Consider the following 47,437-nt stretch of genomic DNA (forward strand, 5'->3'; position numbering starts at 1 on the left):
AGGAGTTCCACCCGCGGGCGCTGGTGGAGCTGGACTTCGGCGGTCTGGTGCACGTGGTCAGCGCGGAGTGGTTGGCCGGGGACCGGTCGGCGGCGCAGCTGGCGGAGGGGCTCGCCGCGCTGCGCTCCGGTGACGGCGAGGCGGCGAGCGAGGCGTACGGCCGGCTGGCGGAGCGCTGGCGGGCGGTCAAGGACCTGCGGTTCGCGAACTGACATCAGTCGGGCATCTTCGTCAGGTCGGTATCGACAAGACATGTCCGACCGGTGTAAATGATCTTCAACACTTCCGGACTCAGGGGCTCCGGTGCCTTTTTCCGGTGCCCAGGTCCTTCGGCTCTCGTGGGGTGGGGACGTTGGTCCCGATCCGGGCCTTTGGCTCAAGCGTGACGGACGGCACTTACCGCACCCTTGCGCCCATCACCCACCCTCGTGCCAAAATAGGACAAGGAGTCCGGGGAGGGTTCCTTCCGCCCAAGTTTGGGCGGAACGCTCGGCATTGCACTCTATGGGGGGTCTGAGGACTCCTGATCACCCTGTGACTGATCGTCACAGTGGTGTGACTGTCCGTTATGGCATGGTCCATCGACTTCCGCCGCTGATGAACACCTGCGAGGGCAATTCCATCGGTTTGGCCGACGTGGCTGGACGGATGGTGTAGTTGTAGTGCCGAGGACAAGCCGTTCGTCCTATAACCGACTCGGCCCGCTTCTGCCATTTCGGGCAACGCGGGTCAAGGTGCAGAATTTAGAGGAAAGAACCGAGATGGTTCGGTTCTCCCGAGGAGGCCGCTCATGACCGCTCGCACCCCTGATGCCGAGCCGCTGCTGACCCCTGCCGAGGTTGCCACGATGTTCCGTGTCGACCCGAAGACGGTTACCCGTTGGGCGAAGGCGGGCAAGCTCACGTCCATCCGAACCCTGGGTGGGCACCGCCGATACCGCGAGGCCGAGGTTCGCGCACTGCTCGCGGGTATTCCGCAGCAGCGCAGCGAAGCCTGAGGCTCGCTCAACACCCCGCAGCACCCCGTAACACCGGGCACTGCCGGATCCCCCTATCCGGTCGCCCACCCCTAGTACTGCCGACGGGCTCCTGCCCCAACAGGTCTCCGTCAACGATCGCGCTGGACTCCGCCGGGTCTGGCGCGATCTTTTTTGTGCCCTGCGCCACTCCTTGGCAGGCGGTGCAATTGCACATATTAAATCGGGCCGGTGTAGGAAGGGTGTAAGTGAAGCGGTTTCTGAAACTCTTTCAGTGACACCCGTCACACTGGCGAAGTCTTGCCAAGGAACAGCCTGCCACCTTCGGGATCGCCGCCAACCCGCCGTTGGTCATGGGTCGGTGGGACTTTCGTCCTCCGTCACCCCCGGGCCCGGACCGCCGGCCCCGAGGGCCCCGGAGAGGCCGTGGGGCGAGTCCGGGGAGCCGGGAGCACCTCCGGGCCCGGCGAGGCCGCCAGGCGGGCGCACAGTCGGCCGCTCCGGACGTGCGGGCGGGCACGCGGGCAGGCGGGGCCCGCGGGCATGCGGGCACGCGGGCAGGTCGTGCGAGGGCCGTCGGGGAGTGCCGGGGCCGTCGAAAGGCCGCAGACGGGTGAAGGGCAGCCGGGAAGGCGGCCGGAAGGCAGCTGGAAGGCAGCTGGAAGGCAGCTGGAAGGCAGTTGGGGTCACCGGGGTCACCGGGGGAACGACGAAGGCCCGCATCTTCCGATGCGGGCCTTCGTGAAAGCGATCCTGACGGGACTTGAACCCGCGACCTCCACCTTGACAGGGTGGCGAGCTAACCAACTGCTCCACAGGACCTTGGTCGCAGCCCCTGTTAAGCGGCTGCGAGGAAGACTGTACAGCAGGTCAGCGGTCCGGTCGAACTCACCGTCGGCGGCGCGGCCGACGGCCCCCGGGGGCGGCCCCGGTCAGGGTGCCGCCGCGTCGATCGCCTTCACGATCCGCTTGTCCGAGACCGGGTGCGCGGTCCCCAGCGCGTGGGCGAAGTAACTCACCCGCAGCTCCTCGATCATCCAGCGGATGTCGGTGACCTCCGCCGGAACCGGGCGGCCCTTCGGGAGCTGTTCGAGCAGCCAGGCGTACTCGTCCTGCATCTCCCGGACCTTCTCCATCCGGGTGGTGTCCCGCTGGACGCCGGTCGGCATCTGCTGGAGCCGCCGGTCCACCGCGACCAGATAGCGCATCAGGTCCGGGAGCCGCTTGAGCCCCGTGCGGGTGACGAAGCCGGCCGGCATCAGCCAGGCCAGCTGCGCGCGCACGTCGGTCAGGTTGTCGATCAGGGCCAGGCTGTTCGTCGACTTCAGCCGCCGCTCGCACGCCTGCCACGCCGCCAGGATCTGCTGGACCTGGCCCACCGTCCGCACGGTCGTGTCGACGAGGTCCGCGCGGACCTTGTCGTACAGCTTCCGGAAGGACTCCTCGTCCCAGGCCGGGCCGCCGTGGTCCGCGATCAGCCGGTCGGCGGCGGCGGTGGCGCAGTCGTCGAAGAGGGCCTGGATCGAGCCGTGCGGGTTCGCGGACAGGGCCAGCTTCTGCTGGTTGGTGAGCTTGTCCGAGGCGAACTTCGCCGGGTTCACCGGGATGTTCAGCATGATCAGCTTCCGGGTGCCCCGCCACATCGCCTGCGCCTGCTCGGCCTCCGTGTCGAAGAGCCGGACGGCGACGGTCGCGCCCTCGTCGACGAGCGCCGGGTACGCCTTGACCGGCTGGCCGGCCCGCTTGGCCTCGAAGACCTTGGTGAGGGTGCCGATCGTCCAGTCCGTGAGCCCCGTGCGCTCCAGGGAGGGACCGGAGCCGTCCGGGCCGCCCGTGACCGCCGCGGCGGCCTGGGAGAGGGCCTTGCGGGCCTTGGGGCGCAGCTGCAGCCGCAGCGTCTCCAGGTCCTTGTCCTCGGCGAGCTTCCGGCGCCGCTCGTCGACGATCCGGAAGGTCACCTTGAGGTGCTCGGGGACCTTGGCCCAGTCGAAGTCCTCGGCCGTGACCGGGACGCCGACCATCCGCTGGAGCTCGCGGGCGAGCGCCCCCGCCAGCGGTTCCTGCACGGGCACGACCGCGTCCAGGAAGCGGCCCGCGAAGTTCGGCGCGGGCACGTAGTGGCGGCGGATCGGCTTCGGCAGGGAGCGGATCAGCTCGGTGACGACCTCCGCGCGCAGGCCGGGGATCTGCCACTCGAAGCCGTCGTCCGTCACCTGGTTGAGCACCTGGAGCGGCACGTGGACGGTCACGCCGTCCGCGTCCGCGCCCGGCTCGAACTGGTAGGTCACGCGGAACTTCAGCGCGCCCTGCCGCCACGAGTCGGGGTAGTCGTCCTTGGTGACCCCGGCGGCCTTCTCGTTGATGAGCATCTCGCGCTCGAAGTCGAGGAACTCCGGCTCCTCGTGGCGCTTGTGCTTCCACCAGGAGTCGAAGTGGGCGCCGGACACGACGTGTTCGGGGACGCGCTTGTCGTAGAAGTCGAAGAGCGTCTCGTCGTCGACGAGGATGTCCCGGCGCCGGGCGCGGTGTTCGAGCTCCTCGACCTCGGTGAGGAGCTTGCGATTGTCCGCGAAGAACTTGTGGTGGGTGCGCCAGTCGCCCTCGACCAGCGCGTTCCGGATGAACAGGTCCCGGGAGACCTCCGGGTCGATCCGGCCGTAGTTCACCTTGCGGTCGGCGACGATCGGGACGCCGTACAGCGTCACCTTCTCGAAGGCCATCACGGCCGCCTGGTCCTTCTCCCAGTGCGGCTCGCTGTACGTCTTCTTCACCAGGTGCTGGGCGAGCGGCTCGATCCACTCGGGCTCGATCCGGGCGTTGACCCGGGCCCACAGGCGCGAGGTCTCCACCAGCTCGGCGGACATGACGAAGCGCGGGGGCTTCTTGAAGAGCGCGGAGCCGGGGAAGATCGCGAACTTGGCGTTCCGCGCGCCCAGGTACTCGTTCCGCGTGCCCTCCCGGCGGGCGCCGTCCTTCGCCCCGTCCTTGGACTCCTTCACGTCCTTCAGGCCGATGTGGCTGAGCAGGCCGGCCAGGAGCGAGACGTGCACGGACTGCTCCGGCGCGTCCTCCTCGTTGAGGTGGATCCCCATCTGCTTCGCGACCGTCCGCAGCTGGGCGTAGATGTCCTGCCACTCGCGGATCCGCAAGAAGTTCAGGTACTCCTGCTTGCACATCCGGCGGAACGACGAGGAGCCGCGCTCCTTCTGCTGCTCGCGGACGTACCGCCACAGGTTGAGGTAGGCGAGGAAGTCGCTCGTCTCGTCCTTGAACCGGGCGTGCTGCTGGTCGGCCTGGGCCTGCTTCTCCGACGGCCGCTCGCGCGGGTCCTGGATGGAGAGCGCCGCCGCGATCACCATGACCTCGCGGACGCAGCCGTTCTTGTCCGCTTCCAGGACCATCCGGGCGAGCCGGGGGTCCACGGGCAGCTGGGAGAGCTTGCGGCCCTGCTGGGTCAGCCGCTTCTTCGGGTCCTTCTCCGCCGGGTCGATCGCGCCCAGCTCCTGGAGGAGCTGCACGCCGTCCCGGATGTTCCGGTGGTCCGGCGGGTCGATGAAGGGGAACTTCTCGATCTCGCCGAGGCCGGCCGTGGTCATCTGGAGGATGACGGAGGCCAGGTTCGTCCGGAGGATCTCGGCGTCCGTGAACTCCGGGCGGGTCAGGAAGTCGTCCTCGGAGTACAGCCGGATGCAGATGCCGTCGGACGTACGGCCGCAGCGGCCCTTGCGCTGGTTGGCGCTGGCCTGGCTGACCGGCTCGATCGGGAGGCGCTGGACCTTGGTGCGGTGCGAGTAGCGGGAGATGCGGGCGGTGCCCGGGTCGATCACGTACTTGATGCCGGGAACGGTCAGCGACGTCTCGGCGACGTTCGTCGAGAGGACGATGCGGCGGCCGGAGTGGGCCTGGAAGACGCGGTGCTGCTCGGCGTGCGACAGGCGGGCGTAGAGCGGGAGGATCTCGGTGTTGCGGAGCTGCCGCTTCAGGAGGGCGTCGGCGGTGTCCCGGATCTCGCGCTCGCCGGAGAGGAAGACCAGGACGTCGCCGGGTCCCTCGGACTGGAGCTCGTCGACGGCGTCGCAGATCGCGGTGATCTGGTCGCGGTCCGACTCCTCGGAGTCCTCTTCGAGGAGCGGCCGGTAGCGGACCTCGACCGGGTACGTACGGCCGCTGACCTCGACGATCGGGGCGTCGCCGAAGTGGCGGGAGAAACGCTCCGGGTCGATGGTCGCGGAGGTGATCACGACCTTGAGGTCGGGGCGCTTCGGCAGCAGCTGGGCCAGATAGCCGAGCAGGAAGTCGATGTTGAGGGACCGCTCGTGGGCCTCGTCGATGATGATCGTGTCGTAGGCGCGCAGCTCGCGGTCCGTCTGGATCTCGGCGAGCAGGATGCCGTCCGTCATCAGCTTCACGAAGGTCGCGTCGGGGTTCACCTGGTCGGTGAAGCGGACCTTCCAGCCGACGGCCTCGCCCAGCGGGGTCCGCAGCTCCTCGGCGACCCGCTCGGCGACCGTGCGGGCGGCGATCCGGCGGGGCTGGGTGTGGCCGATCATGCCCCGGACGCCCCGGCCGAGCTCCAGACAGATCTTGGGGATCTGGGTGGTCTTTCCGGAGCCCGTCTCACCGGCGACGATCACGACCTGGTGGTCGCGTATCGCCTCCAGGATCTCGTCCTTCTTCTGCGAGACGGGCAGCTGTTCGGGGTACGTGACCGCGGGCACGCGGGAGGCGCGCCCGTCGACGCGCTCCTTGGCCTTGGCCGCCTCGGCGGCGATCTCGTCCAGGACGGCCTCACGGGCCTCGGGCTTGCGGATGCGGCGGGCGCCTTCGAGACGGCGGCCGAGCCGGTGGGAGTCCCGCAGCGAGACCTCGGCCAGGACGGACTGGAGGGCGGCGAAGGAAGTAGACATACGGGATCCAGGATCGCACCTACGGCCGAGAAGCGGCGAACCGATTTACGACCGTCCGCCGTGCTGCGGCCGTTCCGTGACCGTCCGCCCCGGCCCGTGTCGGGTTCACCTGCTTCCCTCCCGATGTGGGGCCGTATCTATCGTTCTCGCATGTCCAACCCCACGTCCAAGCCCACGTCCCCGTCCTCGTCCAGGCCGATCCTGATCGTCTCCGGGGTGGCGGCCGCCGCCGTGCTGCTCGGCGTCGTCTCGTACACCGCGACCAAGCCGTCGTCCCCCGGCGCCGCCGGCTCGTCGGTCGCCGAGGTCTCCGCCGACCCGTCCGCCGGCGTCTACTCCGCCCTGGAGGCGTACGCCCGCCGCGACGCCGCCGACAAGCTCGCCCTGGGCCGGGCCGACGCCCCCGTCGTGCTCGTCGAGTACGCCGACTTCAAATGCGGCTACTGCGGGCAGTTCGCCCGGGAGACCGAGCCCGCCCTGGTGAGGAAGTACGTCGCGAACGGCACCCTGCGCATCGAGTGGCGCAACTTCCCGATCTTCGGCGAGGAGTCGGAGGCCGTCGCCCGCGCCTCGTGGGCGGCCGGGCAGCAGGGCCGGTTCTGGGAGTTCCACAAGGCCGCGTACGCCGAGGGCGCCAAGGAGAAGGGCTTCGGCAAGGACCGGCTCGCCGCCCTCGCGAAGGAGGCGGGCGTCCCCGACGCGGCCCGGTTCGCCAAGGACACCGACGGGGCGGCGGCCCGCGAGGCGGTCCGCGAGGACCAGGAGCAGGGGTACGAGCTCGGCGCGACCTCCACCCCGTCGTTCCTGGTCAACGGCCGGCCGATCGCCGGAGCCCAGCCCCTGGAGACCTTCACGGAGGCCATCGAGGCGGCGGCGAAGAGCGCCGCGGCGAAGGGCTCCGGGGCGAAGGGCCGGCCGTGACCTCCGGCATCGGCTACTTCGCCGCGTTCCTCGGCGGCCTGCTCGCCCTCCTCAGCCCGTGCAGCGCCCTGCTGCTGCCCGCCTTCTTCGCGTACTCGATCGACACCCGCGCGAAGCTGGTGGCCAGGACCGGCATCCTCTACGCGGGTCTGGCGACGACCCTCGTCCCGCTCGGCGCCGCCGGCTCCCTCGCGGGCCGCTTCTTCTACGGCCACCGGGACCTCCTCGTCACCGCCGGCGGCTGGCTGATCATCGGGCTCGGCGTCCTGCAGATCCTCGGCCTGGGCTTCACCTCCCGCCGGGTCGCCGAGGCGAGCGGCCGGATCCGGCCCACGTCGGCGCTCGGCGTGTACGCGCTCGGCCTGGTCTACGGCCTCGCGGGCTTCTGCGCCGGCCCGATCCTCGGCAGCGTCCTGACCGTGGCGGCGCTGAGCGGCAGCCCGGCGTACGGGGGGCTGCTCCTCGCGGTGTACGCGCTGGGCATGGCGGTCCCGCTGTTCGTCCTGGCGCTGCTCTGGGAGCGGTACGACCTGGGCCGGCGGCGCTGGCTGCGCGGCCGGCCCCTCCGGCTCGGGCGTTTCGAGGCCCACTCCACGTCGGTGCTCTCGGGCCTCTTCTTCATGGCCCTCGGCACGCTCTTCCTGGTCTTCGACGGGACGACCGCGCTGCCGGGCCTGCTGTCGGCGGACGCGTCGTTCGCGGTGGAGGAGCGGGTGGCGGCGCTGGGCCGTTCGGTGCCGGACTGGGCGCTGCTCGTCGCGGTCGTGGCGGCGGTGGCGGTCGTCCTCGCGCTGCGGGGCCGCAGGGGCGGCCGGACGCGGGAGCGCGTGGAGAGGTGACGGTGGCGGGGGAGGGGCGCGGTCCCCTTCCCCGTACGGCCGGCATTTCCGGGTGCGGGAACGCGAAAGGCCCCGTTCTTTCGAACGGGGCCTTCTCTTTGTGGCTGGGGCCGGGGTCGAACCGGCGACCTATCGCTTTTCAGGCGATCGCTCGTACCAACTGAGCTACCCAGCCACGAGGCCGTTGCCGACCTCAGCGATCCTGACGGGACTTGAACCCGCGACCTCCACCTTGACAGGGTGGCGAGCTAACCAACTGCTCCACAGGACCTGGCTATGTGCGAGCACTAGTCTCGCACACGGTAATGCGTACCCCCAACGGGATTCGAACCCGTGCTACCGCCTTGAAAGGGCGGCGTCCTGGGCCACTAGACGATGAGGGCTAAGGGCCCACCTGCGCGCTTCTCAGCGCGTCGGGGACGTCTGAAGCATATGGGATGGCGGCCGCTATCGCCAAAACGGTTTCCCGGAGGGGGAGAATGGGCGCGTGCTGGAGATGACGCGCGAGGAGTTCGAGGAGCTTGTCGCCGAGGCCCTGGACCGGATTCCGCCGGAGCTGACGCGGCTGATGGACAACGTCGCCGTGTTCGTGGAGGACGAGCCCGCCCCGGACGACCCGGAGCTGCTCGGCCTGTACGAGGGGACGCCGCTGACGGAGCGCGGTGAGTGGTACGCCGGGGTGCTGCCGGACCGCATCACGATCTACCGGGGCCCGACGCTGCGGATGTGCGAGTCGCGCGAGGACGTCGTCGCGGAGACCGAGATCACCGTGGTGCACGAGATCGCCCACCACTTCGGCATCGACGACGAGCGGCTGCACGCGCTGGGCTACGGCTGAGCCGGCCGGGTGGGTGACCGCGCGCCGGGCCGCGGCTGAGCCGGTCGGGTGGCCGCGCGCGCCGGGCCGGGCTGCGCGCGCCGGACCGAGCCGGTCGGGCCGGACCGAGCCGGTCCGGCGGCCGCGACCACCTGGTCGGGCCGCGCCGGTCGGGCGGTCTCCGGGCGTGTCCCTTGTGGAGCAAAGGGAGTTGGGCAGGGTGACGCGTTCCTTCCCTGCCCGTTGTGTCCTGGAGGTGCCCCCGTGCGCCAATTGCCCACCCCGGTGAGATGGGCCGCCACCGCGCTGGCCGTCGCGGCCTGTGCCGGTCTGAGCGGCTGTATGAGTGTCAGCGACGAGGGGGCGAAGCCGGCGCCCGGCGCGTCCGGGGGGAAGCAGGGCGCGGCCGCCGAGTCCGACGGGGGCGGAGGCGGGTCGGCCGGGGGCGGCGGCTCCTGGAACGGCCGGTCGGGCAGGAGCGGGCCGGAGGCGGCCGGAGCGGGTACGGAATCCCCGGTGCCGAGCGGCTCGCCCTCGGGCACGGCGAAGCCCTCCCTCGGCGAGGTGCTGCCGATCGAGGGCCCGGGCGGCCCCGGCGGCACGCAGAAGCCGCAGCCGACGGGCGGCCAGCAGGGCCCGGGCGACGCGTCCGGGGGGAACGGGGGCAGCGGCGGCGGGAACGGCGACACCGGCGGCGGGAGCGGGGGCCCGGGCGGCGGCGGGACACCGACACCGGAGCCGACCGTGCCGAGCCCGGAACCGACACCCGAGCCGACCGTCCCGACGCCCGAACCGACGCCCGAGCCGACCTCGAACCCGACCGATCCGCCGACCTCCGGCAGCGACACCCAGCTGGGCGCGATGCGGGCCGCGGACGGGCCGGGCGCGTCCTCGGAGCCGATGGCGTCACCGCAGGTCGGACCGGTGTGACGGAGTCCGATTTGCCATAGGTGGGGGAGGGTGCGTATGGTGGTAGATCGTTTGATCCCATTGCCCGGCGCCGACACAGAAGAGCGCCGCGTGGCGCGTACTCTCCCTAGCCGTGGCTGACCGCATTGAGGCGGTCGTTTGCGAAATCACGGAGTTGACGGGCGCGTGCCGAGACTCCGGAAGGTTTCGCATTTCGCATGTCCATTTTCAGTTCTGACCACGCCGTCATGCCCGAGAACGACGAGATCGTCGAGGCCGTAGTCGCCTCCGAGACCGCCGAGATCGTCGAGATCCTCGACGTCGACGCCGACACCGACGTCATCGAGGCCGACATCACCGAGGCCGACGACTTCGACGCCGACTCCGCCGAGGAGCCCGCCGAGCCCACGATCACCTTCGGCGACCTCGGTCTGCCGGAGGGCGTCGTCCGCAAGCTCGCGCAGAACGGCGTCACCACCCCCTTCCCGATCCAGGCCGCGACCATCCCGGACGCCCTGGCCGGCAAGGACATCCTCGGCCGCGGCCGCACCGGCTCCGGCAAGACCCTCTCCTTCGGTCTGCCGCTCCTGGCCGGTCTGGCCGGCGGCCACACCGACAAGAAGAAGCCCCGCGGCATCATCCTCACGCCGACCCGTGAGCTCGCGATGCAGGTCGCGGACGCCCTCCAGCCCTACGGCGACGTGCTCGGCCTCAAGATGAAGGTCGTCTGCGGCGGTACGTCCATGGGCAACCAGATCTACGCCCTGGAGCGCGGTGTCGACGTCCTCGTCGCCACCCCGGGCCGTCTCCGCGACATCATCAACCGCGGCGCCTGCTCCCTGGAGAACGTGAAGATCGCGGTCCTCGACGAGGCCGACCAGATGGCCGACCTGGGCTTCCTGCCCGAGGTCACCGAGCTGCTCGACCAGATCCCCGGCGGCGGCCAGCGCATGCTCTTCTCCGCCACGATGGAGAACGAGATCGGCACCCTGGTCAAGCGCTACCTGACCGACCCCGTCACGCACGAGGTCGACAGCGCCCAGGGCAACGTCACGACCATGACCCACCACGTCCTCGTCGTGAAGCCGAAGGACAAGGCGCCGGTCACCGCCGCCATCGCCGCCCGCAAGGGCCGCACCATCATCTTCGTCCGCACCCAGCTGGGCGCGGACCGCATCGCGGAGCAGCTGTGCGACGCCGGTGTGAAGGCCGACGCGCTGCACGGCGGCATGACGCAGGGCGCCCGTACCCGCGTCCTGGAGGACTTCAAGAAGGGCTACGTCAACGCGCTCGTCGCGACCGACGTCGCAGCCCGAGGCATCCACGTCGACGGCATCGACCTGGTCCTGAACGTGGACCCGGCCGGCGACCACAAGGACTACCTGCACCGCTCGGGCCGTACCGCCCGTGCCGGCCGCTCCGGTGTCGTGGTCTCCCTGGCCCTGCCGCACCAGCGCCGCCAGATCTTCCGTCTGATGGAGGACGCGGGCGTCGACGCCACGCGCCACATCGTCGGCGGCGCCGGCGCGTTCGACCCGGAGGTCGCCGAGATCACCGGCGCCCGTTCGCTGACCGAGGTCCAGGCCGACTCCGCGAACAACTCGGCCAAGCAGGCCGAGCGCGAGGTCGTCGACCTGACCAAGCAGCTGGAGCGCCTCCAGCGCCGTGCCGTCGAGCTCCGCGAGGAGGCCGACCGCCTGGTGGCCCGTGCCGCCCGTGAGCGTGGCGAGGACCCCGAGGCCGCCGTGGCCGAGGTGACCGAGGCCGCCGAGGCCGAGGTCGCCGCCGCCGCCGTCGAGGCCGAGCGTGCCGCCCGCGCCGAGGAGCAGCGCCGCGAGGAGCGTCCGGCCCGCGACGAGCGGGGCAACTACGAGCGCCGTGACCGCGGTGGCGACCGCGGTGGCGACCGTGGCGGCTTCCGTGGCGGCGACCGTCCGTCCGGTGGCTTCAACCGTGACGACCGTGGTGGCGACCGTGGCGGCTTCCGCCGTGACGACCGTCCGTCCGGTGGCTTCCGTCGCGACGACCGTCCCTCGGGCGGCTTCAACCGTGACGACCGTCCCTCGGGTGGCTTCAACCGTGACGACCGTGGTGGCGACCGTGGCGGCTTCCGCCGTGACGACCGTCCGTCCGGTGGCTTCAACCGCGACGACCGCGGCGGCCGCTCCTTCGAGCGCCGCGACAACGACCGTCCGGCCGGCGGCCACCGTGGCAGCGACCGTCCGTTCAACCGCGACCGTCGTGACGACCGCCCCTCCGGCGGCTTCCGCCCGGGTGGCGGCGACCGTCCCTACGGCCGTCGTGACGACCACCGCGGCACCGGCTCGACCGGCTCGACCGGTGGCTCCTTCGGCCGCCGCGACGACAAGCCGCGCTGGAAGCGCAACGGCTGAGGTCGGCTGACCTGAACGAGCCGGGCCCGTACGACACTTCGGTGGCGTACGGGCCCGGCTCTTTGTCGTGCGCGGGCGGCCGGTCCCAAATGCCCGGACCGACCGCCCGCGCCGACCGCCCGTACCGTCGTTCGACCGGATACGCTCAGCCGGTCGACGTGGGTGAGAAGAGCCGGCCAGGGGGCCCGGCGCAGGCTTCTCCCCGACTTCCGAACGTCAGGTTGCCCTGGGGAGGGACCTCTCTTTGTCTCGTTTCGCACGCGCGCGGCACCCCCGCGCGCGTATCGCCGTTCTCGCCACCGCTCTGCTCGCCTCCGGAATCGGCCTCTCGCCGTCCGCGACGGCCTCGCCGGTCGTGGGGATCGACCAGCTGGACATCACGCCGAACTGGCGGGGCGTGCCCCGGCAGGAGACCGTCCTCGCGGTGGGGCCCACGGGGTACGCGCACCGCACGGAGGACTCCGACGAGCACTCCGGGGAAGAGCCGCAGTGGACCGACTTCGCCAGTGGGACGACCGTGCCGCTGGGGTACGGCAGCGGTAACGACGCCTTCGCCGAGCGGGGAACCGGCGGCCGGTACGTCTACCTCCAGCACGGCATCGGCACCCACTACCTCCGCGACGTGCGGACCGGTGAGGAACAGCCGCTGAACATCCCGGCGGACACGAGCTTCCGGGGGATCCTCGGCGAGACGCTGCTCTTCCAGCAGTACGAACCGGGCTCGTCGTACGCCACCACCACCGGGTACTTCCTGCGGCGCGTCGGCGACGGGACGACGATCCCCGTCACCGGCTGGCCCGAGGGCGCAGCCGACCTCCACACGGCGAGGCTCGTGGCGGGCGACGGCGACACGGCCGTGATCCGCTTCTCGGCCTCCGCCGGATACACCTACACCCACCTCGGCGTCGTCGACCTGCGGACCGGGCGGATGACGGTGATCGACTCGGCCACGCCGGCGATCGACGTGCTCGTCGGACCGGTGGCGGTGACGAAGGAGCGGATCGCCTGGGTCGACACCGCCCGCACGGTCCACATCCAGCGGCTGGACGCCCTGAACGGGCCCGAGACGACCTACCCGCTGCCCGAGGAGCTCTCGGTCCGCCGGATCGGACTCGTCGGCGAATGGGTCCTCGCCACCGACGACGTGACGGGCACGGACGCGGCGCTCCACCGCCGCCTCCTCGCGCTCTCCCCGACGGGCGCGGCACAGCCGCTCCTCGACCGGGCCGAGGGCGAGATCAACCAGATCGGCGACGGTTCCGGCGCCGCCGTCGTCGGCGGCTCCTCCGCCACCGACTGGTCCCTGTTCAAGATCGTCCCCGGTAAGGGCGGCGTGCCCGCCGTCGAGAAGCTGCGCCGCCTGGAGCCGCTCCCGGCCAAGGTCGACGCGCTCGCGCTCGGCGCCGGCCGGCTCACCACCCTGGAGTACGACGGCCCGAACGGTCCCGGCTTCTACGGCCGGTCACTTCCGGTCGGCCCGGTCCACACCGGGCAGTCCGCGCCGGCGTGGCAGGGCATCGAGGCGAACGCCGAGTGGAGGGCCTCGCCGCTCCTCGACACCGGCGACGGCCGCACGGTCTCCTACCCTCGGATCCCGTACACCGCGCGGGCGGTCGTCACCCGTGACGCCGCCGGCCGGACGACCAAGGTCACCCTCGACAAGGACGGCCGGATCGAGGACGCCTTCGGCCGGTGGGCGGTCTTCCAGAGCGGCACGCCCACCTTCCCCGGCGAACTCGTCGCGGGCGGCGAGACGGTCGTCGTGAACACGGACGCGGCGACGGTCGTGGCGCGGCAGACGCAGACCGCGGCCGCCCTGTGGGGCGACACGCTGTTCACCGGTACGGCGACGGCCGGCGAGGTCGCCCGCAAGGACCTGGCGACCGGCAAGGACCTCGGCAAGGTGGCGACCGGCTCCGGCTGCCCCCTGACGGAGCTCCAGACGGCCGGCGGCCGCTGGCTCTACTGGGCCTGCGGGCAGTACGCCAAGCAGGGCGTCGTCGACCTGAGGAGCGGCGCCGGGATCGCGCTGCCCCGCTCGTACGGCGGCGGCGGACTCCTCGGCGACGGCTACTACGTGGACCAGTCCGGCTCCTACCTCCGGATCACCGACTTCTCCGGCGGTACGGCGAAGGCGCCGCGCGTCCTCGTCGACGCCACGCCGGTGCACGGCGCCCGCCGGCAGGCGTGGACCGTCGACCGGTTCGGCGGGGCCGTCGCGTACAAGGACGCCGAGAACCGCGTCCACGTGGTGTGGACGGGCGTGCCCACCTCCGACCTCAAGGCCGCCTCGGCGACCGTCCCCGCGACCGCGCTGTCCAAGTCCGGCTGGAAGGCGTCCTGGACGCTCTCCAAGCCCGCGTCGATATGGCAGCTGACGATCCGCGACCTGTACTCCGGGGCAGCGGTCCGCACCTACGGCGGCGGCGAGACCCGCGGCCGGATCGACGTCTCGTGGGACGGCAGGACGGCGGCGGGCAAGGCACTGCCCAACGGGCCCTACACCTGGGACCTGACGGCGAACACCGCCGACGGGCAGGGCCGGGACCTGGTGGCCTCCGGCCGCGTCACGCTCTCCGGCGGCACGCCCGCGTGGCGCGACCTCTCCGGCAACGACGGCCAGGGCGACCTGCTCGCGATGGACCCGGCCGGCCTCGTCTCGATGTACCGCGGCGACGGATTCGGCGGCATGTCGGGGCGGATCGCCGGAACCGGCGCGAAGTTCCCCGCCACCTCCGTCCTGGTGCCGTTCGGCGACACGAACGGCGACGGCTGCGCCGACGTCCTCGCCCGGGTCGGCGACCAGCTGCGGGCCTACCGCCCGGGCTGCGGCAAGGTCGTCTCGGCGTCCTCGCCGTACACCCTGATCGGCGCGGGCTGGGGACAGTACGACGTCCTGACGTCCCCCGGCGACGTGAACGGCGACGGCTTCACCGATCTGATCGCCCGCCAGACGACGACCGGCGACATGTACTTCTACGCCGGCACCGCCGACCACCACGTGAAGAACCGCGTGCGGTTCGGTACCAACTGGAAGCTGTACAAGAAGCTCATCGGAGCCGGCGACCTCAACCGCGACGGGCGCGGCGACCTGCTCGGCGTGGACGCCGCCGGTGTCATGTGGCGGTACTACGGCACCCCCACCGGTGGCGTGACCGCCCGGGCCAAGCTCGGCTCCGGCTGGAGCGGCTTCACCTCCCTGGTCGGCATCGGCGACCTCTCCGGCGACGGCCGCCCCGACCTCGCCGCCCGCGACACGGCCGGCAAGCTCTACGTCTACTACGGCAACGGCTCGGGCTCCTACGGCTCCCGCGCCCCCGCCGGCGCGGGCTGGAACACCTTCAAGTCCCTCTTCTGACCCATCGAACCCCCGCTCGCCCCGGGGGCCCGGGCCACCACGGCCCGGCCCCCGCGGCGACCCCCAACGACAACCACGGCGCGGCCGGTGTCGGATACCCGATCGGTTCCGGGGATCTCTCCGGCTATGCTGCACAGGTGTGCTTGTCCACGGGCCGTTAGCTCAATTGGCAGAGCAGTGGACTTTTAATCCATTGGTTGTGGGTTCGAGTCCCACACGGCCTACGTCAGGCGAGGAGGACCTCTTCCCCGCCGAAAGCGCCCCGACCGGTTTTCGACCGGGCGGGGCGCTTTCCTTGTTCCGGGCTTTTTGCGTGAACGGATCATTCCGGGGCGCGGGGTGGGGCAGCGTGGGTGAGTGTGGGGTGGAGCGCCGGGGCGCGGAGCGTGGAGGTGGGGACCGTGACGGAGACGGTGGACGGGGCCGGGGATCCGATGGAGACGGCTCGGACGCTGGCCCGGTGTGCGCTGGCCACGGCGGGGGCCGCGGTGGTGCTGCTGCTGACGGGGCTGGGCGCGGGTGGGCTGCTGATTCTGGTCAGCGGGCTCGCCGGACTGGCCGTGTCGGCGGTGGGCATCTGGTGGCTTCTCGCCCATCGGGGGCCGCTGCGGGTGACCGGTGCGCTGCTCGCGGTCGGCGCGCCCGTGGGGGTGCTCACCCTGTACGTCGTCGGGGGGCTGGCGTTCACCGCGCTCCTGGCCGTCGGGCTGTGGGCGGTGGCGATGCTGTGCGCGCGGGCGGCGTTGCGCCTTCCCGAGGTGAGACTCGAGGACGACGGGGCGGGCACCGAGGTGATGCGGGGTGAGCGGCGGCCGAGACCCCGCAGGCCCGTGCTCATCATGAACCCGAAGTCCGGGGGCGGGAAGGTCGGGCGGTTCCGGCTCGTGGAACGGGCGGAGAGGCTGGGCGCCCGGGTGATCCTGATCGACCCGTCCGTCGAGACCGATGTGGCCGCGCTCGCCCGGGAGGCCGTCGCCGGGGGCGCGGACCTGCTCGGGGTGGCCGGCGGCGACGGCACGCAGGCCCTGGTGGCGGCGGTGGCCGCCGAGCACGATCTGCCGTTCCTGGTCATCTCGGCCGGGACGCGCAACCACTTCGCCCTGGACCTGGGGCTCGACCGTGACGACCCGTCGACCTGTCTGGACGCCCTGTCCGACGGCGAGGAGTTCCGGGTCGATCTGGGGTCGGTCTCGGGCCGGCCCTTCGTCAACACCGTCTCGTTCGGGGTGTACGCGGATGTCGTGCAGCGCCCCGAGTACCGCGACGCGAAGGCGGGAACCGCTCTCGACGTGCTGCCCGATCTGCTCCAGGGCGGTCAGGGCGCGCGTCTGGACGCGACCGCCGACGGCGTCCGGCTGCCCGCGCAGCAGGCGCTGCTCGTCAGCAACAACCCGTATGCGGCGCCCGATCCCTTCGGGGCCGCCGCCGCCCGCAGGCCGCGGCTCGACGGCGGTGAGCTGGGGGTGATCGCCGTCCGCGTGGACGGGGCCGCGCAGGCCGCCGATCTGGTCGTACGGGGCACCCAGTCGGCCGGTCTGAACGTCCTGACGGCGGACCGTGTCGAGGTCACCGGCAAGTCGTTCCCGGGTCGCGATGCCGGATCCCCGTTCGCCGGCGGCGCCTGGGGCGGCGGCCCCGCGGCGGGAGGCGGCTCGCCCGCGACCGGCTCGTCAACAGGTCCCGGCTCGTCAACAGGTCCTGGCTCGCCCGCAGGTGCCGGCTCGTCCGCGGGCCCCGGCTCGTTCACGGACCCCGGCTCGTTCACGGGTGGTGCCGACTCCCGTTCCCCTTCCGTCTCCATCTCCGTCGCCGTCGACGGCGAGGCGCTCGTCATGACGACCCCGGTGGTCTGCACCCTTCGTCCGCGCGCCCTGCGGGTCCTGGTGCCGCGTCACCGGCCGGGGTCGGTCCCGCCGGCGCCGCCGCTGGACTGGCGGCTGATCACCGCGCTCGCGTTCCCCGACCACTTCCCCTCGACCCCCCGTACCTTCCGAAGGAAAAGCTCATGACCTCGACGACCAGGACCGGTGCCCTCCGGGACGTCATCCGGGACCTCAACGCGGTCGACGGTGCCGTGTACGCGGCCGTGGCGGCGACGCCCACGCCCACGCTCGACGCGGGGCTGCGCCGGCTCTCCCGGACGGCCGACCACTCGAAGATCTCGTTCACGGCGGCGGCCGTGCTCGCGTGCGTGCCGGGGCGGCCGCGCCGGGCGGCGCTGGTCGGGCTGGGGGCGATCGCGGTGGCCTCGGCCTCGGCCAACCTGCTGGGCAAGCGGCTGGTCCGCAGGCCGCGGCCCGACCGGGAGGCGGCCCGTGTGGTGGTGGGCCGTCATGTCCGTATGCCCGACTCGGCGTCGTTCCCGTCCGGGCACACCGCGTCGGCGGTCGCCTTCGCCACCGCCGTGGGGACGGTGCTGCCGGTCGCGGCGCTGCCCCTCGGGGTGCTGGCGGGGGCGGTGGGCTACTCCCGGGTGCACACCGGGGTGCACTACCCGGGCGATGTCGCCGCGGGCGCGTTCCTCGGCGTGGCGAGCGCCGTCGTCGCCCTGGCGGTCGACGCGTCCTGGTCGGCCGCCCGGAGGGAGTGAGCTCCCTCGGCCGCCCGGGGGAGTGAGCCCCGGGCGGCCCGCCCCCGGACTCAGTAGGCGGCGCGGGCCAGTTCCTCCTCGGTGAAGCCGAGGCCGGCGAGCCGCTCGGGGTCGGCCAGGACCTGGAGGCCGACGATGCGGTCGCCGGCGATGGTGAAGGACATGAGCGCGGCCGGGCGTCCCTCGACGACCGAGAGGAACGCGGGCGCGCCGTTGACGACGATGGGCAGCGCCGCCTGCCGGAACTTGGCGTACATGAGGGCCTGCGAGATGACGGCCTCGGCGCCCCGCACCAGCTTGGACGAGCCGGCGAGGATCCGGCCGCCGTCCGCGCGCAGCACCACGTCGGGGTCGAGGACCGCGAGCAGTCCCTCGAAGTCGCCGCCGTTGGCGGCGGCGAGGAAGGCGTCGGCGATCTCCCGCTGCCGCCGGGCGTCGGGCCCGGGGGCGGGGGAGGCGTCCTGCACGCGGCGGCGGGCGCGGCTGGCGAGCTGGCGGGTCGCGGCCGGGGTGCGGTCCACGATCTGCGCGATCTCGTCGAAGGAGACGGCGAACATGTCGTGGAGCACGAACGCGAGGCGTTCGGCCGGCGACAGCGTCTCCAGGACGACCAGGAGGGCGAGGCCGACGGACTCGGTGAGTTCGGCGGCGTGCTCCGGGTCGGTGGTGTCGGCGACCCGGACCACCGGGTCGGGGAGGTAGTACTCCAGCGGGTCCTCGCGGCGCGAGCCGCGCGAGCGCAGCATGTCGAGACAGACGCGGCCGACGACGGTGGTCAGCCAGCCGCTGAGGTTCTCCACCTCGCTGACGTCGGCGCGGCTGAGTTTGAACCAGGCTTCCTGCACGGCGTCCTCGGCCTCGCTCAGCGAGCCCAGCATCCGGTAGGCCACCGCCCGCAGATGGTTCCGGTCGGCCTCGAAGCGCCGGGCCAGAAGTTCCTTGTCGGCGTCCACTTGTCGATCTCCCCCTTCGCGTCCCGTCATGCCGTCATGACGGATGAAACCCTGTCCATGTGACACGAGCGGGCGGGGTCCGGGTGGGTCGTGTGGTCCCGGTACGTGAGATCCCCGCCGTCTCGTGGGCAACGCCCGTGATTCCCCGGCCGAAGTCCCGGACCGCCGTGGATCCGTACTTCATCCCGGTGGTCGTTGTTCGTAGATTGATCATCATGACGACGACAACGACGCAGGCCAACCCCGTTCTCCGCACCCCGCCGGCCTCTCCGGCCGCCGCTGCCGCCTACTTCTCCGCGAGCCTCGCCTTCCACGCCGACGTGTCCGACGTGGCCTCCGCGCTCGCGACCGCCGCCGCCGACGGCACCGACCCGGGCTTCGTGGTGATCGACTCGCGCTCGACCGCCTCCTGGGACCAGGGGCACGTCCCCGGTGCGATCCACCTGCCGACGGCGCTCGTCCCCGAGCAGGCCGAGCAGCTCCTCGACCGGTCCGTGCCGGTCGTCACGTACTGCTGGGGCCCCGGCTGCAACGGGGCCACGCGCGCCGCGCTGGCCCTCGCGGAGCTGGGCTTCCAGGTCAAGGAGATGCTCGGCGGCTTCGAGTACTGGGTGCGCGAGGGCTTCGCGTACGAGACCTGGGAGGGCCCCGCGGAGAAGGCCGCGGACCCGCTGACGGCGCCGGTCGACTCCGACGACTGCGGGTGCTGAGGAAACCGATTTCGTGATCGCCCCGGTCGTAGCGTAGAGTCAGGTTTACCGACGCGGGGTGGAGCAGCTCGGTAGCTCGCTGGGCTCATAACCCAGAGGTCGCAGGTTCAAATCCTGTCCCCGCTACTCAGTAGCAACGAAGGCCCGGATCCTTGTGGATCCGGGTCTTCGTCGTTTCCGGGGGTTCCGCCGGTCGGCGGTCTCGCTTGACCTTGCCGCAGCGTCAAGTTCTAGCGTTCTCGGCATGGAGTGGTCGATCCAGGAGATCGCCAGGAAGGCCGGCACCACCAGCCGCACGCTCCGGCACTACGGAGAGCGCGGACTGCTGGAGCCGAGCCGGATCGGCGCGAACGGTTACCGGTACTACGACCAGGAGGCGCTGGTACGGCTGCAGCGCATCCTGCTGCTGCGCGAGCTGGGGCTCTCGCTGCCCGCCATCGCCGAGGTCCTCGCGGGCCAGCGGGACACCTCCGCCGCCCTGCGGACGCATCTCGTCCTCCTGGAGCAGGAGCGCGAGCGCATCGGACGCCAGATCGCGTCGGTGCGGACCACTCTCCACAAGACCGAGAAGGGAGAAGAGCTCATGGCCGAGGAAGTGTTCGACGGCTTCGACCACGCGACGTACGAGCAGGAGGTCACCGAGCGCTGGGGCCGCGAGGCGTACGAGAAGGGCGACCGCTGGTGGCGCTCGCTCGACGCCGGGCAGCGGAAGGCGTTCATGGACGAACAGGCCGGCATCGCCCGTGACTTCGGGCAGGCGGCCCGGGACGGTCTGGCCGCCGACAGCGAGGAGGTGCAGGCCATCGCGCGGCGCCAGGTCGCCTGGCTGTCGGCGACCACGACCCCGAGCCGGGACTACGTGATCGGGCTCGGCCGGATGTACGTCGACGACCCGCGCTTCACCGCGAACTACGACAAGCACGGCGAGGGCACCGCGGTCCTCGTCCGGGACGCGATGAAGGTCTACGCCGAGCGGAACCTCTAGGGGATGTCCGGGGGGTGTCCCGGCGGGACGTCTCCGATCGCGGGCGGTACCGCCTGAAGTAAACGGTGGCCGAAACGGCGCCCGCCTCTTTGCGGGCGCACCGCACCCCACCGTAGTGTCACGCGCACCATGAGTGACGAGCGTGTGAGCGATGTGAGCCGGCGGGCGCCCGCCGTGCTCGTCCTGCTCGCGCTCCTCGCCCTCCTCGTGAGCGTCTGCCACGGTTCCCACGGGCACGCGCTGCCGGCCACCGGCACGGCGACCGTCTCCGCCCCCGCGCTTCCGCACGGCTGCGAGCGGTCCGGGGACGCATGGTCCTTCGACGCCCATCTCCCCGCGCAGGCAGCCGCCCCGCAGACCGGAGCGCCGGACGCCGGCGGAGCCGTACCCCTGTCGTACACGGCGGACCTCCGCACCGATCCCCGCGCGCGCTGCGTCCGGGGCCGGGCGGGACCCGGCCCCGAGCCGGGCCGTCTGCTGATCGCCCTCGGAGTGGACCGGAACTGAGCCGGGTCCCGCCCTCGCGTGACCAGGCTCCCTTCGGCGTACCACCTCAAGGACGTATCCCCCATGAGCGACCTGCTCCTCGGCAACACCCTGCCGCTGCCCGTCGGCGGGCAGACCGTCGGCAACACCCCCGTCGTCCGGACGGACGACGGCTACTGGGCCAAGCTCGAAGGCTTCAACTTCGGCGGCATCAAGGACCGCGCGGCCCTCTACATGGTCGAGCAGGCCCGCCGCCGCGGCGAGCTGCGGCCCGGCGCCCCCATCGTCGAGTCGACCTCCGGGACCCTTGGTCTCGGCCTGGCGCTCGCCGGCGTCCTCCACGGGCATCCGGTGCACGTCGTCACCGATCCCGGCCTCGAACCGATGGTCGAGCGGATGCTCGTCGCCCACGGCGCCCGGGTCCACGTCGTGACCGAGCCGAGCCCGCTCGGCGGCTGGCAGCAGGCCCGGATGGACCGGGTCGCCGAGCTGCTGGTGGGCCTGGACGGGGCCTGGTGGCCCGACCAGTACGGGAACCCCGACAACCCCGACGCCTACGCCGGGCTCGCCGCCGAACTCTCCGGGCAGCTCGACCGGATCGACGTGCTGGTCTGCGCGGTCGGCACCGGCGGCCACTCGGCCGGGATCTCCCGGGCCCTGCGCGCCACCGGCAGCCCCGCCCTGGAACTCGTCGGCGTGGACTCCGTCGGCTCCACCGTCTTCGGCCTGCCCGCCGGGGAGCGGCTGATGCGCGGCCTCGGCTCCTCCATCCACCCGGCGAACGTCGACCACGGCGCCTTCGACGAGGTCCACTGGGTGGGGCCCGCGGAGGCGGTGCGGTCGGCCCGCCGGCTGGCCGCCCGCCAGTTCGCGACGGGCGGCTGGAGCGTGGGGGCGGTCGCGCTGGTCGCCGGCTGGCTGGCCAGGACCCGGCCCCGGGGCACCCGGATCGCGGCGGTCTTCCCCGACGGGCCGCAGCGGTACTTCGACACCGTCTTCAACGACGAGTTCTGCGCGGCGCACGGCCTCCTCGACGGGCCGGTGCGCGAGGACCCGGTCGTGTACGAGCCCGGTGCGCGCGTGGACGGCTGGACCCGCAAGGCGCTGGAGCGGGTCCGTTGACCGCCACGAGCACGGCGCCTCCCGCCAAGGGGGGCGTCTGGCGGCAGAGCCGTACCTTCCCGCCCGCCGTGCGGCTGCTCTTCGTCAACCAGCTGACCATCAACCTCGGCTTCTACATGCTGATGCCGTACCTGGCCGCGCACCTCGCGGACGGTCTCGGGATGGCGGCGTGGGCGGTCGGTCTGGTCCTGGGCGCCCGCAATCTGTCCCAGCAGGGCATGTTCCTCGTCGGCGGGGCGCTCGCCGACCGGCTGGGCTTCAAGCCGCTCATCGTGGCCGGCTGCGCGCTGCGGACGGTCGGCTTCGGGGCGCTGGCGTTCGCGCAGTCGCTGCCGATGCTGATCGCCGCCTCGCTGGCGACCGGGCTCGCGGGGGCGCTGTTCAACCCCGCCGTACGGGCCTGCCTCGCGGCGGAGGCCGGTGAGGAGCGGCGGGTGGACGCCTTCGCGCTGTTCAACGTGTACTACCAGGCGGGCATCCTGCTCGGGCCGCTCGTCGGGGTGGCCCTGACGGGGGTGTCGTTCCGGCTGACGTGCACGGTGGCGGCGCTGCTGTTCGCCGGCCTGACGTTCGTCCAGCTGCGGCACCTTCCCGTACGGGCCGGGGCGCCGGGCCGGGAAGCGGAGGCGCGGGGGCAGTTCCGCACGGTCCTGTCCCACCGCACCTTCTGGTTCTTCTCGCTCGCCATGACGGGCTCGTACGTCCTGTCCTTCCAGGTCTACCTGGCGCTGCCGCTCGCGGCGGACGGAACGGCGCTGACGACGGCGCTGTTCGTCGTCTCGGCGCTGGTCGCGCTCGCCGGCCAGCTGCGGATCACGGCCTGGTGCCGGCGCCGGCTGAGCCGGGAGCGCTGTCTCGTCCTCGGGCTCGGCCTGATGGGCGTGGCCTTCCTGGCCCCGGCGACGCTGGGCCGGGGCGCGGCCGGGCTCCTGCTGTGCGCGGCCGTGCTGGCCGTCGCGAACGCGGTGCTCTACCCGTACGAGATGGACACCGTCGTCGCCCTGTCCCGGGGGCGCTGGGTGGCCACCCACTACGGGCTCTACAACACCGTGTGCGGGGTCGGGATCACCCTCGGGAACCTGGGGACGGGCGCGCTGCTCGACGTGACCGGCTGGTCGGCGGTGCCGTGGTTCGCCCTGTGCGCCGTGGGCCTGGTGTGCGCGGCGGCCATGGCCCTGCTGGCCCGGGGCGGGCGGCTCGCCGCGGCGGCCGGGGACTGAGGAAGCGGCCCGAGCGGCCGCCGGGTCGCCCCCGCTTGTTCGTCGGGCCGCCTGTCCGCCCGGCTGCCCGGGTCGTTTGTCCGCCGGGTCGCCCGCCCGGCCGGGCTACGCCAGTCGGCCGCACGGGAGTCGCCGCCCGGTGCGGCGGCGGCCACCCTGGGATGGCGCGGTGCGGACCGCGGCCGGGCGGACCGGGCAGGAGAGCACAGGTGGGGCACCCCCTAGGAGCGGCGGGCGGCGGGCGGCGCGGCGCGGACCGCCGTGCCTACGGCGGTGCCCGGCGGTTCATCCGGGCCCTGCCGCCGCTGGTCATCGCGGGCGGTGTCGTCTTCGACGTGCTGACCCCGCCCGCGTACACGGCGGCCCCGCTGTTCTCCGCCGCCCCGCTGATCGCCGCGCCGTTCTTCTCCATGCTCACCACGCTGCTGACCGGACTCGCCGCCGCCCTCGCCTCCGTCGGGCTGCACCTCTACAACGACACCGCGAGCGACATCCCGGGGCTGACCGAGACCCTGACCGTCGTCACCGTCTCGGCGCTGGCCCTCCTCATCAACCGGGTGGTGCGGCGCAGCGGCGAACGGCTCGCCTCGGCACGGGTCATCGCGGAGACCGCGCAGAAGGCGGTGCTGCCGATGCCGACCGAGCGGATCGGCGGGGTCCAGTGCGCGGCGCGGTACGAGGCCGCGCAGGCGGACGCGTTCATCGGCGGCGACCTGTTCGCCGTCCAGGACACCCCGCACGGGGTGCGGCTGGTGGTCGGGGACGTCCGCGGCAAGGGGCTGGAGGCGGTCGAGGCCGTCGCCGTCGTCATCGGGGCGTTCCGGGAGGCGGCCGAGCAGGAGCGGACCTTGGAGGGCGTGGCGCAGCGCCTCGAACGGGCGCTGGCCCGGGAGGGCACCCGCCGCCACGGACTCGACGCCTTCGAGGGGTTCACCACCGCGGTCCTCGCCGAGATCCCGCGTGCCGACGGCAGCGGTACGTTCGACGGGTTCGTCCGGGTCGTGAACCGAGGCCACCCGCCCCCGCTGATGCTGTTCACGGACGGGCGGCTGGACCTGCTGGAGCCGTCGGAGGCGGCGCTGCCGCTCGGCATGGGGGACCTGGCGGTGTGGCCGGACCGGGCCGAGGCGCGGCCCTACCCGCCGGGCGCGACGCTGCTGTTCTACACCGACGGCCTGTCGGAGGCGCGGAACGCGGAGGGCGTCTTCTACGACCCCGCGGAGCGGCTCGCCGGCCGGATCTTCCCGGGGCCGGAGGAACTGCTCGACGCGCTGGTGGACGACGTACGGCTGCACACCGGCGGAGGGGCGACGGACGACATGGCGCTGCTCGCGGTGAGCCGGCCCGCGACGGGGCAGCCGCAGCGGCGCCGGACCATGCCGGTGGTGCCGCCGGGAGGGCCCGGTCACCAGGCGTAGTCGAGAGGTGTCCCTGTGATAACAATTGACATAACGTCAGATCGAGAGGGTTTGGTGATCTCGTTCTGAAGGGGGGTCAACTCGGTCTATTCTCCCCCAATTCAATGAACGATCAAGAGGAACAGCTTGGAATCGGGACCCCCTGTCTATTAACGTTCGATAACGCAGCGCGGTCGTCCCAGCCGTCGCAAGAGGCGGCACCGTGCGCACGCGCCGAATCCTGAAAGGGAACCGGGGAACCACCACTTGGGGTGAATCGGGCCTTTCGCACCTGTGCGACCGTGTCCGTAGGAGACCTTCCTGCTCCGAACCCGTCAGCTAACCCGGTAGGCGAGAAGGAAGGAAAGGAGCGCCCCTCCGTGGCGTCCAACACCCCCGCACCCGAAGCCCCCTTCGATGCCTTCGGTGGCGGTGCGGGTCCCGCCGCCCCGGACACCGAATGGAACCCCACCGAGGGTTCCCTCCGCGCCGAGAGCCGCTCCGGCGGCCGGCACCGGGTCGTCAAGCAGCGCTCCAACTTCGCCCGTTCCTCCACCGTCCTCGGCGTCGGCGTGATCGCCGCGGTCGGCGCGGGCGGCCTCGCCACCGCGCAGGAGAAGCCCCCGGTCGCGATCTCGCTCCCCGACCTTCCCGACCTCGGCCTGCCGGACGCCCACGACCTCCCCGGCGTCGGCGACCTCCTCCCCGACGAGGACCCCGAGCCGGTCAGCGCGGCCCGCGCCAACCCCAACCCGCTCACCGCCGCCACGTACACCACCACCGACGAGCGGACCGGCCAGGACGACCAGGCCGCGAAGACCGCGACCGGCGCCGGCGACGCGGGCGAGGCCCTGCGCGCCCGCATCCTCCAGCAGGCCGAGCAGCAGCAGGCGTCCGCCGACGCCGCCGACAAGGCGGCGGCGGAAGAGGCGGCGGCCGAGAAGGCGGCGGCGGAAGCCGCGGCCAAGGCCGACGCGGCGGCCAAGGCGGCCGCCGAGGCCAAGGCGAAGGCCGAGGCGGAAGCGAAGGCGAAGGCGGAGGCGGAAGCCGCTGCGAAGGCCGAGGCCGAGCGCCTCGCGAAGCTCGCCGCGAGCTACTCGCTGCCCCTCTCCTCGTACACCCTCACCGCCTCCTACATGCAGTCCGGCTCGATGTGGTCCTCCGGCTACCACACCGGCCTCGACTTCGCCGCGCCCACGGGCACCCCGCTCAAGGCGGTCCACGGCGCCACAGTCAAGTCGGCCGGCTGGTCCGGCTCCTACGGCTACCGGATCGTCCTGGAGCTGGGGGACGGCACCGAGGTCTGGTACTGCCACCTCTCGTCGATGACGGTCTCCGCGGGCCAGACGGTGGGCACCGGCGAGACCATCGGCCGCGTCGGCGCCACCGGCAACGTCACCGGCGCCCACCTCCACATGGAGGTCCACACCCCGGGCGGCGACGGCATCGACCCGGCGCAGTGGCTCCGCTCCAAGGGCCTGTCGCTCTGACCGAAGCGGAATAGGCCCGGCGGCCGGAGCGGTTGATCCACCCATGACCACTCTCCGCCCGCTGGGCAGCTCCGACCTGCACGTCTTCCCGCTCGCCCTGGGCGGCAACGTCTTCGGCTGGACCGCCGACGAGGCACAGTCCTTCGCCGTCCTCGACGCCTACGCCGCCGCGGGCGGCAACTTCGTCGACTCCGCCGACGTCTACTCCGCCTGGGCCGAGGGCAACGAGGGCGGCGAGTCCGAGACCGTCATCGGCCGCTGGCTCGCCTCCCGGGGCAACCGCGCCGACATCGTCGTCGCCACCAAGGTCGGCGCCCACCCCCACTTCAAGGGGCTCTCCGCCACCACCATCAAGGGCGCCGCCGAGGAGTCGCTGCGCCGCCTCGGCACCGAACACATCGACCTCTACTACACGCACTTCGACGACGAGTCCGTGCCGGTCGAGGAGATCGTCACCGCCCTCGACCAGCTGGTGAAGGACGGCAAGGTGCGCGCCGTCGCCGCCTCCAACATCTCCCCGGAGCGGCTGCGCGCCTCCCTCGACTTCGCCGAGGCCGAGGGCCTCACCCGCTACGTCGCCCTCCAGCCGCACTACAACCTGGTCTCCCGCGAGACCTACGAGGGCCCGCTCCTGGAGACCGCCGAGCGGGCCGGTCTCGCCGCCGTCCCCTACTACGGCCTCGCCTCCGGATTCCTCACCGGCAAGTACCGCCCCGGCGCCACCGTCGACAGCGTCCGCGCCGCCGGAGCCGGCGGCCACCTCGACACCGAGCGGGGCCGGGCCGTCCTCTCCGCGCTCGACACGGTCGCCGAGGCGCACGGGGCGGAGCTCGCCACCGTCGCCCTCGCCTGGCTCGCCTCCCGGCCCACCGTCGCCGCGCCCATCGCCTCGGCCCGTACGGTCGAACAGCTCCCGGCGCTGGTCGCGTCCGCCGGCCTCACGCTCACCGAGGCCGAGCTGACCCTGCTCACCGAGGCGTCCGCCGGCCAGCGGGTGTCCCGCGACGCCGCTCCCTGATCCGGCCCGATCGGCACGACACCCCTCGACACCCCTAGCTCCGGTACGGGTTGTAGCCGCCGTAGTCCAGGTACTGCGGCGGCGCCCACACCCGGCCCGTCGCCCGTGCCGCGTACGTCAGCGCCGGCGAGGCGACCTGGCGGCGCTGCCACAGGTGGTGCAGCAGTTCCTGCTCGCGGGCCGGGAAGTCCGGTCCGGCCGTGCCGCGCCGGGCCCGGTCCCGGAGGAACGCGAGGGTCGTCGCGAAGGACTCGTACTCGCCGACGGCCCGCGCCGCCGCCGGGCCGTACGTCCGGCCGGCGGACGTCCGGGCCAGCCGGCGGGCGCGCATCGAGGAGAGCGCGAGCGGCTCGGCGGGGGAGAGCCAGCCGGCCGCCGCGTACGCCGGGAGCTCGCCGGATATCGTGCGCAGTTCGCGCTGCCGGCTCCAGACGGCGAGCCAGGTCAGCAGACCGAAGGCCGGGACCATGAGGGCCCCGTACACCGCGAAGAACGCCCACGGGCCGCCGAAGGTGGCCGAGCCGTTCCAGGCGGCGTGCAGCCCCATGGCGAGCAGCAGTCCGGCGAGCGGCAGCAGCACCCGGCGGAGCCGTCTGTCGCGCGGGGCGAGCGCGGCGAACCCGAAGCCGATGCCGGTGAGCACGGTGAACAGCGGATGCGCGAACGGCGACATCACGATCCGGACGAAGAACGTCCCGGCGGTCACCATGCCGATGCCGGAGGAGCCGAACTCCTGGTCCTCGCCGAAGGCGTTGCCGAGATAGAGGATGTTCTCGGTGAAGGCGAAGCCGGTCGCGGTGAAGCCGGCGAAGACAACCCCGTCGACGAGCCCGCCGAAGTGCCGCCGGCGGAAGAGGAAGAGCAGCAGGATCGCGGCCGCCTTCGCGCTCTCCTCCACCACCGGGGCGATCACGGTGGCCCCGAGGGTGTCGGCCGAGTCCGGATCGGCGGTGGCCGTCGCGATCCAGCGGACCGCGAAGGAGTTGGCGAGGATCGCGACGAGCGCGGCGGCGAAGGCGCCCCAGGCGAAGGCGAAGAGCAGGTTCTTCCAGGGACCGGGCTCGACCCGGTCGAGCCAGCGGAACGCGGCCATGAGCAGCGGTACGGGAAACACCGCGAGGCCCAGGCCGACGAGGAAGCCCTGGGTGCCGGTCTGCTCGCGGACCAGCGCCAGGATGACCAGGGCGCAGAGGGCCAGCAGGACGACGACGGTGATCGCCCGCACCAGGCGGCTGCGCCAGAACGCGCGGCGGGGCCGGTAGCGCCACTGGGACCGGTCGGCGGCGGCCGGGAAGGCAGGCTCGTCGGTGTCCCGGTGCGGGACGGGCGCGGTGTCCTCGGGGGGCCGGTCGGCGGGGGCGTGGTTCGACACGTGAGCGACCCTAACGACCCCCACCGACACCGGGCGAGGGATTACCCGCGCGGGGCCCTGCGGAAGAGCAGGTCGTGCACGACGTGGCCCTTGTCCAGGCCCTGGCCCTCGAAGCGCGTGACGGGACGGAAGTCGGGGCGGGGTGCGAAGCCGCCGTCCGCCCGCGTGTTCTCGAAGTCGGGGTGCGCGGAGAGGACCTCCAGCATCTGCTCGGCGTACGACTCCCAGTCGGTGGCGCAGTGCAGCACGCCGCCGGGCTTGAGCCGGGTCGCGAGGAGGCTGAGGAACTCGGGCTGGATCAGCCGCCGCTTGTGGTGGCGGGCCTTGGGCCAGGGGTCGGGGAAGTAGACCCGGCAGCCGTCGAGGGAGTCCGTCGCCAGCATCTCGCGGAGCAGGATGATCGCGTCGCCGTTGGCGACCCGGACGTTGGTCAGGCCGTTGCGGTCGGCGAGCCCGAGCAGGTTGCCCTGGCCCGGGGTGTGCACGTCGACCGCGAGGATGCCGGTGCCGGGGTCGGCGGCCGCCATCTGCGCGGTCGCCTCGCCCATGCCGAAGCCGATCTCCAGGACGACCGGCAGTCCGCCGAACATCTCGTCCAGGTCGAGGACGCCCTTGCCGTCGATGTCGAGGCCCCAGTCGGGCCACCTCTTCAGCATCGCCTCCGCCTGGCCGTACGTGACGCGGCTGCGGCGCGGCTGGAAACTCCGGATCCGCCGCTCGTGATGCGCCCCGGCCGGGTCGGGCAGCGGCCCTTCACCGGGGGCGAACATCCGGCTTCCCCGCCGCGCGACGGGCTGGGCGGGGGCGGGGGTGGGCTGGGTGTTCATCTCAGGCTGCTCAGACACAATGCCGTCGATTCTACGGCGCCGCCCCGGGCCGGGCCTCCGCCCGGCCCGCCTCCGTGCGCGGGGTCACAGCAGGGCCAGGGCGCGGCCCGCCACCTCGCGGCCGATGGGCAGGGAGGCCGTCGCCGCCGGCGAGGGCGCGTTGAGGACGTGGACCGTGCGGGCCGCCTCGCGGATGAGGAAGTCGTCGACGAGGGTGCCGTCCCGCAGGACCGCCTGGGCCCGCACGCCGGGCGCCGCCCGTCGCAGGTCGGACTCCTCGACGACCGGCAGCATCCGCCGGACCGCCTCGGTGAAGGCCCGCTTCGAGAGGGAGCGGTGCAGTTCGCCGGCGCCGTAGCGCCAGTGGGCGCGGGCGATGGACCAGGAGCCGGGCCAGGCGAGGGTGGAGGCCAGTTCGCGGGGGCGGACGACGGACCAGCCGTATCCCTCGCGGGCCAGTGCCGGGACCGCGTTCGGTCCGACGTGGACGCCGCCGTCGATGCCCCGGGTGAGGTGGACGCCGAGGAAGGGGAAGGCGGGGTCCGGCACGGGATAGACCAGGCCCCGGACGAGCGAGGGGTCGGTGAGCTCGTAGTACTCCCCACGGAAGGGGACGATCCGCATGCCCGGGTCGTCGCCGGCGAGCCGGGCGATCCGGTCGCAGTGGAGCCCCGCGCAGTTCACCAGGACCCGCGCCCGCACCACGCGGCCGTCGGCCGTCCGCACGGCGACGCCCCAGGGCCGCCGGTCGATGACGGTGACCTCCGCGCCGTACAGGATGCGGGCGCCGGAGGACTCGGCGAGCCGCTGCGACACGGCGCCGTAGTCGCAGATGCCGGTCGTGCCGACGTGGATCGCGGCGAGGCCCCGCACCCGGGGCTCGTACTCGCTGATCTGGGTCGGGCCGAGCTCGCGCACCGGGATGCCGTTCTCCCGGCCGCGCTGCACCAGGGCGTGCAGCCGGGGCAGCTCCTCGCGCGTGGTGGCGACGATCAGCTTCCCCGTCACCTCGTGCGGAATGCCCCATTCTGCACAGAACTTGACCATTTCGGCCGCGCCTTCGACGGCGAACCGGGCCTTGAGCGAGCCGGGGCGGTAGTAGATCCCGCTGTGGATCACCCCGCTGTTGCGCCCGGTCTGGTGGCGCGCGAGGGCGTGCTCCTTCTCCAGGACCGTGACCCGCGTGCCGGGAGCGGCACGCGTCAGCGCGTACGCCGTCGACAACCCGACGATCCCGCCGCCGATCACCAGCACGTCACAGTCAAACACCAGCGCCACCTCCCACCCCCGATAGTGCACTGGCCCACTGACAACGCCGCTAAACGCTCACGTCGTGGGACGCGTGTCACGCCGGAGTGACGAGGAGCGGCCGGGCGCGCTCCCGCAGCTCCATGACGCGGGGCTCGTCCCCGTACGGTTCCAGCCGGTGGAGCAGGTCCCGCACGTACTCCGTGGTCCGTGCCGACGAGATCCGCCCCGCCACCTCCACCGCGCGCGTGCCCGCCGCGCACGCCGCGTCCAGGTTGCCCGACTCCAGCTCGGCGACGGCCGAGACGACCAGCCGCAGCCCGTGCGAGCGGACGAACTCCTCGGTGGGCCGGGAGAGCGCCTGCTCGGTGAAGCGGCGCACCTCGCGGGGCGCCTTCAGGTCCCGGTAGCACTCGGCGGCGTCGGCGCAGAACCGGTCGTACGAGTAGAAGCCGAGCCAGGTCGGGTCGGCGTCGCCCGCCCGGGACCGCTCCAGCCAGCCCTCGGCGGACTTGAGCGCGGCCGCGGCGGCGACCCCGTCGCCGGCCTTGGCGTGCGCCCGGGCCTCGACGAGCCGGAAGAAGGACATGGTGCGGGCGGTGGCGAGGCCCCGGTTGCGTTCCAGGGCGGCCTGGGCGAGGTCGACGCCCTCGTCGGCGAAGCCCCGGTAGGTGGCCTGGAGCGACATGGAGGCCAGGACGTACCCGCCGAGGGGCACGTCGGCGGCGGCGCGGGCGAGCCGCAGGGCCTGGATGTAATAGCGCTGGGCGGCCTCCTGCTGCCCGGTGTCGAAGGCCATCCAGCCGGCCAGGCGGGTCAGCTCGGCGGTCGCGCCGAACAGGGCCCGGCCGACCTCGTCCGAGTACGAGCCGAGCAGCAGCGGAGCGGCGTCCACGCGTAAGCACTCGGGGACCATGGAGGAGCGCCAGTCCCCGCCGCCGTACTTGGAGTCCCAGCGCCGTGCGTCCTCGGCGGCCTCGCGGAGCTTGGCGACGTCGCTGTGCCCCACGCGCGCGTGCTCCGTGGCCGCCGTGGCGGTGACGCCCGCACCGGGGCGCGGCGCCTCGCGCTCGACCGACGGGTCGGCGGGGGTGATCAGCCAGCGGGACGTCGGGGTCGCGTAGGCGCTGACCGCGAACGATCCGGCCAGCGACTGCCAGATGCCGCCGCCCGCCCGGCGCCCGGCGAGATCCAGCCGGTACAGGTCGGTGGCGGAGCGGACCGCCTCGCCCACGTCGCGGGGGAAGGCGAGCCCGACCTCGGGCGCCGGGTCGGCGTCCGCGAGCCCGATCTCGTGCAGCGGCACGGGCCGGCCGAGCTTCTGCCCGATCGCCGCGGCGATCAGGTGCGGGGCGGCGCCCTGCGGCACCATGCCCTTCGACACCCAGCGCGCGACCGAGGTCTTGTCGTATCGAAGTGTCAGACCCCGTTGCGCACCGAGGTCGTTGACGCGCCGGGCGAGCCCGGCGTTGCTGATTCCCGCGAGGGCGAGAACCGTGCCGAGCTTTTCGTTCGGCCCGCGTTGCTCCCTGGACATGACGCCACCCCTCGACCACCCAGACGGCCGCCACGACGCCGGGCATAGGCGTGCGGCATTCGTAAACACAGCGTAGTTCGCCGCATCCCTACCGTTAAGGGGCGGTGTTCCGTATGGCGAGATTGTTGTGTGACCGGTCGTCGGAGGCGTCCGCCGGGCCGGCTCGTGCTCCCGTCGTGTGGCCGTGCGCCCGGCCGTGCGCTCTCGTCCGGCCGGTGGGGGAGCGCTTCCATGAGAACCGCGTGGGTCGGCCCGCTCGGCCGGGAACGGTGTCCCGGACCAGTGGGCTGGGGGATATCGCCGCCCCATTCCCCGCGGGCGGCGGACGGTGCCGGGAGGCGGGAGCGCCTCCCGGGCTGCCGGTGGCCGGTGAGGAGCCGGACCACCCGGACGTGTTTCAAACCCATCGGGGGCGGTCGATATTTGGCCGAATGACGCCGGTGTGCCGCCGGCTTTCAACTGGCCCATGCCAGGGGCGCATTCACCTTTCGCGCGCGTGCACCCGGACCCCGCCCCGTGCGCCGTTGTCGTGGCAGCATGTCTCCCACCGAAACGGATGTGGAGGCGCCGATGCGATGGCTGGTGGGCTGGAGCAGTGTCGCCGCGAACGTCGCCACGACCGCCGGGACCCGGGCGGGAGCGGTGAACAGCGGATACGGCTCCGGGGGCCACGGCACCGGCTCCGGAGGCCACGGCGCCGGCTGGTCTCCCGGTCACGGCTCCGACTTCTCCTCTTCCTCCTCCGACTACGGCTCCGAGCGGGCGGCCGAGGGGCGCACGGTGCAGCCCGTGGGCGCACAACTCCTCTGGAACGGCCCCGATCCGCTGTGGGCGGTCGGCGACTGGCGGCCCGACGAGGTGCGCGTGGTGGCCGTCGACGACCACACCCGCCTCGCCGTGCTCGGCTGTTGCGCCGCGAGCGACGAGGAACTGCGGATCGGCCTGCTCACCGCGCGCGGGGGCGCGTTGCGGCACCTCACCGCATGGCCCGGCAGCTACACGGCCGTCGTCACGGCGGGCCGTCGCGTCACCGTCACCGGTGACCTCGCGGGCGCCCGGCCGGTGTTCCACACCCCGTGGGCCGGCGGCACCGCGTTCGCCACCGCCGCCCTGCCGCTGGCCGACCTCGTCGAGGCCCAGCTCGACATCGGTCACCTGGCCGCTCTGCTCGCCTGCCCCGAGACCCCGGAGGCGCTGCGCGACTCCACCCCGTACGAGGGCGTCCGGCGCGTGCCCCCGGGCCACGCGCTGATCCTGCGGGAGGGCGCGCGGGAGATCGCCGGGTACGAACAGGTCGCCTCGCTCGCGGTCGCCGCGGCCGAGGCCGACCCCCGGCAGGCCGTCGAAGGGGTGCGGGACGCCCTCGTCGAAGCCGTACGGGCCCGGCTCACCGCCCCCCGGCACGCGCCCGAGGTCCCGCTTCCCGACCCCGGCCCCGTCCCCGGCATGGGGCCCGCCGACCGGCGCGCGGCCCGGGGCGCGGGCCCGGCCCCCGGCATCGGCGCCGACCTCTCGGGCGGCAGCGCCTCCGGCACCCTCGCCCTCCTGGCGGCCGGGCTCCCGGGGGTGCCGGGCACGATCATCGGGCACGGCGCGGGCGCGGGGGAGCGGCTGCTGGCCGTCACCTTCAACGACCTGGCCACCCGGGACGGTTCGGGGCGCGAGGAGGAGCTGAAGCGGGCCCGGGAGCTCGCGGCGGACCCGCGCCTGCACCACGTCGTCGTGGCCGCCGGCGAGGAGGCGCTCCCGTACGCCGCCCTGGACGGGCCGCTCACCGACGAGCCGGGGCCCTCGCTCGTCACGGCCGAACGGCACCGGCGGCGGCTCGCGGGCGGCAGCGCCGACCACTTCACGGGCATGGGCGCCAAGCAGGTCCTGGACGCGCACCCGGCGCGCCTCGCCGACCTCCTCATGGACCGCAGGCGCCGCTCCCTGGTGCGTCCCGTGACGGCGCTGGCCAAGGCGTCGGGGCCGTCCGCGGGTGCCTTCCTGGTGCCGCTGACCGTGTACCGGGCGGCGCGGAAGCTGGCCCGTACCCCCTACCGGACGGGGCTCGAGGCGGCGGCCCGGCGCGTCCTGGAGGCGAACCGCACGGCCCCGGACGGCTTCGGCCCCCTGGAGGCGTCGCTGTCCGCCCTCGCCTGGTCGCGGCCGGGTCCCGCGGCACGGTGGCTGACGGGGGAGGCACTGGCCGAGGTATCGGTTCGTCTGAACCGGGCGGCGACCCTCCCCACCTCCGTCCAGCGCCCGGGCGAGGCACGCGCGCGTGCCGCCCTCGCCCGGGCCGCCGCCGACCACCGGGTCCTGGAGCAGGCCGCGGAGATCCGCGGCCAGCGGCTGCACGCCCCCTTCCTCGACAACCAGGTCGTACGGGCCTGCCGGGAGCTCCCCGAATCGCTCCGGGTCCAGCCCGACGCCCGCGCCGGCGTGCTGCGGACCGTCCTCTCCGGCGCCGGTATCCACGACCTCCCGGCGGGCTGGGGCGCCCCCCACCCGGCCGTGCCCGCCGCCGCCACCCGCGCGGGCCTCCGGGCCGCCCTCCCCCACCTCGTCGCCCTCTTCGACGCGCCGCTCCTCGCCGACGCCGGCCTCATCGAGGCCCGCGTCGTCCGCGGCGCGCTGCGCGCCGCCGCCGACGGCGAGCCCGTCCCTCTCGACGGCCTCGCCGACCTCGTCTCCACCGAGCTCTGGCTCCGCCGCCTCCTCGCCCGCCGCGGCTCCTGCTGGACCAGCACGACGGAACCCCGCGCCCACCGCGCGGTCCAGGGCCCGCTGATCCCCGCGACGAGGTCGCTTCCGGCGTGAGGGGCGGCGCGACCGCAGGACGAGACGTCACAGCACGCTCGTTCGAGTGGACGCGCTCCGGACCGGGTCGGGCTGAAGATCCGGGCGTATGCGCGCGGGGGCATCCCCGTCTACCTCCTCATCGACCGCGAGGCCGCCGAGGCCGTCGTCTGCTCCGGGCCCGCGGGCGACGACTGCGACCACCAGTCCGTCCACAAGCTGGGGACGGTCGTCCCGCTGCCACACCCGCTCGGCTTCGCGCTCGACACCTCGGCCTTCCGAGGTCCGGGTAAACCCCGAGGCGCGGGTCCGGGCCACCGGACACAATGGGCCGGTGCGGTATCTCATCCTCGGCACCACCGAGGCCCTTCGGTCCGACGGCACCCCCCTCCCCCTCGGCGGCGCCCGGCTGCGCGCGCTGCTGGCCGCGCTGGCGCTGCGCGGCGGACGGGCCGCGTCCGTCACCGAACTCGCCGACGACGTGTACGGCGACGAACCGCCGCTCGACACCCCCGCCGCCCTCCAGGCCCTGGTCGGCCGTCTGCGCCGGGTCATCGGCAGGGAGGCCGTCGCCTCCACGCCCGGCCCCGGCTACCGGCTCGTCGCCGGACCCGACGACATCGACCTGTACGTCTTCGAGCACCTGGTCAGGGACGCGGGCACCCGCCTCGACGCCGACGACCCCGACGCCGCCGCCGCACTCCTCCGGGAGGCCCTCGCGCTCTTCCGCGGCCCCGCCCTCGCCGACCTGCCCGAACCGGCCGGCGTCCGCCCCGAGGCCCAGCGGCTCGCGGCCCTGCGCCGGCGCGTCGAGGCCGACCTGCGCCGGGGCGCCGTCGACGGGCTCGTACCGGAACTGTCCGAGCTGACCACCACCCACCCGTACGACGAGACCTTCCAGGCCCAGCTCATCCGCGCCCTGCGGGCCGAGGGCCGCCAGGCCGACGCCTTCACCGCGTACGAGTCGGCCCGCCGCACCCTCGCCGACGGCCTCGGAGCCGACCCCGGCCCCGAACTCGCCGCGCTCCACCGCGAACTCCTCACCGGAGCGGCTCCGGCCGAGGCCCCCGCCCAGGCCCCGCCGACCGCCCCCGCGCCCGCGCCCGCGCCCGCGGCGGACGCGCCCCACGCCACCGCCCAGGCCGCCACCGCCGACCCCCCGCGCGGCAACATCCGCCCCCGGCTCACGTCCTTCGTCGGCCGGGAGCCCGAGCTCGCCGCCCTCGACGCGGACCTGGACCGCTCGCGACTCGTCACGCTCACCGGCCCCGGCGGCTCCGGCAAGACGCGGCTCGCGGAGGAGGCGGCGCTCCGGGCCGTCGGGCCGGCGGCCTGGATCGCCGAGCTCGCCCCGCTGGACGACCCCGAGGCGCTTCCCGGCGCGGTGCTCTCCGCGCTCCGGCTCCGGGAGATCAACCTGATCACCCGTGACGGCGTGCCCCTCCAGGACGACCCGGTGGTCCACCTCGTGGAGCACCTGGCCCGCCGCCCGCTGCTCCTCGTCCTCGACAACTGCGAGCATGTGATCGACGCGGCCGCCGCGCTCGCCGAGACCCTCCTGACGCACTGCCCGCGGCTGCGGATCCTCGCCACCAGCCGTGAACCCCTCGGTGTCCCCGGCGAGTCGGTGCGCCCCGTGGAGCCGCTGCCGCCCGACCCGGCCCACCGGCTGTTCGCCGAGCGCGCCCGGGCGGTGAGTCCGGCGTTCGACCCCGTCCGGGACGGCGTCGCGGTGGACGAGATCTGCCGCCGCCTGGACGGTCTGCCGCTCGCCATCGAACTGGCCGCCGCCCGGCTCAGGCTGCTCACCCCGCGCCAGATCGCCGACCGCCTCGACGACCGGTTCCGGCTGCTCACCTCCGGCTCCCGTACCGTCCTGCCCCGTCAGCAGACCCTGCGCGCCGTCGTCGACTGGTCGTGGGACCTGCTCGACCCGGACGAGCGGACCCTGCTCCGGCAGGTCTCGGTCTTCGCCGGCGGTTGGGACCTGGCCGCCGTGGAGGCCCTCTCCCCGCGCGCCGCCGACTCCCTGGGCGCCCTGGTCGACAAGTCGCTCGTGGTCGCCACGCCCGTCGACGGAGGGGAGATGCGCTACCGCCTCCTGGAGACCATCCACGAGTACGCCTCCGAGCGCGCCGCCGAGACACCCGGCCTGCTCGCCGCCGCCGAGGCCGTCCACACCGCCCACTTCACGGCGCTCGCCGAGACCGCCGAGCCCAAGCTGCGGTCCGGGGAGCAGCTGCCCTGGATCGAGCGGATCGAGCGCGACCTCGACAACATCCGCGCCGCCCTGCACCGCACCCTCCTCGCCGCCCCGGACGAGGCCGCCGCCCACCGGCTGGTCTTCGCCATGGGCTGGTTCTGGTGGCTGCGCAACTACCGTCCCGAGGGCCTGGCCTGGGCCGAACGCGCGCTCGTGCTCGGCGAGGACCCGGAGGATCCGGGGGATCCGCGGTTCTGGCCGCGCATGCGCCTGCGGATGCTGTACTTCTTCCTCGCCGTCGAGAACCACATCGCCGGCGAGTTCCGGGACGACCCCGAGGTCTCCGCCGTGGTGCGGCGGGTGCGTGCCGCGTTCGGCACGGACCCCGGTCCCGAGGCCGCCCGTTTCCCCGGCCTGCTCTGGCCGTTCACCGCGTACCTCACCGAGGAACCGGCCACGATCCGCGCCATGCTGGACGCCGCCGTCGACAACTGCCGTCGCCACGGCGGCGACTGGGAGGTCGGCGTCACCCTGATGTTCCGTACGCACATGGTCGTCGACATGCCCGGCGACATGCCCGGGGTCGACGAGGACCTGGCCGAGCTCCATGGCCTGGCCCGCCGGGTCGGCGACCGCTGGATGGGGGCGCAGATCGCGAGCGCGGCGGCCGAGGCCCACATGATGCGCGGCCGCCACACGGAGGCCGGTGCGGCGTACGAGGAGGCCCTCCGGCTCGCCCGCGAGGTCGGCGCGCACGCGGAGAGTCCCTTCCTCCTCGCCCGTCTCGCCGAACTCTCCTTCCACTGCGGTGACATGGAGGCCGCCGAGAAGGGGCTCGCGGAGGCCGAGGCGGAGGCCGAGCGCTACCGCGTCCAGGACTCCCGTACGTTCGTCGGCTTCCTGCGCGCCGCCATCGCGCTCCACGAGGGCGAGATCGAGAAGGCCCGCGTCCTGCTGGAGGAGGCCGCCCGGCTGGTCTCGGTCGGCACCCCGCCCGCGCATTTCTCGGCCGCGGTGACCGGCCTCACCGCGCTCGTCGAGGCGTACGAGGGCAGGGGCGCCGAGGCCGTGGCCCATGCCGTGTCGGCGCTGCGGGCCGCCCGGGACGGCCAGTGCGCGAACCTCGTGTACGCGGCGCTCGGCGAGGGACTCGCCCTCACCCTGGCGGAGGTGGGCGAACCCGCTCTCGCCGCGACCGTCCTGGCCGCCGTCGACGTCTGGCGCCGTGACATACCCCGTTCCGTCCCGCAGCTCCGGGACGCCGAGGCGGTGAACGCGAAGGCGCTCGCCGCGCTCGGCGCGCCCGGCCTCGCCGCCGCCCGCGCGGCCGGCACGGGGCTCGACGTCGACGCCGTCCTGGCCCTCGTCGGGTCCTGCCCGGCGAAGGACCCCGACGGTACGGGGGCGGCCGGGGGCGCGGGGCTCAGGAGCAGCTGATCCGGGAGTCCGCCCAGTCGGCGACCGCGGCCCGTCCGAACGGCGTGTGCTCCTCCACGACGAGCCGGAGGGTGCTGCGGCCGGAGATGTCGACGTGCACGGGAAGCGGCGGGTCGCCCGCCCGGACGACACCGGAGCGCCAGAGCCGCTCGCCGTCCCCGTAGACGGAGAAGCGGACGCCGCCGACGCCGAGGAGGGCGCTCAGGTCGTCGATGCCGGCGATCGCGTCGTAGCTCGTGCACTGCCGGTTGAGGTCGACCAGCAGCGAGGACGGCGCGTGGACGCTGACCCCGTGCGCGTAGGTGGTGCCGCCGAGGGAGAGGTTGTTCCGCTGCCACATCCAGCTGCTGTCCGAGAGGGCCACCTCGGGCTTGGTGCCGTCGCCGAAGATCCCGTACTGCAGCTCGTTGACCTGGTAGACGGTCGGAGGTGCGGGCTTCGGCGGGGGCGTCGTCGGCTTCGGCGAGGGCTTCTCGGGCGTGGGCGTCGGCTCAGGGCCGGGCGGCGGGGTCGGCTTCGGCGTCGGCTTCGGGCTGGGCTTCGGCGGGGGCGTCGGCTTCGGGGAGGGCTTCTCGGGCGTCGGTGTCGGCTCGGGCGCCGGCGGCTCGGACCGTACGGGCGGCGGCGGGGGTACGGGCGTGGGCGCGGCCTTCGGCGGCGGCGCGGGCTCCGGCGGCACCACCGGGTTCACGACCGGCGGCGCGGGCTTGGGCGCGGCCACCGGCTGCGGGTCCCCGGCCATGGCCCAGACGAGTCCGGCGGCCGCGGCGACCGCTATGGCGGCGGCGATGCCGGCCTTCGCGGGCGCGCCGAGGCCCTCGGCGGCGGCCCCGCCGGAGGCCGTGCCGCCGGAGGAGCCGGAGGCGGCGGCCGCCGCACCGGCACCGGCCGCGCCGACGGCGCCGCCGGCGACGACACCGGCCGCCTTGAGGGAGTACCCGGCGGCGAACCAGCCGATGACGGCGACCGGCAGCAGCGCGGGGATCCCGGCGTTGACATGGGCGAGTTCACCGGCGGCGAGCCGGCACTTGGCGCATTCGTCCAGATGCTTGCGCAGGCCGCGCTCGGCCCGCATCCGCAGCCCGCCGCGCGCGTAGGCGCCGAGCCGGTCCGCGTAGCGGGCGCAGTCGCCGCCCGCGGTCAGCGACTGGCTGACGTGGGCCTGGAGGTACGCCTGCTTGAGGCCCTCGCGGGCCCGGCTGGCGAGTACGGCCGTCGCGTTGGCGGTGAGACCGAAGAGGGGGGCGACGTCGCTCGGCGACTCCTCCTCGACGGTGGTGTGCCACAGCACGGCCTGCCAGCGCTCGGGCAGCGACCGGAACGCCTGCATGGCGAGCGACTGCTCGGCCTCGTGCATGGCGCGGACGTCCGCGCCGAGGTCCATCGTGTCCTGGTCGGAGACCTCGGAGGAGCGGGCGGCCTCCGCGGCGAAGACGGCGAAGTCCTCGACGAGGTGCTCGCGCTTCTGGGTCCTGGCCCAGTTCGCCGCGGCCCGCCGGACGGTGGTCATCAGGTAGGCGCGGACGGCCTGTTCGGGTCCGGCCCCGCCCCGGACGGCCTGGAGGGTGCGGGCGAACACCTCGGCCGTCAGGTCGTCGGCGGTGTGCGCGTCCCGGCAGCAGGTCCGGGCGTACCGCCGCACCGCGTCGGAGTGGCGGCGGAACAGTTCCTCGTACGCGGAGTCGTCGCCGTCCCGCATGAGCTGGACGAGTTCGGAGTCGGAGGGCGGCAGGACGACGGGCGGCGGGAGCACGCCTTCGGACGCGTCGGCGTCCTCGGCGTCGGGGAATCCCCGGGATCCCGAACCGGCCGGGGGCGTCGGCCCGTACGGCTTGCCCTCCCGCTGCTGCGGCACGCTCGCGTCGATCCGGTCGATCGGATCGAGGTGTTCGGCCTGGTCGAGCTGTTCGGCCCGACCCGGCTGCTCGGTGCGGTCGGTGCGGTCGGTGCGCCGATCGGTCCGGTCGCTCCGGTCGGTCTGTTCGGGAAGTCCCGGCGGAGCCACCGCACCCGCCTGGCCCGGCACACTCGCCGAGCCGGCCGCGCCGCCGGAGTGGCCAACCGGGCCGCCCTGGCTCGGTACCTGCCGGGAGGGCAGTCCTCCGGGTTCCGTGCCGCCGCCGTCGCCCAGCGGTTGGTCCCGACCCTCACCGCTCATCGCGGAAGCCCCCGTACGCACGCCCAGACCCGAACACCGGGCAAGCCTGCCACAGAGCGCGGGCACGCCGAAGCGGCGCGTCCACTTACCACTCGTCCGGGGAGACTTCCGGTATCCGGGCGTAACCGCTCACACGTTCGTGTCATGCTCGTTGGTCCGCCCGGACCACGGAACAGCCTTCTTCTCCCCAGGGGGGACCGCGGGTCCTACCGGGACCGCAGGCCCTCGAGCAGGATGTCGAGGAGCCGGGCCGAGGCCGCCGCCTGCTGCACCGCGTCCGGCAGGGCCGGGGCGGCCGTGGCGATGACGAGGAGGACGTCGGCCACGGTCACGTCCGTCCGCAGCTCACCCGCCTCACGCGCCCGGTCGACGAGCCGGCCGACGACCTCCAGCAGCTCCGCCGCTCCGGCGTCGTCCCGCTCGTCCGCCGGCACACCGCGCGGCGCGACCATGCGCGCGTCGGCCTGCTCGGCGACACCCCGCTGGGACGGCACCCAGGCCGCGTCGTCACCGTCGTGGCCGACGGGCAGCACCACCGGCTCGTCCACACCCACCCGCAGCACCTGCGGCGGAAGCAGCCGGCCCGCGCCCGAGGCGACCGAGGTCCGAAGGAACCGGGAGAGCGCCGACCACGGCTCCTCCTCCTGGCCCAGCGCGGCCCGCGCCTGCTCGGTCAGCCGGGAGGTCTCCTCCTCGGCTATCCGGCGCACCAGCACGTCCTTGCTGGGGAAGCGGCGGTAGACGGTGCCGACCCCGACCCGGGCGCGGCGCGCCACGTCCTCCATCGGAGCCCCGTAACCGAGCTCGCCGAAGACCTCGCGCGCGGCCCGCAGGACGTGCTCCAGATTGCGCTGGGCGTCCACCCGAAGCGGCGCGGACCTGCCGCCGGACGGCACCGTCCCGTTGCGCGACTCGGGGACAGCGCTCCCCGAGCCATGGCCGTCGTCGACGATCGCCGTTCCGGCGCCCGACTGCCAACGTGAATCCTGAATCTGCATAAGCGTTCCCCCGCTCATGATGTCTCCCCCCGGAGACTCCCCGCCCTGACACGGGGTTTCCGGCCGATCAGCGCTTCGGTCCACGCGCTCCGATCCGACACCCCGTCGAAGTACGAACATAGTTGAGTCCGGGTCAATTCAGAAGGGGAAGTTCCGTACGGTCCGCCCCCCGATCGGAGCAAGGCCCGGAACACTCCCGATTCCGACCCCTCATCGGACCCGCTCCACCTGCCGTGACCTGCGTCGATCCCTCCGCACGCCCATCGCGCGCCACCCCGCGCCTCCATACCCCTCCGGTCACACAATTTGCTGAGCCTGTGGACAAACCACGGACGGCGGTGCGTCATGGGACAGTGACCGAACCTGCGCGCATTCTCGTGGTCGGCGGTGGATACGTCGGCATGTACACCGCGCTGCGCCTCCAGCGGCAGCTCAGGGCCGAGCTCAGAGCCGGCACCGCCGAGATCGTGGTGGTCACCCCCGAGCCGTACATGACGTACCAGCCGTTCCTGCCCGAGGCCGCGGCCGGCTCCCTCTCGCCCCGCCACGTCGTGGTGCCGCTCCGCCGGGTCCTCGACCACTGCCGGATCGTCATCGGCGAGGTCCGGTCCGTCGACCACGCCAAGCGGACCGCGACCCTCGCCACCCTCGCCACCGAGGAGGAGGGCACCGGCGCGACCGAGCTCACCTACGACGAGCTGGTCATCGCACCCGGCTCCGTCTCCCGCACCCTCCCGGTCCCCGGCCTCGCCGACCACGGCATCGGCTTCAAGACCGTCGAAGAGGCCATCGGCCTGCGCAACCACGTCATCGAGCAGATGGACATCGCCTCCTCCACCCGCGACCCCGCGCTCCGCGACGCCGCCCTCACCTTCGTCTTCGTCGGCGGCGGCTACGCGGGCGTGGAGGCCCTCGCCGAGCTGGAGGACATGGCCCGCTACACCGCGCGATACTACCACAACGTCAAGCCGGAGGACCTGCGCTGGGTCCTCGTCGAGGCATCGGACCGGATCCTCCCCGAGGTCGGCGCGGAGATGGGCCGGTACGCGATCCGCGAGCTGCGCGGCCGGAACATCGACGTACGCCTGGAGACCCGCCTCGACTCCTGCGAGGACCGGGTCGCCGTCCTCAGCGACGGCACCCGCCTGCCCACCCGCACGGTCGTCTGGACCGCCGGAGTGAAGCCCGCGCCCGTCCTCGCCGCCACCGACCTGCCGCTGAACGAACGCGGCAGGCTCCGCTGCACCGCCGAGCTCGCCGTCGACGGCGCCCCCCACGCCTGGGCCGCCGGCGACGCCGCCGCCGTCCCCGACGTGACCGCGGAGGAGCCCGGCAGGGAGTGCGCGCCCAACGCCCAGCACGCCGTCCGCCAGGCCAAGGTCCTCGCCGAGAACATCGCGGCCTCCCTCCGGGGGCAACCGCTCAAGCAGTACGCGCACGCGTACGCCGGCTCCGTCGCCTCCCTCGGCCTCCACAAGGGAGTCGCCCACGTCTACGGACGCAAGCTCAAGGGATATCCGGCCTGGTTCATGCACCGCGCCTACCACCTCAGCCGGGTCCCGACCTTCAACCGCAAGGCCCGGGTCCTCGCCGAATGGACCCTGTCCGGCCTGTTCAAACGGGAGATCGTCTCCCTCGGCTCGCTGGAACACCCCCGCGCCGAATTCGAACTCGCCGCCGCTCCGCCACCCGACCCCGGCGACAAGCCGTCGTCCTGACATCACTGTCAGTGCACTCGTCCACACTGGACGTGTGACCATAGGTGGGCTCACACCTGCACAGCGTGACTCTGCACGGCACCGACACCACGAGGCATACAGATCCGTGAACTTCACCCGTTGGAGCGCCCGGCTCCCCGGCACGCAGCGCCGCGCGGCGCGGGGCACCGAAGGCTCCGTGCCCGCCGCCCGCGGTGAGTACGGTCAGCAGCTGGAGCACCTCGACGCCGACATCGACGCCGACGCCCCCGCCCTGGAGGACTTCTCCGTACGCGAGCTCCTCGGCCGGCTCCCCGGCCTGGTCGCGCTCGTCTACGGCCCGGAACACCGGGTCGCGTACGTGAACGACGCCTACGCCGCCGCGTTCGGCCCCCGCCCCGCCGGCGCCACCGTCGCCGACACCTGCCCGGAGGCCGAGGAACTCGGCCTGCTGCCGCTCATGGACCAGGTCCTCCGCAGCGGCAAACCCCGTACGGTCAAGTCCCGCCGCACCCAGGACGGCGGGTCGTACACCGTCACCTGCCTGCCCGTGGACAGCCCGCACCTCGACGGCGGCGGAGTCCTCGTCCACGCCGCCGACGTCACCGACCACGCCGAGGCCGCCGAGCGGCTGCGGGCCAGCGAGCGCCGCCACCGGGAGACCGCCGTCACCCTCCAGCGCTCCCTGCTCCCGCAGGACCTCGAACAACCCGACGATCTGCGGATCGCCGCGACCTACCAGCCCGGCGGCACCGACGCGGCCGTCGGCGGCGACTGGTACGACGTGATCACCCTCGGAGCCGGCCGCACCGCACTCGTCATCGGCGACGTGATGGGCCGCGGCGTGCGCGCCGCCGCCGTCATGGGCCAGCTCCGCACCGCCGTCCGGGCCTACGCCCGCCTGGACCTGCCCCCGCACGAGGTGCTCCAGCTCCTCGACGGCCTCGCCGCCGAGATCGACGCCAGCCAGATCGCCACCTGCGTCTACGCGATCCACGACCCCAGCGAGGGCAAACTCGTCTACGCCTCTGCCGGCCACCTCCCGATCCTCGTCCGCGACGAGGACGGCACCGTCCGCCGCGCCGAGGACCCCACGGGACCGCCGCTCGGCACCGGCGGCTGGCTGCACGCCTCCGGCTCCATCGCCCTGCCGCCCGGCTCCACCGCCGTCCTCTACACCGACGGCCTGGTCGAGCGCCGCCGCGAGGACATCGACGAGGGCGTCGCCGCCCTGGCCCGCGCGCTCTCCGGCGCCAGCGGAACCCCTCAGGTCGTCTGCGACCGGCTGCTGCGCTCCCTGGGCGTCACCGCCGAGCACGACGACGACGTGGCCGTCCTCGTCGTCCAGCACCCCTCCCGCGAGGGGACCGACGCCGAGCTCTTCCACAACGCGGCCCTGGAGCTCCTCGGCGGCGTGGAGGCCGCCCCCCGCGCGCGTGCCTTCGCCTCCGGCGTCCTGTCGAGCTGGCGCTTCCCGGTCGAACTCCGCGACCTGGGCGTCCTCGCCACCAGCGAGCTCGTCGCCAACTCCCTCCAGCACGGCACCCCGCCCATGCGGCTGCGGCTGCGCCGTACCGACCGCCGCCTGATCATCGAGGTCACCGACGGGGACGACCACCTCCCGCGCCGCCGCAGGGCGGAAACGGAGGACGAGGCGGGTCGCGGGATCTCGATCATCGCGACGATCGCCTCGTCCTGGGGCAGCCGCCGCACACCGGGCGGCGGCAAAGCGGTCTGGTGCGAGTTCGCCCTCCCGAACCGGGTGGTCAAGGAGGACGCCCTCTAGGCGGCCGCCTCGACCTTCCGCTCCGGCCGGTGCCGGGCGACGACCTTCGACGGCTTGGCCGACGCGAGCGACGGCTGGTTCTGCTCGGGGGTCAGCTGCCGGCCGAGCCGGACGGCCAGGAAGGTGATGCCGAGCGAGAAGAGCACGAACGTCACGATGTACGGACCGTGCAGCGCGGCCCCCATGGGCCCGCCCACGGCCGGACCCACGGCCAGCGCCAACTGCTTGACCAGCGCGAAGGCCGAGTTGTACTGGCCGACCATCGACTCCGGCGCCAGGTCGGCCACCAGCGGCGCCACGGTCGGCGACAGCATCGCCTCACCGAGCCCGAACAGCGCGTACGTGGAGACGAACGCCGCCGTCGCCATCGCCTGGCTGCCGTGCCCGAGGCCCGCGTACCCGGCGATCAGCCACGCCACGGTCCAGATCAGACCGACGGACGCGATCACCCGGGTCCGCTTGCGGCGCTCGACGAACCGCAGCACCAGGAACTGCGCGGCCACGATCACCGCCGTGTTGGCGGCCAGCGCGATCCCCAGCGTCGACGGCTCGATCCCGGCCGCCTCGGTGCCGTACGCGGCGAGCCCCGACTCGAACTGTCCGTAACAGGCGAAGAAGAGGACGAAGCCCAGCACGCACAGCTGCACCATCGCCTTGTGCCCGAGCAGCGCGCGGACACCGCCGCCCTTGCCGCCCTCGGAGGGACGGGCGCCCTGGAGCGCGGGGGAGCCCGGCATCCGCACGGTCCCGACGACCGCCGCCAGGACCAGGAACATCGCCGCCTCGATCGAGAACAGCAGGATGAAGCTGCCCGGCCGGCTCGTGTCGACCAGCAGACCGCCGATCAGACCACCGACACCCAGTCCCAGGTTCTGCAGGAAGAACTGCATGGCGAAGGCCCGGGTCCGGCCGACGGGCGTCGAGCACCAGACGATCATCGTCGCGAGAGCCGGCTGCAACACCGCCGTACCCGCGCCGAGCAGCGCCGCGGCCCCCACGGCCGCCGGCACGCTGGACGCGAAGCCCATCGCCACCGCGCCCACCGCGGCGACCACCGAGGCCACCAGGAGCACGGGCACCGGCCCGCGCCGGTCGATGGCCCGCCCGCTGAAGGGCAGCACCAGCAGTGCGGCCATGGCGAAGACCGCCAGGACGATGCCCGCCGTCGCCGCGCCCAGATCCCGCACCTGGGCGACGTACACATAGAGGTACGGCACCGTGAAGCCGAGTCCGAACGCGCTCAGCGCGCTGCCTGCCTGAATCCGGCGCATTGCCGCGCCCCTCGCCTCGGTCACACTCACCCACTTCGGTCGCAGGTTCAGAGGTGTAGCCCTGAACCTTGAAGACTTCAACACTAAAGTTAACGGCTTAACAGTACACAGTGAAGGACTTCAATGCCAACGAGGAGCGTGGGATACTCGCCGCATGTCCGACACCACCGAGCGGTCCGGCCAGCAGGCCCCCCAGGAGCCGAGCCTCGACGAGCAGATCGCCGCCTATCAGCGCGAGTTCCGCGACCTCGACCCCCAGGTCGAGAAGGTCGTCTCCGCCCTCGGCCGGCTGAACCGCCGGATGAACGTGGCGTACGGCCGCCAGCTCTCGGACCTCGGCATCAGCAATGCCGAGTGGGAGGTCCTCAAGACCCTCGTCCTCGCCGGCGAGCCCTACCGGCTGGGCCCCGGCGAACTGGCCAAGCGCCTCGGCCTCACCCCGGCCGCCATGACCCACCGCATCGACCGGATGGCGGGAGAGGGCCTGGTCACCCGCGACCGCGACGAGAACAACCGGGTCCGCGTGATCGTCGAGCTGACCGACGAGGGCCGCTCCAAGTGGCTGGAGGCCATGCGCATGGCCACCGCCTTCGAGGAGGACCTCCTCCAGGACCTCACGATCGACGAGCGGGGAGTCCTCGGCGAGATCCTCATCCGCCTTCTCCGCCGCGTCGAGCTCACCCAGCCCGACGCCGGCGGCCGCCTGAAGGACCTCGACTGACCCCGCTGGGCGGACCTTGACACGCCTCCACTGGATGCGTAGTGTTCTCCGAGTTGTCACCGAGCCGGAACGGTTCTTCGACAACCACTCCCGCCGCTGATGCGGCACCTCTACTCAGCACGAACTCCCCACCGGGACGAATTTCGGCATGCCGAAATTCATTTCGAAAGTCTCGATTATGAGGCGCCGGGGAAATCCGCTAGAGTTTGAGACGTCGGAACGGCCCAACAGCCGCAAAGACAAACCCCGCTGACTGGGAATCAGACGCCGAAAGGATCTGATAGAGTCGGAACAGCCGGAAGGGCCC

At 73.2% G+C, this 47,437-nt stretch carries 32 protein-coding genes, 6 tRNA genes and 1 riboswitch (1 of these 39 cut by a window edge); of the genes, 25 read left to right on the forward strand and 13 right to left on the reverse strand.

The genetic code is table 11. The features are described from left to right. Positions 1-212, forward strand: the 3' end of a protein-coding gene (locus ACFVZH_RS25325; RefSeq protein ID WP_384900543.1) for a hypothetical protein. It extends 640 nt beyond the left edge of the window; the window shows 212 of its 852 coding nt (coding positions 641-852); its start codon lies off the left edge, out of view; its stop codon occupies positions 210-212. A gap of 578 nt (positions 213-790) precedes the next feature. Continuing rightward, positions 791-997 carry a developmental transcriptional regulator BldC gene (bldC, locus tag ACFVZH_RS25330; protein WP_003949541.1) on the forward strand — a complete coding sequence of 69 codons (207 nt, stop codon included), beginning with the start codon at positions 791-793 and terminating at the stop codon, positions 995-997. A gap of 727 nt (positions 998-1,724) precedes the next feature. Here bldC and ACFVZH_RS25335 read toward each other — a convergent pair. Together ACFVZH_RS25335 and hrpA are read right to left on the reverse strand one after the other, a co-directional pair. Beyond that, positions 1,725-1,798: transfer RNA gene (locus tag ACFVZH_RS25335), tRNA-Asp, on the reverse strand. Positions 1,799-1,908: 110 nt separating this feature from the next. After that, a complete protein-coding gene (gene hrpA, locus ACFVZH_RS25340; RefSeq protein WP_384900545.1) occupies positions 1,909-5,883 on the reverse strand; it encodes an ATP-dependent RNA helicase HrpA in 3,975 nt (1,324 codons plus the stop codon). 150 nt (positions 5,884-6,033) lie between these two features. Here hrpA and ACFVZH_RS25345 point away from each other — a divergent pair, with 150 nt between their 5' ends. Both ACFVZH_RS25345 and ACFVZH_RS25350 read left to right on the forward strand, forming a co-directional pair. Continuing rightward, complete coding sequence (locus ACFVZH_RS25345) at positions 6,034-6,804, forward strand: DsbA family protein (protein WP_384900547.1); 771 nt, start codon at positions 6,034-6,036, stop codon at positions 6,802-6,804. Next, positions 6,801-7,643 carry a cytochrome c biogenesis CcdA family protein gene (locus tag ACFVZH_RS25350; RefSeq protein ID WP_384900549.1) on the forward strand — a complete coding sequence of 281 codons (843 nt, stop codon included), beginning with the start codon at positions 6,801-6,803 and terminating at the stop codon, positions 7,641-7,643. The genes ACFVZH_RS25345 and ACFVZH_RS25350 overlap by 4 nt, the downstream gene beginning before the upstream one ends. 101 nt (positions 7,644-7,744) lie before the next feature. Here the strand turns inward: ACFVZH_RS25350 and ACFVZH_RS25355 are convergent. The 3 genes from ACFVZH_RS25355 to ACFVZH_RS25365 form a co-directional block, all read right to left on the reverse strand. Further along, positions 7,745-7,818: transfer RNA gene (locus ACFVZH_RS25355), tRNA-Phe, on the reverse strand. 22 nt (positions 7,819-7,840) lie between these two features. Further along, a tRNA-Asp gene (locus tag ACFVZH_RS25360) sits at positions 7,841-7,914 on the reverse strand. 39 nt (positions 7,915-7,953) lie between these two features. Beyond that, positions 7,954-8,026: transfer RNA gene (locus ACFVZH_RS25365), tRNA-Glu, on the reverse strand. Positions 8,027-8,130: 104 nt separating this feature from the next. Between ACFVZH_RS25365 and ACFVZH_RS25370 the strand changes: the two genes are divergently transcribed. From ACFVZH_RS25370 to ACFVZH_RS25400, 7 genes are all read left to right on the forward strand, one after another. Further along, positions 8,131-8,481, forward strand: coding sequence for a metallopeptidase family protein (locus ACFVZH_RS25370; RefSeq protein WP_033208941.1), 351 nt, complete (start codon positions 8,131-8,133; stop codon positions 8,479-8,481). Between the two features lie 243 nt (positions 8,482-8,724). Then, the gene (locus ACFVZH_RS25375; protein WP_384900551.1) at positions 8,725-9,390 is read left to right on the forward strand and encodes a hypothetical protein; all 666 of its coding nucleotides are present in this window, start codon (positions 8,725-8,727) and stop codon (positions 9,388-9,390) included. Positions 9,391-9,587: 197 nt separating this feature from the next. Further along, entirely contained in the window at positions 9,588-11,762 is a 2,175-nt protein-coding gene (locus ACFVZH_RS25380) for a DEAD/DEAH box helicase (protein ID WP_384900553.1), read from the forward strand. A gap of 244 nt (positions 11,763-12,006) precedes the next feature. Further along, entirely contained in the window at positions 12,007-15,120 is a 3,114-nt protein-coding gene (locus ACFVZH_RS25385; RefSeq protein ID WP_384900555.1) for an FG-GAP-like repeat-containing protein, read from the forward strand. 151 nt (positions 15,121-15,271) lie between these two features. After that, positions 15,272-15,344: transfer RNA gene (locus tag ACFVZH_RS25390), tRNA-Lys, on the forward strand. Between the two features lie 210 nt (positions 15,345-15,554). After that, positions 15,555-17,129 (forward strand): diacylglycerol/lipid kinase family protein, encoded by a 1,575-nt coding sequence (locus tag ACFVZH_RS25395; RefSeq protein WP_384900595.1) that lies wholly within the window; start codon positions 15,555-15,557, stop codon positions 17,127-17,129. Then, positions 17,126-17,710, forward strand: coding sequence for a phosphatase PAP2 family protein (locus tag ACFVZH_RS25400; protein ID WP_384900556.1), 585 nt, complete (start codon positions 17,126-17,128; stop codon positions 17,708-17,710). The genes ACFVZH_RS25395 and ACFVZH_RS25400 overlap by 4 nt, the downstream gene beginning before the upstream one ends. A 50-nt stretch (positions 17,711-17,760) precedes the next feature. Here the strand turns inward: ACFVZH_RS25400 and sigJ are convergent, their stop codons facing one another. Continuing rightward, positions 17,761-18,693, reverse strand: a complete 933-nt coding sequence (sigJ, locus tag ACFVZH_RS25405; RefSeq protein ID WP_384900557.1) for an RNA polymerase sigma factor SigJ — start codon at positions 18,691-18,693, stop codon at positions 17,761-17,763. Positions 18,694-18,878: 185 nt separating this feature from the next. Between sigJ and ACFVZH_RS25410 the strand changes: the two genes are divergently transcribed. The 9 genes from ACFVZH_RS25410 (at position 18,879) to ACFVZH_RS25450 (ending at position 27,091) form a co-directional block, all read left to right on the forward strand. Then, entirely contained in the window at positions 18,879-19,373 is a 495-nt protein-coding gene (locus tag ACFVZH_RS25410; protein ID WP_384900559.1) for a rhodanese-like domain-containing protein, read from the forward strand. 52 nt (positions 19,374-19,425) lie between these two features. Continuing rightward, positions 19,426-19,499: transfer RNA gene (locus tag ACFVZH_RS25415), tRNA-Met, on the forward strand. A 118-nt stretch (positions 19,500-19,617) separates the two neighbouring features. Further along, on the forward strand, positions 19,618-20,358 hold the full coding sequence (locus tag ACFVZH_RS25420) for a MerR family transcriptional regulator (RefSeq protein WP_384900561.1): 741 nt from the start codon (positions 19,618-19,620) through the stop codon (positions 20,356-20,358). A gap of 129 nt (positions 20,359-20,487) precedes the next feature. Next, complete coding sequence (locus tag ACFVZH_RS25425) at positions 20,488-20,865, forward strand: hypothetical protein (protein ID WP_384900562.1); 378 nt, start codon at positions 20,488-20,490, stop codon at positions 20,863-20,865. Positions 20,866-20,928: 63 nt separating this feature from the next. Continuing rightward, positions 20,929-21,966 (forward strand): PLP-dependent cysteine synthase family protein, encoded by a 1,038-nt coding sequence (locus ACFVZH_RS25430; protein ID WP_384900564.1) that lies wholly within the window; start codon positions 20,929-20,931, stop codon positions 21,964-21,966. Next, a complete protein-coding gene (locus ACFVZH_RS25435; protein ID WP_384900566.1) occupies positions 21,963-23,186 on the forward strand; it encodes an MFS transporter in 1,224 nt (407 codons plus the stop codon). Before ACFVZH_RS25430 ends, ACFVZH_RS25435 begins: the two co-directional genes overlap by 4 nt. A gap of 161 nt (positions 23,187-23,347) precedes the next feature. Then, complete coding sequence (locus tag ACFVZH_RS25440) at positions 23,348-24,604, forward strand: PP2C family protein-serine/threonine phosphatase (RefSeq protein WP_384900568.1); 1,257 nt, start codon at positions 23,348-23,350, stop codon at positions 24,602-24,604. 201 nt (positions 24,605-24,805) lie between these two features. After that, positions 24,806-24,952: riboswitch (cyclic di-AMP (ydaO/yuaA leader) on the forward strand. An 11-nt stretch (positions 24,953-24,963) separates the two neighbouring features. Next, entirely contained in the window at positions 24,964-26,073 is a 1,110-nt protein-coding gene (locus ACFVZH_RS25445) for a M23 family metallopeptidase (RefSeq protein ID WP_384900570.1), read from the forward strand. A gap of 43 nt (positions 26,074-26,116) precedes the next feature. Then, entirely contained in the window at positions 26,117-27,091 is a 975-nt protein-coding gene (locus ACFVZH_RS25450; protein WP_384900572.1) for an aldo/keto reductase, read from the forward strand. Between the two features lie 34 nt (positions 27,092-27,125). On the opposite strand, the gene ACFVZH_RS25455 is transcribed toward ACFVZH_RS25450, so the two are convergent. The 4 genes from ACFVZH_RS25455 to ACFVZH_RS25470 all read right to left on the reverse strand — a co-directional run bounded on the left by ACFVZH_RS25455 (position 27,126) and on the right by ACFVZH_RS25470 (position 32,075). Further along, the gene (locus tag ACFVZH_RS25455) at positions 27,126-28,463 is read right to left on the reverse strand and encodes a PrsW family intramembrane metalloprotease (RefSeq protein WP_384900574.1); all 1,338 of its coding nucleotides are present in this window, start codon (positions 28,461-28,463) and stop codon (positions 27,126-27,128) included. A gap of 41 nt (positions 28,464-28,504) precedes the next feature. Then, a complete protein-coding gene (trmB, locus tag ACFVZH_RS25460) occupies positions 28,505-29,233 on the reverse strand; it encodes a tRNA (guanosine(46)-N7)-methyltransferase TrmB (protein WP_384900597.1) in 729 nt (242 codons plus the stop codon). Between the two features lie 141 nt (positions 29,234-29,374). After that, positions 29,375-30,559 (reverse strand): L-2-hydroxyglutarate oxidase, encoded by a 1,185-nt coding sequence (gene lhgO / locus ACFVZH_RS25465; RefSeq protein ID WP_384900575.1) that lies wholly within the window; start codon positions 30,557-30,559, stop codon positions 29,375-29,377. 76 nt (positions 30,560-30,635) lie between these two features. Continuing rightward, positions 30,636-32,075 carry an MFS transporter gene (locus ACFVZH_RS25470; RefSeq protein ID WP_384900577.1) on the reverse strand — a complete coding sequence of 480 codons (1,440 nt, stop codon included), beginning with the start codon at positions 32,073-32,075 and terminating at the stop codon, positions 30,636-30,638. 570 nt (positions 32,076-32,645) lie between these two features. Here ACFVZH_RS25470 and ACFVZH_RS25475 point away from each other — a divergent pair. Beyond that, entirely contained in the window at positions 32,646-34,880 is a 2,235-nt protein-coding gene (locus ACFVZH_RS25475; RefSeq protein ID WP_384900599.1) for an asparagine synthase-related protein, read from the forward strand. 313 nt (positions 34,881-35,193) lie between these two features. Further along, the gene (locus ACFVZH_RS25480) at positions 35,194-38,499 is read left to right on the forward strand and encodes an ATP-binding protein (protein ID WP_384900579.1); all 3,306 of its coding nucleotides are present in this window, start codon (positions 35,194-35,196) and stop codon (positions 38,497-38,499) included. On the opposite strand, the gene ACFVZH_RS25485 is transcribed toward ACFVZH_RS25480, so the two are convergent. Beyond that, the gene (locus tag ACFVZH_RS25485; RefSeq protein WP_384900581.1) at positions 38,486-40,657 is read right to left on the reverse strand and encodes a sigma-70 family RNA polymerase sigma factor; all 2,172 of its coding nucleotides are present in this window, start codon (positions 40,655-40,657) and stop codon (positions 38,486-38,488) included. The two genes, ACFVZH_RS25480 and ACFVZH_RS25485, sit on opposite strands and share 14 nt — an antisense overlap. A gap of 206 nt (positions 40,658-40,863) precedes the next feature. Then, the gene (locus ACFVZH_RS25490; protein WP_384900582.1) at positions 40,864-41,673 is read right to left on the reverse strand and encodes a TetR/AcrR family transcriptional regulator; all 810 of its coding nucleotides are present in this window, start codon (positions 41,671-41,673) and stop codon (positions 40,864-40,866) included. A 335-nt stretch (positions 41,674-42,008) separates the two neighbouring features. Between ACFVZH_RS25490 and ACFVZH_RS25495 the strand changes: the two genes are divergently transcribed. Then, positions 42,009-43,373, forward strand: a complete 1,365-nt coding sequence (locus ACFVZH_RS25495; protein WP_384900584.1) for an NAD(P)/FAD-dependent oxidoreductase — start codon at positions 42,009-42,011, stop codon at positions 43,371-43,373. A gap of 106 nt (positions 43,374-43,479) precedes the next feature. Beyond that, entirely contained in the window at positions 43,480-45,138 is a 1,659-nt protein-coding gene (locus ACFVZH_RS25500; protein ID WP_384900586.1) for a SpoIIE family protein phosphatase, read from the forward strand. Here the strand turns inward: ACFVZH_RS25500 and ACFVZH_RS25505 are convergent. Continuing rightward, complete coding sequence (locus tag ACFVZH_RS25505; protein WP_384900588.1) at positions 45,135-46,409, reverse strand: MFS transporter; 1,275 nt, start codon at positions 46,407-46,409, stop codon at positions 45,135-45,137. The two genes, ACFVZH_RS25500 and ACFVZH_RS25505, sit on opposite strands and share 4 nt — an antisense overlap. Before the next feature lie 154 nt (positions 46,410-46,563). On the opposite strand from ACFVZH_RS25505, the gene ACFVZH_RS25510 reads away from it, so the two are divergent. Then, the gene (locus tag ACFVZH_RS25510) at positions 46,564-47,130 is read left to right on the forward strand and encodes a MarR family winged helix-turn-helix transcriptional regulator (RefSeq protein WP_384900590.1); all 567 of its coding nucleotides are present in this window, start codon (positions 46,564-46,566) and stop codon (positions 47,128-47,130) included. Positions 47,131-47,437: the final 307 nt, after the last annotated feature.

Source organism: Streptomyces sp. NPDC059534, assembly GCF_042743475.1.
Classification (GTDB): domain Bacteria; phylum Actinomycetota; class Actinomycetes; order Streptomycetales; family Streptomycetaceae; genus Streptomyces.

Coding starts and splice junctions, on each gene's coding strand:
- bldC (WP_003949541.1), top strand. CDS start 791: ATGACCGCTCGCACCCCTGATGCCGAGCCGCTGCTGACCCCTGCCGAG.
- hrpA (WP_384900545.1), bottom strand. CDS start 5,883: ATGTCTACTTCCTTCGCCGCCCTCCAGTCCGTCCTGGCCGAGGTCTCG.
- ACFVZH_RS25345 (WP_384900547.1), top strand. CDS start 6,034: ATGTCCAACCCCACGTCCAAGCCCACGTCCCCGTCCTCGTCCAGGCCG.
- ACFVZH_RS25380 (WP_384900553.1), top strand. CDS start 9,588: ATGTCCATTTTCAGTTCTGACCACGCCGTCATGCCCGAGAACGACGAG.
- ACFVZH_RS25395 (WP_384900595.1), top strand. CDS start 15,555: ATGGAGACGGCTCGGACGCTGGCCCGGTGTGCGCTGGCCACGGCGGGG.
- ACFVZH_RS25400 (WP_384900556.1), top strand. CDS start 17,126: ATGACCTCGACGACCAGGACCGGTGCCCTCCGGGACGTCATCCGGGAC.
- sigJ (WP_384900557.1), bottom strand. CDS start 18,693: ATGACGGGACGCGAAGGGGGAGATCGACAAGTGGACGCCGACAAGGAA.
- ACFVZH_RS25410 (WP_384900559.1), top strand. CDS start 18,879: ATGACGACGACAACGACGCAGGCCAACCCCGTTCTCCGCACCCCGCCG.
- ACFVZH_RS25420 (WP_384900561.1), top strand. CDS start 19,618: ATGGAGTGGTCGATCCAGGAGATCGCCAGGAAGGCCGGCACCACCAGC.
- ACFVZH_RS25425 (WP_384900562.1), top strand. CDS start 20,488: ATGAGTGACGAGCGTGTGAGCGATGTGAGCCGGCGGGCGCCCGCCGTG.
- ACFVZH_RS25430 (WP_384900564.1), top strand. CDS start 20,929: ATGAGCGACCTGCTCCTCGGCAACACCCTGCCGCTGCCCGTCGGCGGG.
- ACFVZH_RS25440 (WP_384900568.1), top strand. CDS start 23,348: ATGGCGCGGTGCGGACCGCGGCCGGGCGGACCGGGCAGGAGAGCACAG.
- ACFVZH_RS25450 (WP_384900572.1), top strand. CDS start 26,117: ATGACCACTCTCCGCCCGCTGGGCAGCTCCGACCTGCACGTCTTCCCG.
- trmB (WP_384900597.1), bottom strand. CDS start 29,233: ATGTTCGCCCCCGGTGAAGGGCCGCTGCCCGACCCGGCCGGGGCGCAT.
- ACFVZH_RS25470 (WP_384900577.1), bottom strand. CDS start 32,075: ATGTCCAGGGAGCAACGCGGGCCGAACGAAAAGCTCGGCACGGTTCTC.
- ACFVZH_RS25475 (WP_384900599.1), top strand. CDS start 32,646: ATGCGATGGCTGGTGGGCTGGAGCAGTGTCGCCGCGAACGTCGCCACG.
- ACFVZH_RS25485 (WP_384900581.1), bottom strand. CDS start 40,657: ATGAGCGGTGAGGGTCGGGACCAACCGCTGGGCGACGGCGGCGGCACG.
- ACFVZH_RS25490 (WP_384900582.1), bottom strand. CDS start 41,673: ATGAGCGGGGGAACGCTTATGCAGATTCAGGATTCACGTTGGCAGTCG.
- ACFVZH_RS25505 (WP_384900588.1), bottom strand. CDS start 46,409: ATGCGCCGGATTCAGGCAGGCAGCGCGCTGAGCGCGTTCGGACTCGGC.
- ACFVZH_RS25510 (WP_384900590.1), top strand. CDS start 46,564: ATGTCCGACACCACCGAGCGGTCCGGCCAGCAGGCCCCCCAGGAGCCG.